Genomic DNA, 56948 nt, shown 5'->3' with positions numbered 1-56948 from the left:
CGGTCTCTTTCAGACGCGTATCGGCAGGCAGATTGAGGGTGTCAATGCGGTAACTGGCCGGGTAATAAGCCGACACGCCGCTCACCAGCAGATAGCCGTTGCGATTCGTTTTGCCGACCGGCTGATTCTCGTAGCTTACGGGCACATCCGGTTGACCATCGGTGCTGATCACCACAAAGGCGTCGTTGATTTTATTCGCCGCAAACAGCTCGCCGTCCATCAGCACAATGGAGCCCAGAGCCTCGCTCCACCAGGTCATCATGTCCTTTTCACCGTAGGCCCCGCCCTGCACTTCGATATTATTGTTACGCCAGCCCAAGGTTCCCTGCTGATAATTGTTCGCCCGCGACTGATGCGCCCATGCCATGTTCCAGCTTAACCCGCCATCGGAAGGCATGGAGTGGTTGTAGTTGATGCGCTGCGTGCTGCCTGCCTCCGGCGTGTTTTCGAAGGTGACTGCGGCGCTGTCCCGTTCCCCAAGCGGGACCTGTAGCGAGAGTGCAACCGTCCAGTCGCCCCGCTGCTGATCACGGCTTGCGGCGAGGTAAAGACTGCTCGCGCCCCACAGGTTGCGGCTCCATGAGAGGTTAAGCAGTTCTGTTTTCTGGCTGTCAAAACTCTCCACACCGATCCAGGCAGCCCCGATATTGCCGTACTGCCCAAGATTAAAAGTCAGGGAATATTGATCGGTATTGCGACTGAAGCTGGCGACAGGCCGGTCGTTTTCGTCATAGATCGTCGGCTGGTCATAGAGGGCGAGGTTGCCAAAACCGCGATCGCGTCGCGTATGTTGAGTGGCAAGGCTAAAATCGCTGGTGCTGTATTGATAGCCCCAGGCGATCTGCCCGCCCTCATCGCCGCGCATCCGGCTTTGGGTATACGCGGTATTCACAACGCCAAAGTGACCGAGTTTAACCACCGTCCCGGCCCCGCCCAGCGCCAGCGACTCCGCCCCTTCCGCGTGACCTTCAAGGGTCAGCCAGTCCGTTACCCCGTAGCGATACGAACCGCTGCCCGCCGCCGGACCATAATCAAAATTGTCGATCCCGTAGTTGCGCCGCAGGCTTCCCAGCGTCACCGCCCCATCGCTCAAGCCGCGTTTAAGCAGTTCGCTGGTGACATAGAACGGCAGCGTAGTGCTCACCTGCCGTCCCAGCGCATCGGTGGTGATCAGCACCGCGTCCCCGGCCCCGTTAATATAGGGCAGATTCGTCAGGGTAAAGGGGCCCGGCTGAAGCTGCGTAGAGCCAGATCGATAGCCATTAATAAAGAGATCGACCGAGGTGGGAACCGCTGCTTCCCCGGAGAATTCCGGCAGCGGCCAGGTCACCAGATCCGGGCGCAGGGAGAAGTCACGCCCGTAGCTTATCCCACCCATACGCACGCTGGAGCTCCAGCTCAGGGCATCGCTGATCACATCCCCGGCCGTCCAGGTGGTGGCGTCCTCTTCATTGGTGACCAGCAGGGTGGTGTCATAGCGCACATATCCGGCCTGCTGGCCGTCATCGCCAGCGAAATTTTTCCGCACATAACCGGTAGAAGAGAGCGAGCCGCGTTCATTGAAGTAGCGGAACTCATGCCACAGAGAAGCCTGGCCGCCCACGTGTTCCGTGTGGTTAGTATAAAGATCGTAATTCAGCAGCGCCCCGCGCCCAAAGTGGGGTTTGCTTTGCGCGGTTTGCCCGCCAAAGGAGGTCACCCGGGAGGCCACCCATTCGCGGGGCACGCTGAGCAGCAGACGCTGTCCGGCGCTGTCGTACTCCACGCGAACCTGAGCAAGCGATGAGAGATCCACCTCGCCGGTCGGCACATGCTCCGGCGGCAGCCCGGCACGCAGCAAATCGGCGCTTGAGATAAAGTAAGCGCCTTTACGCTGCGTCACGGGCACCACCAGACCGGTATCGTAGTGGTTCACTATGAGGCCAAGCTGAAAAACCGCCTCATCGTTCACCGCCCGGGCCTCGGGAGGCGGCGGTAAACTGTCATCGCCGGGTTCTGCCCAGGCGCTGGTCGTGACGCAAAGCAGGATCATCATCGCCGGTTTCAGTTGACGGGCGTCGACTGCCATTGTTCATCCCTGGCGTTAATCTGCGCGCGCATCTGGTCTGGCTGCCGAATTCCGGCCGGGATGGCCCAGCTGCGGGTACTGCCCGCCAGCACGTAGCCCAGCAATCCCTCAGCAACAGGACGTTTCTGCCCGCCCTGCACCAGCGAAACCTGACTGAGCCTGACGTGTACATCGCCCCGGTTGTTAACCTCCAGGTGAGGCTGTCCGCCCTCATTTTTTACCCGCCAGCTGAGGTTGTGCGTATCCACAAACGCATGGTGCGCCCCCTCTTTGCTTGTCGGGATCCCCTGCCCATAGACAAAAAGGGGAATGGAATAACGCATCTGCAGTTTGAGACCAATAGCCGGTTCGGCTTTGTTGTCCGGCTGAGGAATTTCATCGACAATAATGCGGTAGGCCTGCTCGACCCCCACCGGAACCGTCCCCTGTTTGATAAGACGAATAAGCTGCTTGCTGCCCGCTGCGATGGTGACAATTGGCGGGCTGGCCACCACATCCTGCTGGGCACTGTAACGTTCGAACCCGCCCTCCTGCTTCCAGCGCACAATGCGTACCTGCATGGTGGTTGGGCTGTTTCCTTGATTCTGGATCCACAGCTCCGTGGCTTTGGCGTCAGCCGCCAGCCACGGATCGATAGGCCATAACAGAATGGTGGCGGCGGCCTGCACCTGGCCTGCCGCCACGGCCATCACCCCCAGCAAACTTCCCAGACATATGCGCCTGAAATATGCCGTCATCGACTCTCTCCCTTTATCACCATGACAAGGTCACGGTAAGTTGATCAGAATAGGTTCCTGCCGGGCTGAACCCGGTCAATAGCGCCACGCCAAACAGCGGCAGCGCGATGTTATTGCTGTTGGTATAGGTCACCGGAATCGCCTGGTTGACCCCTATTTCGCTGTTCGCCGCAAGTGAACTGCTGCTGTAAAGCCGGTATCCCACCACGTCGTTCCCGCCGTTGCGCGTCATTCGCCGCACGGAGGCGTAATTCTGCCCGCCGTTAATACTCATACTCAGCGCCACGCCTGGCGTACAGGCGATCGAGAGTGCCCCGTTTGGTACGAAGCTGGTGCTCACCGGAGCACTCTCCACGCCGGTATGGGTACCGAAGTTCAGCGTGCCCAACAGCCCCCCACTGCCGGTGCTCACCGCGCATCCCGGCACAATGGTCGCACTGACCTTAAAGGACTGCGACGTGACGGCCATAGCGGCCGGCACCAGCGCCAGCCCGAGGATCAGCGTAAAAAAAAGATGCACGATCCCCTCTGCGCAGTGGCGCAGACCTGAAAAAGCGGTCTTCATGGGCTAAGTGGGCTAATAGGTTACGCTGACATTTATGGTGTCGGTGTAGGTCCCCGGTACCACCGTAACGCTGTTTCCGCCGCCGGTAATACGCCCGTAGAGGGTGTAACTGTCCACCCCACCGGCCGTGGACGCGATCGGCAATGCCGCGTTATTCGCCACAACGTTATTAAATCCGCTGTCGCTATACAGGCTGTATGCCACACCCTGCGCCGTGTTGGTGGTGTTGATCAGATAGCGGGCGGGTGTCCCCGTCGTGCCAACGACGGTGCCCGGCGCAGTGGAGTTGGTATTCCCGGTTATCGCCACCGTGTAGCTGGCGGTTGTACATTGAATCGTGAAGGTGTTTCCGCCGCTGGCACCGGTCAACTGCGTCGTCAGGGTGGAAAAGGTTGCAGGATGGGTCCCGAAATCCAGTGTCCCGAAGTTAATGCCGTTTTGGGTGGGCGATCCATTAATCAGACACCCGTTTGTCAATGTCAGCGTCGCGCCGATAGTGCCACTACTGGTGACCGCCAGCGCCTGATGGGCGGTTGTCGCGGTTAACAGAATGCCAGCGCAGGTCAAAAGGCGTTTTCTTTTCATTTACCACCCTCCAGAAGACGTCTCCGTTCACGTACAACAATTTAGTTTTAACGTTCAAGATGTTAGCCCCGCTTAATGTTCCTCCGAGGGGGTTATTGAGAATTTAGTTTATGGTTATCGCTTCGACCACTGGCGGCCATGTCAGTCACCCCCTTGTCCGATTGACAGAGAAATGATTTTAGAAACATTGGGTTATTGATTTATAAACGGAATTTACCGAATGTTGCCTGAGGATATATCCCATTAAAGTGTGATAAGCGTCACAATATATCGTCGCAGCATTAGCAACAAAATTAATAAAATTTAAAAAGGAGTTGTATCTCCCCCCGCTTTACTTCAATTTATGTGCCGAATAATTTCCCGCGCAGTAATAAAAAATCCATATATATCGGCGCGGGCGACATCTACAGCGCATAGGGGTCTTTTTCGTGGCAAGTGCAAACAAACTTACGCTCTTCATCGTGATATTCATGCTGGCGGGTATTCTTTCAGGGGCGGCCATTCATGAATACGCATCTGCGGATGCCATCAAAACCTGGTCGGATAACATTACGCTTCTCACCGATATTTTCCTGCGACTGATCAAAATGGTGATTGCACCGTTGGTCTTCAGCACGCTGACGGTCGGCATTATGAAAATGGGCGAAACCTCGACTATTGGCCGCGTAGGCGGTAAAGCGATGGTATGGTTTATCAGCTCATCGGTGCTTTCTATTCTGGTGGGGCTGTTTATTGTCACTCTGGAGCATCCAGGCAGCGGTCTGAACCTGACGATCCCCACTGAAGCAGTGGATACCGGGCTGGCCGTCGGCGGCATGACCCTGAAAGCGTTCCTCTCCCACACCATTCCGACCAGCATTGCCGGGGCGATGGCGAACAATGAAATTCTGCAAATTGTAGTGTTCTCCATGTTCTTTGGCATCGGCGGCGCGTCGCTGGGCCAGAAATTCAACGCCCCGCTGGTCGCGGCGCTGGATGTGGTATCCCATATCATGCTGAAGGTCACGGGCTACGTCATGTATGTTGCCCCGCTGGCGATTTTCGCTGCGATCTCGTCGGTGATTGCCACCCAGGGTCTCGGCATTCTGCTGAACTATGCCTCCTTTATTGGCGGTTACTATGTGGCGATCCTGCTCACCTGCATGGTGTTGCTGGCAGTGGGTTACATGGTGCTGAAAAAAGAGGTGTTCCGCCTGCTCAGCATGCTGAAAGATCCAGTGCTGGTCGCCTTTACCACCAGCAGCTCCGAGGCAGCGTATCCGAAAACTCTTGAGCAACTGGAGCGATTTGGCTGCTCGCGCAGCATCGCCTCTTTCGTCCTGCCAATTGGGTATTCCTTTAACCTGGTCGGTTCGATGGTCTACTGCTCTTTTGCCTCAATGTTTATCGCTCAGGCGTACAATATTCATTTGAGTTTCTCTGAGGTTACCGTTCTGATGCTGACGCTGATGCTGGCATCAAAAGGCATTGCGGGGGTACCACGCTCTTCGCTGGTGGTACTGGCGGCGACCATCCCAAGCTTTAATATTCCGGTGGCGGGTATTCTGCTGCTGATGGGGATCGACCACTTCCTGGATATGGGGCGTTCCGCCATTAACGTGCTGGGTAACGGGATTGCAACCGCGATGCTGTCGCAGAATGAAGGGGCGCGGGAAGCTGAAGCGGAGCTGGTAGAGCAGGAAGTGTAAGAGTACAAAAGGGGTGTGGCCTGATGCCCTCACCCCCCCCTCTCCCACCGGGAGAGGGAGCAAACACAAAAAACGGCAACCTGGATTGCCGTTTTGCATTTACCTACGCTACATGGTTCGCCGCGATATCCAGCAACGCCATCTCTTCGCTGTTCAACAGCTTCTCGATGTTCACCAGAATCAACATACGCTCACCCAGCGCACCCAGCCCCGTCAGGTACTCGGTAGACAGCGTGACCGCAAACTCCGGTGCCGGACGGATTTGGTCAGACGTCAGTGAGAGCACGTCAGACACGCCATCCACCACGATACCGACCACGCGCTGCCCCAGATTGAGGACAATCACCACGGTGTTATCGTTATACTCCACATCGCCCTGGCTGAACTTCACGCGCAGGTCAACGATAGGCACAATCACGCCGCGCAGGTTGGTGACGCCTTTAATAAACGCTGGCGTGTTCGCGATGCGGGTAACCTGATCGTAACCACGAATTTCCTGCACTTTCAGGATATCGATGCCGTACTCCTCATCGCCTAAAGTGAATACCAGGAACTCCTGTCCTGATGGCTCGCCCGCCAGTTTCGTTACATTACTCATACCGGTCATGTTCTTACCCTTTACTTAATCAGGCGGCTGTGTACGCCACACGTTGTTCACGATTTAATCCCTGAAGCGCCGACACGTCGACGATCAGCGCCACGCTACCATCACCCAGAATGGTGGCGGCAGAAATACCCGGCACTTTGCGGTAGTTGCTTTCGAGGTTCTTCACCACCACCTGGTGCTGACCAATCAACTGGTCAACCAGCAGCGCGTAGCGGCGACCCGCACTTTGCAGGATCACGACGATACCCTGCGTGGCCTCTGTTTTCGCCCCGTCGACTTCGAAGACTTTCCACAGTTCCACCAGCGGCAGGTATTCCCCACGCACTTCGAGCACCCGCTCGCCACCTGCCAGTGGGTGCAGATCTTCTTCACGTGGCTGCAGTGATTCCATTACCGCGTTCAGCGGCAGAATGAAGACTTCGTCCGCCACTTTCACCGACATACCGTCGAGGATCGCCAGCGTCAGCGGCAGCAGAATACGAATGGTGGTACCAGAACCTTGCTTAGACTGGATTTCGACGTGGCCGCCCATTTCCTGAATGTTACGCTTCACCACGTCCATTCCCACGCCGCGTCCGGAGACATCCGTTACCTGCTCGGCGGTTGAGAAACCCGGGGCGAAGATCAGCATGCCCACTTCTTCATCGGTCATGTTTTCGCTGACCGCCATCCCCTGCGAAATCGCCTTCGCCAGGATACGCTCGCGGTTAAGGCCCGCGCCGTCATCGGTTACTTCAATACAGATGTTCCCGCCCTGGTGCTCCGCAGACAGGATCAGGTTACCGACCGGGGATTTTCCGGCGGCAATACGGTTTTCCGGCAGTTCGATACCGTGGTCCAGGCTGTTACGTACCAGGTGCGTTAACGGATCGATAATGCGTTCAATCAGGCTCTTATCCAGCTCGGTGGAGCTGCCCATCAGCGTCAGTTCAATCTGCTTATTGAGTTTACCGGCCAGGTCGCGCACCAGACGCGGGAAGCGGCTAAAGACGTACTCCATCGGCATCATACGGATGGACATCACCGATTCCTGCAGATCGCGGGCGTTACGCTGTAACTGCCCCATGCTGGTAATCAGATCGCCGTGCGTGACCGGGTCCAGTTCGTTAGAACGCTGGGCCAGCATTGACTGGGTGATCACCAGCTCGCCGACCAGGTTGATCAGCTGGTCAACCTTCTCTACGGCAACGCGGATGCTGGTCGATTCGCTGGAGCGCGCCGCCGGTTTTTCACCACGGCCCGGGGCGGCAGCCTCTTTAGGAACGGCTTTCAACGCCGGGGCAGCAGGGGCGACCGCGGGCGCAGCAGCCTGAGCCACAGCGGCAACCTCCTCCACTGCAGCAGGCGCGTCAACGGCAACCGCTTCCGTTTCAAAGGCGATTTGATCGGCTTCGATAACAAAGCACAGCACTGCCACGATGTCGTCCTGGCTGATACCGTCATCGAGCGTCGCAGCAAGGCTGTCTTTGCCTTTTACCACGTTGCTTAATGTCGCCAGGTTACCCAGCTCCTCTTCCAGCAGGTTGACTTCGTTCTCTTTCAGGCGTGACAGCACAACGCGCAGTTTCCCCGCTTTAGCGGCGGCAGGTGCTGCATCTTCAGCGGCTGGCGCATCAACAACGCTCAGTTTGGCTGCAGGAACAACGGCTGCGGCGACCTCACCTTTTGCTTCCAGCGCAAGCTGGCGCAGCGCATTGCAGATGTATTCAAAGCTGGCGGCATCAGGCTCTGCCGAACTTTTATAGGCGTCGAGCTGTTCCTGCATAATATCTTTGGTTTCCAAAAACAGGTTGATAATGTCGGTATTGAGCTGCATCTCACCGCGTCGTGCTTCATCAAGCAGGTTTTCCATTAAATGGGTGGTTTCCTGCAGGATGGTAAATCCAAATGTTCCGGCTCCGCCTTTAATGGAGTGCGCAGCGCGGAAGATGGCATTGAGCTGCTCAGAGTCTGGCGCTTCTGGCACCAAATCCAGCAAATGTTGCTCCATATCCGCCAACAATTCGTCGGCTTCATCAAAGAATGTCTGGTAAAAATCGCTAATATCCATGCTCACGCTATCACCTCGGATTGGCTGGTGGCGATGTTGGAACGGCAGCCGAAGGAACGGCCCCAGGCTGTTTTAAATCGTCCAGTGACTCATTCTGACTTTCGGCGTTTTCATGCAGGATGGCCTGCTCCGCCTGCTGGTTCAGCACTAAAAGACTGATACGACGGTTGATGGCGTCATCCGGCCCGCGGTCGGAGACACGCATGGTTGCTGCCATGCCGACCACGCGCAGTACCTTGCCATCATCAAGCCCACCCGCCACCAGCTCGCGACGCGAGGCGTTGGCACGATCGGCAGAAAGCTCCCAGTTGCTGTATCCCTTCTCGCCCGTGGCGTACGGGAAGTCATCCGTGTGGCCTGACAGGCTAATGCGGTTTGGAATACCGTTCAGCACCGGCGCAATGGCGCGCAAAATATCGCGCATATAGGGTTCAACCTCGGCGCTACCGGTTTTGAACATCGGGCGGTTCTGGCTATCAATAATCTGGATACGCAGCCCTTCCTGCACCAGATCGATCTTCAGATGCGGTCGCAGCGCGCGCAGTTTCGGGTCCGCTTCAATCAGCTGATCGAGATCGCCGCGCAGTTTCTTCAGACGCGCCTGCTCCATCTTTCTCTTCAGCTCGTCGATGTTCGGCTCTTTTTTCACCTCACCCTGCTTCTGGGTGTAATCATCGCCGCCGCCGGGGATCGGGCTGTCACTGTTAGAGATACGCGGCCCACCGGAGACCGCAGTCGCCAGTGGCGTACGGAAGTATTCCGCAATCTGAATCAGCTCTTTCGGGCTGGAGATCGAGATCAACCACATCACCAGAAAGAAGGCCATCATTGCGGTCATAAAATCGGCGTAGGCAATTTTCCAGGAGCCATGCGCACCGTGCCCATGCCCCTTATGCTTGCGCTTTTTTACGATGACGATCGGATGGGACTGGTTTTTCATGCGTCCTCAGTTGTCGTCTGTTGGTTTGGGTTTTTCACCGCACGCACGTGTTCTTCAAGCTCGATAAACGACGGACGCTCGCTGGAGTAAAGCGTTTTACGGCCAAACTCAACCGCGATCGGTGGCGCATAACCGTTGAGGTTAGAGAGCAGCGTAATCTTCACGCATTGCATCATTTTGGTGGTTTCCGCGCTCTTCTGACGCAGAACGCTGGCCAGTGGAGAGATAAAACCATACGCCAGCAAAATACCGAGGAAGGTCCCCACCATGGCGTGGGCAATCAGCGCCCCCAGCTCTGCAGCCGGGCGATCCGCCGAGGCCAGCGCGTGAACAACCCCCATGACCGCCGCCACGATACCGAAGGCCGGCAATGAGTCCCCCACCAGCGCCAGGCTGTTGGCCGGCACTTCGGATTCGCTCTCGTGGGTTTCGATCTCTTCGTCCATCAGCGCTTCAATTTCGAAGGTATTCATATTGCCGCTGATGATCAGGCGCAGGTAATCGACAATGAAATCCAGCATCATGGCATCGGCAAGGATGCGCGGGTAGCTGGCAAAAATCTCGCTCTCTTTCGGGTTTTCGATATCCCGTTCCAGCGAGAACATCCCCTGCTGGCGCGACTTCGCCATCAGGCGATAAAGCAGAGCCAGCAGATCCATATACATGCTTTTGGTGTATTTCGAGCGACGGAACAGCAATGGAATAGCTTTCAGCGTCCCCTTGATCGATTTCCCGTTGTTACCAACGATAAAAGCCCCTACCCCTGCGCCGCCGATGATAATAAGTTCAGCCGGTTGATAGAGTGCTCCAAGGTGCCCGCCGGTCATCATGTAACCGCCGAAAACTGTACCGAGAACTACCAGGTAACCTAATAAGATAAGCACGACATCATCCTTCCGCTAGTGACTATGGCAAGGACGTTCAGCTCGCAGCGTTTACCGAATCCAGGATAAAAAAAAGCAGCGGTAATGGCTTACCGCTGCTGGAATCTTTCCCACACGTTCGGGTTAAACAGCTTGTTCGATCTGTTCATCCAGCAGTTGTGGAATAATATCGGCAGCATCCCGGGAAAGTTTACGTCTTTTTACTGCACGGGATGGAGGCTGACATAAACTACAGGCGAAGCTGCCTTCAGGCTGATGAGCATGGGTAATGAAATTGCCATCGCAGCAGTTGCAGCGCGACAATTCAAGCATTCCGCTCTCAACAAAACGCACCAGCGTCCATGCGCGGGTCAGCGCCAGCAGGGGACCCTCTTCCTGCTGTGGGCATTGTTCAAGGTAAAGTTTATACGCTTTGATCACGGCATCGACGCCGCTACACAAACCGGTTTTGAGAAGGTACTGCCAGGCATTACAGAACATGGAGGCGTGAATGTTCTGCTCCCAGGTCATAAACCAGTCCGTTGAAAACGGCAACATTCCTTTCGGTGGGGGACTACCACGTAACTCTTTGTACAGTTTGATGAGACGACCACGGCTCAACTGAGTTTCGCTTTCCAGCATTTGTAAACGAGCACCCAGTGTAATCAGCTCCATGGCCAACTGTATGTCACGCGCTTCCTGAACAATGCTTTTCTCGCTCATTTCTACGCTCTTTTTTTACGGGCTGCGTCATCAGGCTGGCTGATTTCGTTGAGCAAGCGGGTGGAGAGAAGAATACCGGTATGGATCTGTTGCAGATCGTCCACACGAGATTCCTGTGTCAGCCGCGTGATAGTCTGAGGATTATCGAAGCGGAACTGGCAAACCAGTTGATTCGTTTCAGCCAGTTTAACCATTTGCGGCAGGGTTAACCCGCCCAGCATGGTTGCCATCTCTTCGTTAATACCCAAACGAAACATCGCGGACGCTTTGTCCTGACTAATCAATCGCTGCGCGAGCAGTAAATATGACAGGTTGATGTCATAGATATGTTTTAGCAACTCGGATGTATGCATTTTTCCCATCCCGAATAACCAACTATTATTTTTATGCGGAAAGACCGCACCCCGTGATGTCGCCGGGAAAACACCCGGTATTTAAAAAAAAGGCTAAATGCATAGTTGAATTTAGGTTTGTATTCTGCAAAACGTGCACCAACGAAGCGCGGATGCGCTTCTTACATGTTTTATCATTTCTTACAAATAACTAAGATTTTTCCTAATTCGACGCAAACTCTACTCGTCAGTTTTGACACATACAATGCAGCCATCCTCAAATTTAAAAAAATGTGATCCATGTCACATAATTTAAGTGAATATCATCCATAAATCCATCAGTGAGACTTGTAACTTGTTCATTTTTTAACCAATCAAGACCATTTTATATTCTTTATGGACGAATACTCATGCAGAAGTGCGAACAGAAGGCGCATGGCGATTGCTTTTTTGAGCAATAGCGACTACCGCAACAATTCACACGCTATACATCTCAGGGCCACATTTTCATTACCTATGAAAAACATACAGTTATACTTGAGGGGTGAAAAATTTGTTTCAAAGCGTGATCATTCACATTGCGTCTATAACGCTTTAAAACGATTTAACATCACGCGCATTAAAATGTGTGATTTACGTTAAGTTGTTAATTTTTTTCATTTGCACGCGGTTTGGCGTTATTCTTCTTATAAGAATAATTAATGAATAATTATGAGAAGCTTCACACTAATGTCGTATTCACCTCTTGCAGAAGTGCTGATTTCGCGGTAATGCTGACACAGACGCGGTTTTTCAGACAGCTAAGGAGTGCGTGATGAGTTACTCCCATCTTCTTGTTTCTGTTGCAGTTTCACCGGAAAGTCACCAACTCGTTGCCCGGGCGGTGTCCATCGCCCGCCCGCATAATGCGCGCATCAGCTTAATTACCCTTGCGGCCGAACCCGAGATGTACAATCAACTGGCAGCCCCCATGCTGGAAGATATTCGTGAGGTATTACAGGAAGAAACGCAGCAATTTCTGCAGGAGCTGGTGGAGAAAGCGCAATATCCCATTTATCAGACCGTCATTGCGACAGGTGAACTGAATGCGCATATTCTCGACGTATGTCGCAAAGAGAAAATTGATTTAGTGATATGCGGTAATCATAACCAAAGCTTTATTTCACGGGCGGCCTGCGCGGCGAAATCGATAGTCGCCTCAAGCCTGGTTGATGTGCTGTTGGTGCCTCTTGGGGGTCGTTAAACCCCCAGAGGAATATCACGCCAGTTTAGGGAAAGTCGCGATCTTTTTTTGCAGAACGCCTTCATGGCTTTGCGGCTCAATATTACGCAAATCGCGAATAAAACGTGCCTGCCAGTGATTAATATCGTTCTCGCGGATCGTATCCATCATTTCCGCATGACGGGAAATACGCTCCGTCAGCGGCATCGTCAGAGCACGGTTGAGCGCGTTCGCCACATCATCCCGGTCGTAAGGGTTCACGATGAGCGCTGAAGTAAGTTCGTTCGCGGCTCCCGCAAACTGAGAAAGCACCAGCACCCCCGGATCGGCCGGATCTTGCGCCGCCACATACTCCTTTGCCACCAGGTTCATCCCGTCGCGCAGCGGTGTTACGAGGCCGACGTCGGCATAGCGGAACACCTTCATCAGGATCTTACGGTCAAAATGTTGGTTCAGATAAAACAGCGGCGTCCAGCCCAGCTGACCGTAGCGCCCGTTGATGCGCCCTGCTTCCGTCTCCAGTTGATGACGAATATCCTGATAGGCCTGCACTTCCCCACGCGACGTAGGTGCAATCTGCGTATAGCGGATTTTACCGTGGTGCTGCGGATATTTATCCAGCAGCGTTTCATACGCCAGGAAGCGCTCCGGTAGCCCTTTGGAGTAGTCGAGACGCTCCACCGAGAAGATATTCTTCACGTGTTTCAGCTCGTTTTTAAGCTGCGCCAGCTTCGGCGGCAACGGACCAGACGCCTGCTCAGCAATCTCATCCGGCTCTATCCCAATCGGATAGACTTCGGTATGGAACGTTTTACCCCAGGCCGTATGCGTTTTGCCCCCTTTCGTCATCAGGCGTGTTTTGCCCGATACCGAATCCAGGAACGCAATGCGGTCATTCTCAGTCTGGAAGCCCAGCAAATCGTAATCACACAGCGCTTCCAGCAGCTCTTCATGCGGCGGCAGCGCGGTAAAAATTTCCGGTGTCGGGAATGGAATATGGAGGAAGAAGCCGATGCGGTTGTTGACTCCGCGTTTTCGCAGCTCGCGGGCGAAGGGAAGCAGATGATAATCGTGGATCCATAAAATATCGTCTTCCTCGATTAAAGGCAGCAGTTTATCCGCCAGCAGCGCATTGACGCGGCTGTAGCCTTCAAACGATTCTCGCTGGAATTTGACCAGGTCCAGACGGTAGTGGAACGCGGGCCACAGCACGGCATTCGAGAACTGGGAGTAGTACTCGTCATAATCTTTCTCTTTCAGGGCGAATGACGCCCAGGTGATGTTGCCGCGCGTCACCTTTTTAAGTGGTTTTTCTTCCTCACTGATGTCACCACTCCAGCCAAACCACAGCCCGCCAGCAGCTTTTAAGGCACCTAATACCCCCACCGCCAGCCCACCTGCACTGGCTTTTTTATCGTCAGGCGGTGCGATACGGTTAGAGACGACGACTAAGCGACCCATAATGGTTTCCCCCTTTGTTTTGCGCTATTTGTTGTTGTTGCTGGTTAGCGATGTCAGATATCCACTGCCAGACGCTGGTCACATTTGCCAGACGCCATTCGGCTTCAGTGTCACCAGGCCCAACCTTCACGGAGATCCCTCCGGCCTGATTCACTACACGAAACCCGGCCTCATCGGTCAGGTCATCCCCAAGAAAAACGGGCGTCCGGCCCCGGAAAGGCGGCGTTGCCATAAACGCGGCGATCGCAGCCCCTTTATTGATCCCTTTCGGTTTAAGCTCCACGACGCATTTACCCGGCTGCAGCGCCAGCTCAGGATGCGCCTGCGCGACCCTGGCGGCGAGCGCAAGCACGGCCTCTTCATGCTGCGGTGCCTGGCGATAGTGCAAGGCAAAGGCCATCCCTTTGGCTTCCAGCTCCGTGCCCGGCAGTTCAGCCAGTGCAGCAGCGAGCTGCGCCTGCAGCTTTTCGATTAATGCATCGGGGAGTGAAACGATGTGCGTGTGATCATGGATGTCGCGGCGCTCCGCTCCGTGTACACCGGCCAGCGGAAAGTGGTAAGGACTGGCGAGCAAATCCAGCTCGGCCATTGAGCGCCCTGATATCAATGCCAGTGCTCCCTCATTCATTTGCGAGAGCTGATGCAAATCCTGTAATACCGCCTCCGGGATAACCACCTGGTCGGGGTGCGGTTTTATCCCGGCGAGCGTGCCGTCGAGATCGAAAAAGAAAGCATAGTGTCCGGGCAGTACAGGCGGTGCGGTTAACAAGTCAGCCACCCTGGTCCTCCTTACGGTTTACGAGAGGTAAACGCCTTTACCTCTTTCATAGCCATGTAAGTATAGACAGTGTGACGTCGCTCGCCATTTGACAACCGCCCCGCCAGCGGAACTGGCGGGGCGGTTCAGGCGTCAACTAAGGTTATAAGTTGAGCAATTAAAAGGCAGAAAGAACGTTACACGGTACGCTTCGCTTTTTGCTTGTAACGGTCGAAAATCACGGCTGCGAGCAGGATCAGGCCACGAACCACATACTGGGAGAACGGCGAAATATTCAGCAGGTTCATGGCGTTCTCTACCGTCCCCAAAATGAGGATACCGGCCACCACATATGAGATTTTTCCGATGCCGCCCTTCAGCGAAACCCCGCCCAACACGCAGGCTGAAATGACGATCAGCTCGTATCCAATGGAGGTCATAGGCTGGCCGCTGGTCATGCGCGATGCCAGAATAATCCCCGCTGCCGCCGAGACCAGACCGGAGAGCACAAAGATAATGATCTTAGTGCGCACCACCGGTACACCCGCCAGCCGCGCCGCTTCCTCATTACCGCCGATCGCCAGGGTATTTCGGCCAAACGTGGTGCGGTTAAGCAGGAAACCGAACAGGATCAGACAGGCCACCGTCAGCCAGATTGGCGCAGGCAACCCCAGCCAGTTCGCATAGCCCAGGGTGAAGAAGCGCTCGTCTTCAATCCCCACCGCTTTACCGTCGGAGATGATATAGGCCAGACCGCGCACAATCTGCATGGTCGCAAGCGTGGTGATCAGGGCGTTAATCTTCAGGCGGGCAATCACAAACCCGTTAACCAGACCGCTGATAACGCCCAGCAGCAGACCCGCCAGCACGCCAATCCACAGGCTTTCGGTCATGTTGATCACCACCGCTGTGGTGACGCCAGCGCAGGCAATGACGGAGGCCACTGACAGGTCGAAATCGCCCGAGGCCAGACAGAACAGCATCCCGCAGGCCACCATGCCGGACATGGAAATGGCCAGCCCCAGCCCTTTCATATTAATGAAGGTGGCAAAGTTGGGCACAAAGATCGCGCAGGCGACAAAGAGTGCGGCAAAGACCACCAGCATGCCGTACTGATCCCAGATGCGGCCAAAACTGAAGGCCGATTTCGATTTCGGCGCTCCGGATGTAGTAACAGAGGACATCATTAACTCCTTACTCAGGCGACAGCCTGGCTAACTTTCGGCATGGCGAGACTCAACGCCTGTTGTTCATTCGCCTGTTCATGAAGCAATTCACCGGCGATTTCGCCCTCACGCATCACAACAATGCGGTCGGCCACGCCGAGTACCTCAGGCAGATCGCTGGAGGCGAACAACACCGCCACACCGCGTTTTGCCAGCTCATAGATCACGTTATAAATTTCGTGTTTCGCCCCCACATCGATGCCGCGCGTTGGCTCATCCAGCAAAATGACCTTCATATCCTCCGACAGCCAGCGGCCTAAAATCGCCTTCTGCTGGTTACCGCCGGAGAGATTCATGATCAGCTGTTCCGGGCCCGGGGTTTTGATGTTCAGCGAACGGATATGGTGGTCGGCGTTGCTCTCCTCCCAGCCGTCGTTGATCAGGCAACCGGCGCGAATAAACTTCCGCCGCGCGGAAATATTGATGTTGTCACGTACCGAGTGCACCGGAATAATGCCCTCCGCTTTGCGGTCTTCCGGGCAGAGCATCATCCCGGCCTGGATGGCATGTGCGGGCTTCTGGATATCGACCCGCTGCCCGTCAATGGATACCTGCCCTTCGGTGATGCGCGTACCGCCAAACAGGCCTTTCATTAACTCGCTACGCCCTGCGCCCACCAGACCAAACAGCCCGACAATCTCCCCGCTGCGCACCGAGAGCGAGATCGGCGTTCGCACACCCGGCGCTTTAACGTTTTCCAGCTTCAGGCGCTCAGGGCCGTATTCGCGTGGCTGCCAGTGATAGATATCTCCCAGCTCGCGTCCAACCATCGCCTGAACGAGCTGGTCATGATTGACCTGCTCCATATCGGTAAAGGTGCGCACGTAGCGGCCATCTTTAAAGACGGTGATGGCATCGCTTAAGGCAAAAATCTCTTCCATACGGTGCGAAACATACAAAATAATGCGGCCTTCTTTACGCAGCTCGCGGATCACCCGGAACAGGTTTTCGATTTCACGCGCGGAAAGCGAGCTTGTCGGTTCGTCGAAGGCAATGATCTTGGCGTTACGCGCCAGCGCCTTGGCAATTTCTACCATCTGCCACTGGCCGATGGAGAGATACTTCAGTGGTGTCTGGGGATCGACATCCAGACCCAGATGTTTCAGCTGCAGCCCCGCTTCGTAATTAAGTAGCGACCGGTTTACCACGCCGCTTTTGTGCGGGAGCTGGCCTAAATAGATGTTTTCCGCCACCGTCATCTCAGGGATCAAATGCAGTTCCTGATAGATGATGGCCACCCCGGCGTTGAGCGCAGCGGTGGTATCAGCAAACGCCACCTCTTCGCCGCGAATGGCCAGCGTGCCGGTGGTTGGCGTGTAGTTGCCGCTGAGGATTTTCAACAGCGTGGATTTTCCGGCGCCGTTTTCGCCCATCAGGGCGTGAACCTGACCGGCATAGCAGTCGAAGCTGATATCGGTCAGCGCGTTAACACCGGGAAAGGTTTTCCCGATACCGCGAAAAGAGAGATACGGATCAGACTGTCGCATAACGTCTCCGTGATTCCTGTAGTGTGTACGTCTGGCCCCTCGCGGTTCGCGAGGGGCACAATCACCGCGTATTACTTACCGCCCAGTCCTTTTTTCGCCAGCTCCTCTTTGAAGTTGTCGCGGGTGATCAGCACCACGTCGGTCACTTCAGTAAACTTCGGCGGTTCCACCCCTTTGGTAACCCAGTTGTAGAGCATTTCGCTGGATTTATAGCCGTGCACGTCCGGGCTTGGCAGCAGTGAGCCGTAGAAGCCCGTCGCTTGCGCTTTAGAGAGCTCACTCACCGCGTCAACGCCGTTGATGCCGATACCGATCACATCAGGCGCTTTGAAGCCCTGACCTTCCGTTGCGCGTACACCGCCCAGGACGGTGTTATCGTTCATGCCGACCACCAGCCAGTGCTTCACCTCTGGATGTTGAACCAGCATGGAGTTGGCGGCGTCGAAGGCCCCCGGAATGTCGTTGGATTTTGTCGGCACTTTATAGATCTGTTTTTCCGGGAAGCCGGCCGCTTTCAGCGCGTCCATTGACCCGGTGGTACGACGGCGGGCGGTATCGAGCTCGTCGGCGGTGATAGCCATCACGGCGGTATCTTTCACATCCCAGCCGCGTTTCTGCATCTCTTTATAGAGTTCCTGGCCCTGACGTTCGCCAATTTTGGTGGCCGCCATCATCACCAGCGGCACGCTGTCCATCGGTTTGCCCTTGGCGTTGACGAACTGATCGTCAACTGCAATAACCTTCATGTCGTAACCGCGCGCTTTGGCTGCAATTGCAGAGCCCAGTTTGGGATCCGGCGTACAGATAACGAACCCTTTCGCCCCGCTGGCCGCCAGGCTGTCGATAGCGTTCAGCGTTTTTTCACCGTCAGGCACGGCGATTTTAATGACTTCAAATCCTAAATCTTTCCCGGCCTTATCGGCGAATTTCCATTCGGTCTGGAACCAGGGTTCTTCCGGCTGTTTTACCAAAAAACCGAGTTTTAAATTCTCAGCGATAGCGGATTGTGACATAACGGCAGCCAGACCGATGGCCGCCAGCGCTTTAGTAAATTTGTGCATGGTAAACTCCAGCATTAGCGTTCTTTTCTGTAGGGAATATTTGCGTACTTCTTATTTAATCGGACTTAAAACAAGGCATTAGCGCTTACCTCGTCATAAGCGTTAGTGCTGGTGATAGTTTTAGCGGGAAATTGATCATCCATAAGAGAGCGCCATCACACCGCAGAATTACAGTAATTGCGTACATAAATTCAGCGAAAAATGACATAAAAACGGCAGTATTTGTCGGACAAATGGAACCGAGATAAGCAGAATTATCCATAAGATCAGCTAAGAAATCCCTGATACCCAAACCCCCGCGCTCCGGGCGCGATCGCGGTACGGCGTTACCATCATCGGGAACTGTGTAGGACTGGCGTTGCCGCAAAATATATTTTATGGCGTTATTCTGCGAAAATTGATTTAGCGCAATTTAGTCGGCGCACCATATATTTGAAATAGTTAATCCTGAATTAACTCTTTCTCAGAGTATTATTCCGACTCACTATTCCCAGTGGGTAAAAATCGATATTAAAATAGGTAAAACCAGCAATTTCAAGGTGTTAGATAAATCTTATTTTATAACAACATGTTGTTATTTTTGTACTATATTAAATTTTGTAATGTATGGTAAAACGCACCAATTAAGAGTTTTCTTAAACGCCGGGCGGGGGTATGCTTATTTATATCGAACACAGGAAGTGATTATTCGGTCGACTTTTGTCACTGCAGAAATGCTTTTCTGCCACTTACTCGTCTTAACCTGCCCGTCAGGTTTTGTTACGGACATCACACTAACAGTCTATAAGGTTATTGGTATGACTACCCAAACGATGATGCAAAAACTCAATGCGCAGATGAACCTTGAGTTCTATGCGTCGAATCTGCACCTCCATTTGAGCGAGTGGTGTTCTGAGAACCGTCTCAACGGTACCGCCACTTTTTTTCGTACCCAGGCACAAAGTAACGTCACCCATATGATGCGCGTCTTTAACTTTATGAAAGGCGCAGGGGCAAATCCTATCGTCAAAGCCCCGGATGCAATTAATGGGCACTACTCCTCGCTGGAGGAGTTATTCAGGAAAACACTTGAAGAGTATGAGCAACGCTGCGCCACGCTAAATAAACTGGCGGATGAAGCCAGAGCACAGCATGACAGCGCAACACTGCAGTTCCTGCGCGATATGGACAAAGAGCAGCAGCAGGACGGCATTTTGCTTAAAGCACTGGCGGATGAGCTCCGCAACGCGCAACAGTCCGGGTTATGCCCGGAACAGACCGACCGTCACCTGCTCGATCTGGTGACAGTGCAGCACCACTAAGCTTTTCGCCTGCTCCCGTTCGGGAGTGGGCCTCTTTTTCACAGCCAACCTCCTGCTTTTTAAAAGATTTAACAAATCAGATCTCGCTCTCAATGATTATCCCTACAACATGTAATGATTTATTTAATTACATAATTAATGACGAGGGAGCATTATGATCACCATTGAGTTTATTGTCATCCTCCTGTGCCTGCTGACAGGCACGCGTTTTGGCGGGATGGGACTGGGGCTGATAAGCGGTATCGGTCTGTTTATTTTGACGTTTATCTTTGGTCTGCAGCCCGGTAAACCGCCGGTTGATGTGATGCTGACCATCCTCGCTGTGATCGGGTGTGCGGCCACCCTGCAGACGGCAGGTGGGCTGAATGTGATGATGCAATTTGCCGAGCGCCTGCTGCGCAAGCATCCTCAGCACATCACCCTCCTCGCCCCCTTTACCACCTGGATGCTGACCTTTCTCTGCGGTACCGGCCATGTGGTGTACACCATGTTCCCGATTATTGCCGATATCGCCCTGAAAAAAGGGATCCGCCCGGAACGTCCGATGGCCGTGGCGTCGGTGGCATCGCAAATGGCGATCACCGCCTCCCCGGTCTCCGTTGCCGTGGTGTCGCTGATTTCCATTCTGGCCGCCCAGCACGGCATTGGACACGCGTGGGGGATCCTCGAAATTCTCGCCGTGTCGGTTCCCGCCTCGCTGTTCGGTGTGACCATTGCCGCCCTGTGGAGTTTACGCCGCGGGAAAGATTTAGCCGATGACATGGAATTCCAGGAAAAGCTGAAAGATCCAAAACAGCGCGAGTTTATCTACGGCGGAACCGAGACGTTGATGAACCAACGTTTTCCGAAACAGGCCTACTGGTCAACGTGGATTTTCTTCGCCGGGATCGCGGTGGTGGTGCTGCTCGGGGCATTGCCTGAACTGCGTCCGGCGTTTGAGGTGAAAGGCAAAATGACGGCGCTGTCGATGAACCTTGTCATTCAGATGATGATGCTCATTGCGGGTGCGGTGATGCTGGTCACCTGCAAGGTCAATGCGGCGACCATTTCTAACGGCGCGGTCTTTAAAGCCGGAATGGTGGCGATTTTCTCGGTGTTCGGCGTCGCGTGGATGAGCGATACCTTTTTCCAGGCGCATCTCGACGAGCTAAAACTGGCGCTGGAAGGGGTCGTGAAAAGCCATCCATGGACCTACGCCATCGTGCTTTTCCTGGTCTCTAAACTGGTGAACAGCCAGGCGGCAGCGCTGACGGCCGTGGCGCCGATGGGGTTAATGCTGGGTATCGATCCGAAAATGTTGATCGCTTTCTTCCCGGCGTCGTATGGCTATTTTGTTCTGCCCACCTACCCAAGCGATTTGGCCTGCATCGGGTTTGACCGTTCAGGGACAACTCGTATCGGCAAATTTATTATCAACCACAGCTTTATTCTACCTGGGATAATTGGCGTGAGCTGTGCGTGCGCGGCGAGTTATCTGCTGGTACAGACCTTCTTTTAAACGCTTTCGGGCGACAGGCACTGTCGCCCTTCTCACGTTGCGCGCTATCAGTGAGATTCACCCTGCGGCGTGAATCTCAGCTCAATCAGCGCGATGGCTTTCTGGATCGCCCGAAGCGTAACCGGGTCAGCCGCAGCGGGATGGCTGGAAAAATCGATGTTTTTCAGCTGGGTAGACATCTTCTCGCGCACTTCCACCGGCGCGATAACATCTAAGACATCAAGGATCTGTTTGATGACCAGCTGGCATGCGACAACATCAGATACCAGTTCCTGATCGGCGCTCAGGTTTTGAGACATGGGGGTTTCTCCTTATTCAAAGGCCGCCATAGTAACAAAACACGCCCCCTTTCATCTCCTTTCTGGTGGTTGCAGGCATAAAAAAACCTGCCGAAGCAGGTTTTTTTATCAGAACATCGCGCCAGGCGGCACGTCTTTGAAGGTGTTGCAGTAGTTAGCCCACATGCTTTTGAGGATTTTGCGCAGTTTCATTGTGATGCTCCATTAACTTGTTATACAACTTTATCGTCAATGTGCCTATAATATGACCACCATCACAAAAATCAATATTTTTGTGACTCACATCACATTTTTTCTGCATTCAGCCACGCGGTTAGCCGACAATCTCGCGCACGAAAGCCTCGATCTCTTTGTCCTGGCAGTTTTCAAAGAAGCACTGCTGGAAGCGCTGGCCGGAAACGGCGGTTTTTACCAGCTCAGGATCGATTGCCCGCAGCGTGTCCAGATAGTTCTCTTTGACCACAGCCGCTTTCACCTGATTCAGGATCCCCGCATTACGTACCTGAGGCTCTTTGCGCTCTGGCGGATAACCTTCTCCCTTGCGGCCGGTGAACGCTTTTTCGAAGATAAAGCGAACGTTCAGCTCTGCGCCCCAGCCAAAGCCTTTGGCAAACGGCAGGGCAAGCGCGTTACCGTTGTTAATCTGGGCGAAGAGAAACGCATCTGCTGGGTCGATACAGTAACCGCAGATCACGCCCGGGTGGATGTTCAGCGACATCAACGCCCCCTGGCCCGTTCCACACCCAGTCACCACAAAATCAACGGCCTTCGCATTGAGCAAAATGCTCGCCATGATCCCCAGATGGATATAGGTCAGATGATGGTCGTTCTCATTGCTCATGCCAACGTTATACACCGGGAACCCTTTTTCGTCGGCGACCGTTTTTAACTCTTTCAGAATCACTGGATTTTTTGCGGCCTGGCTGTTTTCCATCATCAGTGCGATTTTCATTGTCTCTCTCCTGAATGCGTTGCGGGCGAGCCCATCATGGATACCTTTTCATCTTCACCCTACTATCACACAAACGCACTTTCAAATTAAATGAAAGATTGTTTTAAAAAACCAAAGAGGACTCACATTTTTGTTGATGACAGGTCTGAGCCCGGCCCGTTGCAAAGAGAAAGGGCAGATTGTCCGGCTATTCAGGGCATTGCGGCGGACAGCGAGCGGTACGATAACGTATTTCCCTCCACTCAGAGCGAACCATGAAAAGAGTCTTCGTTGTCGGCACGGTCCTGCTGCTCGCGGGATGTAGCATCAACCGCCAGGCACAGGTGAGCAGTCTGGATGCGCCAAATGGCATAGTCCGCCTTGACTATGGTCAGGCCGCCCTGCAAAACGCCTGGTCTGATGAATATGTGAATAACGGCACCGCAACCAAAGCGTGCCAGGGCATGGGATATGCCACCGCCTCCTCCTATGGACAGCCCATTAAAACCTGCACCCTGATTAGCGGCTCACTGTGTCTGAACGAGAGCGTGACCATTCAGTACAAATGCATGGGTTATGCTGTTAAACCGGCCACCAGTAATCCGTGGTATTAATCTGCGCTGCCAGTTTTGGCTGGCAGCCCGTTAAAATAAATAATTCTCATTTATAAATATAAATATCGCCAATGCGTTTTATTCCCATTCGTATTTTTAAATGAACAAATATTTATTTTACGTTTTGCATATAATTAAATAACAAATTATAGTGTCGCTCATTGTGAACCAGAAATAATAAACCGGAGCGTCACCATGCTGAAAACTGAAATGATCGACAAGCTCAATGCACAAATGAATCTTGAGCTTTTTTCCTCCCTGCTCTACCAGCAGATGAGTGCCTGGTGCAGCTATCACAGCTTTGAAGGTGCCGCCGCGTTTCTGCGTCGTCACGCTCAGGAAGAGATGACCCACATGCAGCGTCTCTTTGATTATCTGACAGATACCGGCAGCCTGCCGCGCATTGATAACGTGGCATCACCGTTTGCGGAGTATGGCTCACTTGATGAACTCTTCCGCGCTACCTACGAGCACGAGCAGCTGATCACCCAGAAAATTAACGAGCTGGTGCATGCGGCAATGACCAGCCAGGATTATCCAACCTTTAATTTCCTGCAGTGGTATGTGGCCGAACAACACGAAGAAGAGAAACTGTTTAAATCGGTTCTGGATAAATTATCGCTGGCCGGTAAAACCGGTGAAGGTCTTTACTTTATTGATAAAGAACTCTCTACGCTTGATACCCAGAATTAATATCGATACGGCGCTGACTTTCAGCGCCGTATTTTTTTACATGCAACCTGCGCAACTGGTGCAGCGCCAGTCATGCGGATTTACGGCCTGGAAAAAGTACCGGTAGTTTGCCGCCTCAAGCGGGATCCCGGCGTCGAAGAATAAATCCGTCAGCCAGTCCACGTTTTCGATTATCCACTCATCCTCTTTTAACCCCTGTGCAAAGGTCTCATCCTCAGGATCGATAATCGAATAAATCGCCCATGTGCCCATATCCTTTTCACGTCGGGATTCCGGTAACACCAGCGCCGTATTCTGCCAGCTGATGATCCAGTGGCCGTGACATAGCAAATTGCCTCCCCGGCTCCAGGCCGCTGTGAATGGATTTTCCCCCGCCATCAGACCCTCATTTTATTTTATGTTTTGCAATTTTTGTTTAAATTACGCCTGATTTTCACGCGATCCTATTGTCCTTATGAAGTAGCCTTACACCTCCGAAGGATCAGAGAGTTACCTGAAGTGCCTCGCCCGGCCAGAATCGTAAAGTTATAGTTACACCCCTTGTAACGGTGATTTGACGAAATACGGCTTTTCACTTACTCTGCGCCGCAGATTTTGTCGCGATCGTGAAGCGTTGTAGAGGAAAGCGTGAAAAACAGAACCCTGGGAAGTATTTTTATCGTCGCCGGAACGACGATTGGCGCAGGAATGCTGGCGATGCCGCTGGCCGCCGCGGGCGTCGGATTTGGCATGACATTACTGCTACTGGGTACGCTCTGGGCATTAATGTGTTACACCGCGCTGTTGCTGCTTGAGGTTTATCAGCACGTCCCCGCCGATACCGGGCTGGGTTCGCTTGCGGCACGCTATCTGGGCCGTTACGGACAGTGGGTGACAGGCTTTAGCATGATGTTTCTGATGTACGCCCTGACCGCTGCATATATCAGCGGTGCCGGGGAATTGATCGCTTCCAGCGTCAACGACGGGTTCGGTGCTGACATTACGCCAGCGACGGGGGCCATCTTCTTTACGCTCATCGGCGGCGGCGTAGTCTGTGTGGGCACCTCGCTGGTCGATCTGTTTAACCGTTTTTTATTCAGCGCCAAAATTCTTTTTCTGATTGTGATGCTGGTTCTGCTGGCACCGCATGTTCATAAGGTCAACCTGCTGACGCTGCCGCTGGAAAAAGGCCTGGCGCTTTCCGCGATCCCGGTCATTTTTACCTCATTTGGCTTCCACGGCAGTGTGCCAAGCATTGTCAGCTACATGAACGGTGATATTCGCAAGCTTCGCCGCGTGTTTGTTATCGGTAGCGCCATCCCGCTGATTGCCTACATTTTCTGGCAGCTGGTGACGCTGGGCAGTATCGACTCTTCCACCTTTATTGGCTTGATGGCGGAACACGCCGGTCTGAACGGTTTCTTGCTGGCGCTGCGTGAAGTGGTAACTTCTCCACACGTTGAGCTGGCGGTGCATCTGTTTGCCGATCTGGCGCTGGCCACCTCCTTCCTGGGCGTGGCGCTCGGTCTGTTTGATTATCTGGCAGATCTGTTCCAGCGTCGCAATTCCGTCACCGGCCGCTTACAGACAGGGGCGATCACCTTCCTGCCTCCGCTGGCCTTTGCCCTCTTCTACCCGCGCGGGTTTGTCATGGCGCTGGGGTATGCGGGGGTGGCTCTATCCATCCTTGCCCTGCTGCTCCCTTCTCTGCTGGCGTGGAAGAGCCGCCAACAGCATGCCCGGCAAGGGTACCGGGTGGCAGGTGGAAAGCCGCTGCTGTGCATTGTGTTTGCCTGCGGGGTCGTCATTATTCTGGTGCAATTTTTGATTGCGGCGGGAATGCTGCCGGAAGTGGGGTAAAAAAAAGGGGCTATCAACAGCCCCTTTTTTATCAGTGTAAGCAACAGCTCTTAAACTTCTTCCCGCTGCCGCACGGACACGGATCGTTACGCCCGACCTTTGTGCCGTTAACAATCGGTTTCTTCGCTTCCGGTTGCTGTGGGTTAGCAGACCAGTAGTCGTACAAACGCAGCGCCGCTGGCTGGATACGCTCAATGCTGGCGATGTACTCCTCTTCGCTCAACGCGTCCAGCTTCTCGCTGTTCTCTTCTGCGCCGTGAAGCGCGATGACATCCAGATCCGCTTTCAGCTCTTCTGGCAGTGCAGACCAGTCGGTCAACGACACGCCGCGCATATAGCCATAACACCACTCTTCCACCACGGTGTAGCTCTGGCCGTCCACGTCGTTATAACCAAACATCGGCTCAAACTGATCCGGGTATTCGCTCAGGCGCTCAGCAATGTCGTTCATATGCTTAAAGCAGAGATCGATAAAACGGTTCATTTCTCGATCGTTTTTCCAGCGCGGGATATATTTCTCGCCGCCCCATACCGCCACCAGCCAGGTGTCTGGCTCGACAACCACGGGGCCGGAAAGCACTGCCGTAAGCATGCCGTCCAGTTCGGACACGTCAATCACGGACGCATCGTCATGACCGTAAGACATTAACGTCTCTTCCAGCCACGCCATTTCGCTTTCATTTAATGGGCCTTCAGTCATTGCTGACACTCCTGATCAAAAAGGAAAGGATCCTAGCACATATCGTACGCCTTTCCCGGCGGAAGTTACGGGAATTATTGCTGCAAAAACGTGCAAATCGTGACCCTTGCACAACTTATGGGCTTTATTGTTAACGAGATGTGATCTCCGCTGTAATTTCAGTGCGTCCCGCAAGGCTGCGTACAACGGCGCTCTATACTCAACATGTCGCAACGCCGTCAACAGGTTAACCATTCTGGCAACGATTTTGCTTAATCTTCAGCACGCGACACTGCGCATGGAAACCTCGCCGTATTAAGCAGGATGCTGACCGTATCTTGTTCGTAAAATCATTTTTCTCGCTCGTGTTTTTGATTGGCTGCGCCGTCGGGCGTTCGGGTTTACACCGTGGTGCAAAAACCTCATTGCTAAGGAACACAATAATGTCGCTGAAATTAATCAGAACTCCTCTTTCTCTTGTGTTGGCCGGTTGTCTGGTGACGGCATTTTCCGCCCGGGCAGATATTGTCATTGGCGTGGCCGGGCCATTTACAGGCCCCAATGCCACCTACGGCGATCAGTACTGGCATGGCGCAACACAGGCAGCAGAGGACATTAACGCCGCAGGCGGGATCAACGGTGAAAAAATTAAGCTGGTTCAGGGAGATGATGCCTGCGAGCCCAAGCAGGCCGTTGCCGTCGCCAACCGTTTAGTCGACCAGGATAAGGTCAACGCGGTGGTCGGTCATTTCTGCTCTTCGTCCACCATGCCCGCCTCTGAGGTGTACAGCGACGCGGGGATCATCGCCATCACGCCTGGCTCCACCAACCCGCAGATTACCGAGCGCGGCATGAGCGATATGTTCCGCATGTGCGGCCGCGATGACCAGCAGGGTCAGGTCGCCAGCGATTTCATTATCGACAAGCTGAAAGCCAAACGGGTGGTGATCATTCACGACAAAGACACCTACGGTCAGGGGCTGGCGGACGCCACCAAAGCCGCACTGGCAAAACGCGGCGTGCAGGACGTGATGTACGAAGGGTTATCCCGCGGTGAAAAAGACTTTAACGCCCTGGTCACCAAAATTGGGGCGCAAAAACCGGACGTCGTCTTCTTCGGGGGCTGTCACCCTGAAGCCGGCCCGCTGGTTCGCCAGATGCGTGAACAGGGCGTGCAGGCAAAATTCTTCTCCGGCGACTGTATTGTCAACGAAGAGATGGTGACCGCGGCGGGAGGCCCCCAATATACCAACGGCATCTATATGACCTTCGGTAAAGATCCGCGCCTGATCCCGGACGGTAAAGCGGTTATTGAGAAATTCCGCGCCGGTAAATTCGAACCGGAAGGATACACCCTCTACTCCTATGCCTCCGTGCAGGCTATCGCCGCGGCATTCAAGGCGACGGGCGGCAAGGACTCAGCCAAAGCCAGCGAATGGCTGAAGGCTAATTCCGTCGATACGGTGATGGGCAAAAAAGCCTGGGACAGCAAAGGCGATCTGAAAGTCTCTGACTACGTGGTGTATCAGTGGGACGACAAAGGAAAGTATAAGGAAGTGCCGTAACGGGACGGAGTCACGCTCAACGTCGGCAGGGCCGCCTGCCGACGCAAACAACACATCAGGCTGCGCGGTTTGTGCGGCCGTTATAAAGAGCGCGCTAAGATGAGTACATTCTTCCTGCAACAGTTAATTAATGGCTTAACGCTGGGCTCCGTCTACGGACTCATCGCCATCGGTTATACGATGGTGTACGGCATCATCGGGATGATTAACTTCGCCCACGGCGAAGTGTATATGATCTCTGCCTATCTCTGCGCGATTGGCCTGGCGCTGCTCTCCTTCTTCGGCCTGCAGTCGTTCCCTCTACTGATCCTCGGCACGCTGGTATTCACCATCGTGGTCACCGGAGTGTATGGCTGGACCATCGAGCGCATTGCCTATAAACCGCTACGCAACTCCACCCGTCTGGCGCCGCTGATCTCCGCCATCGGCATGTCGCTTATCCTGCAAAATTACGCGCAACTGAGCCAGGGGCCGCGTCAGCAAGGGGTTCCCACCATGCTGGACGGCGTGATTCGTCTGCATCTGGGAGAGGGGTTCGTGCAGATTACCTATACCAAAGTATTCATTCTGGTCGCCTCCTTCGCCGGGATGCTATTGCTCACCTGGATTATCAGCCATACCCGGCTGGGACGCATGTGTCGCGCGGTACAACAGGATCGAAAAATGGCCTCCATTCTGGGGATAAATACCGACAGGATTATTTCTCTGGTATTTGTCATTGGCGCGGCAATGGCCGGTCTGGCCGGGGTGCTCATTACCATGAATTACGGCACCTTTGATTTCTACGTCGGGTTTGTGATTGGTATCAAAGCCTTTACCGCCGCGGTGCTCGGGGGGATCGGCTCTTTGCCCGGCGCGATGCTCGGCGGGCTGATTCTGGGGGTGGCCGAGGCTCAGTTTTCCGGCATGGTGAACTCGGACTACAAAGATGTGTTCTCGTTTGGGCTGCTGGTCATGATCCTGATTTTCCGCCCTCAGGGGCTGCTCGGCCGCCCTGTCGTGGCCAAAGTGTGAAGGAGAAAACAATGACATCACACGGTTTCTCCCTCAAGCGCTGCCTGCTGGACGCGATGTTTTCCGGGCTGATCGCATTGATTATTTTTGGCCCGATTGCAGGTGTGGTGCTGGACGGATATAGCTTTAACTTTGCCGGACAGCGCCTGGCCTGGATGGTCGGCACAGTGATGGTTGGGCGTTTTCTGCTGAGCGCTTTTTTAAGTACCGCTGCCGGGGCCCGTTTTCAGGCGCGGTTCGAAGCCGACAGCGCGGGGGTATATGTTCGCCCACCGGAATACAAAAGCCGTCTGCGCTGGGTTATTCCTCTGGCGATCGCCCTTGCGATCTGCTTCCCGTTTGTCGCCACCAAATACCTGCTGACGGTGGCTATCCTCGGGCTGATTTACGTCCTGCTCGGCCTCGGCCTGAATATCGTCGTGGGTCTGGCCGGACTGCTGGATCTGGGGTATGTCGCCTTCTACGCCATCGGCGCTTACGGGCTGGCGTTGGGGTATCAATATCTGGGACTCGGATTCTGGAGCATGCTGCCGCTGGCGGCAATTATGGCTGCGGCTGCCGGTGCCCTGCTCGGCTTCCCGGTGCTGCGCATGCACGGCGACTACCTGGCGATTGTGACGCTCGGGTTCGGGGAAATTATCCGTCTGGTGCTGAACAACTGGCTAACTTTCACCGGCGGGCCTAATGGCGTGTCAGCGCCGCCGCCTACGTTTTTCGGACTGGAGTTTGGTCGACGCGCCAAAGAAGGTGGCGTGCCATTTCATGAATTTTTCCATCTGACGTACAACCCGAATATGAAGTTTATCTTTATTTACGCGGTGCTGTTTCTGGTGGTGCTGCTGGTGCTTTATGTCAAGCATCGCCTGACGCGAATGCCAATTGGCCGGGCATGGGAAGCCCTGCGGGAAGATGAAATCGCCTGCCGCTCCATGGGCCTCAACCATGTGCTGGTTAAGCTTTCGGCCTTTACGCTGGGCGCGTCAACGGCCGGGATTGCGGGCGTGTTCTTTGCCACCTATCAGGGTTTTGTGAATCCAACCTCATTCACCTTTTTTGAATCTGCGCTGATCCTCGCCATCGTGGTACTGGGCGGCATGGGCTCCACGCTCGGAGTCGTGCTGGCAGCCTTTGTGCTCACCGTGACACCCGAGTTGTTGCGCAGCTTTGCTGAGTATCGCGTCCTGCTGTTTGGCATGCTGATGGTGGTGATGATGATCTGGCGTCCGCGCGGGTTGATCCGCATTAACCGCAGCGGGTTTGCCGTGCGTAAGGGCGTGGCGCCATGAACGGAACGATTTTAAGCGTAGAGCACCTGATGATGCATTTTGGCGGGATCAAGGCGCTTAATGACGTCAATCTCGACGTGCAGCGCGGTTCAATTACCGCCCTTATCGGCCCAAACGGCGCTGGCAAAACCACCGTCTTTAACTGCCTGACCGGCTTCTATAAAGCGTCCGGCGGGAACATTCTGTTTAATGCACGCAACAGAACGACCAACGTCATTCAGGTACTCGGGCAAAAATTCCAGCCGGACGACTGGATTCACCCTGCACAGTTGGGGCAGCGCCTTTTCTATAAGATGTTTGGCGGGACGCATCTGGTTAACCGCGCCGGGCTGGCACGCACCTTCCAGAACATTCGTCTGTTCCGCGAGATGTCGGTCGTGGAAAACCTGCTGGTCGCACAGCATATGCGCGTTAACCGTAATTTGCTCGCCGGGATCCTCAATACCCCCGCTTACCGACGGGCAGAGAGCGACGCCCTGGACAGGGCCTTCTACTGGCTTGAGGTGGTGGATCTTGTGGAGTGTGCCAATCGCCTGGCGGGCGAGATGTCCTACGGCCAGCAGCGGCGTCTGGAAATCGCGCGCGCCATGTGCACCGGACCAGAGATGATCTGTCTGGATGAACCCGCCGCCGGGCTCAACCCGGTTGAAACGCACAAGCTGAGCAACATCATCCGTTTTCTGCGCGACCACCACGGCATTACGGTACTGTTGATTGAACACGATATGGGAATGGTGATGGAGATTTCGGACGACATCATTGTGCTCGACCATGGAGACGTCATCGCCAGGGGAAAACCCGAGCAGATCCAGCATGATGAAAAAGTGATCGCCGCGTATCTGGGCACCGATGAAAGCGAGGTCAATCTATGAGCGAACCGATGCTGGCCTTTCGCGAGGTGGACGTGTTTTACGGCGTGATCCAGGCGCTGAAACAGGTAACACTTGAAGTAAACAAAGGGGAAACCGTGGCGCTGATAGGCGCTAACGGCGCGGGTAAATCGACATTACTGATGTCTATCTTCGGCCAGCCGCGTATTCGCAGCGGGCAGATCGTGTTTTGCGGAGAGGACATTAGCCATAAATCGACCCACTATGTCGCCTCCGAAGGCATTGCCCAGGCGCCGGAAGGACGACGCATTTTTCCCGATATGACCGTGGAGGAGAACCTGCTGATGGGGACCATCCCCATTGGCAGCCAGTTTGCAACGGAAGATATGCACACCATGTTTGACCTCTTCCCTCGCCTCAAAGAGCGGCGTAAACAGCGCGCGATGACCATGTCCGGCGGGGAACAGCAGATGCTGGCTATCGCCCGGGCGCTGATGAGCCGCCCTAAACTCCTGTTACTGGATGAACCCAGCCTCGGCCTGGCCCCGATTGTGGTGAAACAGATCTTCCAGACGCTGCGCGAACTGGCCCGCAACGGGATGACCATTTTTCTGGTGGAGCAGAATGCGCACCACGCGCTGAAGCTTTCTGACCGCGGCTACGTGATGGTTAACGGGCAGATCCGCCTGAGCGGCAGCGGTGAGGAGTTACTGGGGAATCAGGAGGTGAGGAAGGCGTATTTGGGCGGGGTGTGATGTCGGATTTGCAGACACAAAAAAACCACCTTTCGGTGGTTTCACGACACTGCTTATTGCTTTGATTATTCTTTGTTTCCCATGGTAGCCGGAGTGGGACTTGAACCCACACAGCGCGAACGCCGAGGGATTTTAAATCCCTTGTGTCTACCGATTCCACCATCCGGCCAGGGAAGAAAGTGGAGGCGCGTTCCGGAGTCGAACCGGACTAGACGGATTTGCAATCCGCTACATAACCGCTTTGCTAACGCGCCGTAAAACTTTTTTAAACTGACACCCGCTATTGCGCATGTCTTTAATCTGGAGCGGGAAACGAGACTCGAACTCGCGACCCCGACCTTGGCAAGGTCGTGCTCTACCAACTGAGCTATTCCCGCATGTCATCAAGTTAACTGCTAACCACTTGATTTCATTATCGTCCGGCTAACTGTGCCGCCGTTCGATGCGTTGCATTCTACTGATATGACGTGATGAGTCAACGTTATTTTTTGCATCCCCGGATCGTTTGCTGAAAATTACGGCGAAACGATCACTGTTCAAGCAAATCTCCGCGCGCCGCGTTCAAATATTGCAGCATTGACCACAGGGTCAGCACCGCGGCAACCCACAGCAGGCAGATTCCCGCCCACTCTACCCAGGCGTTCGGACGCCACAGCATCCAGACCAGCGCCGCCATTTGCGCGGTGGTTTTCACTTTACCGATCCAGGATACCGCCACGCTGCTGCGTTTACCCAGTTCAGCCATCCATTCACGCAGTGCAGAGATGATGATCTCGCGTCCAATCATGGTGGCGGCTGGCAGTGTCACCCACCAGGTGTGGTAATGTTCAGCCACCAGCACCATGGCAATAGCCACCATCACTTTATCGGCCACCGGATCGAGGAAAGCACCAAAACGGGTGCTTTGGTTCCAGCGGCGCGCCAGATAACCATCAAACCAGTCGGTGACCGCGGCAACCAGGAAAATCAGCGCACAGGCAAAAGGGGCCCAGACAAACGGCAGATAAAACGCGAGTACAAAGAACGGTATAAGCACGACGCGAAAGAGAGTGAGCAACGTAGGGATGTTATATTGCATAATGACGGTAACTATTTGTTGTCAGTAAAATTTAGCTCTATGTTGCTACAGAGCCCTCAATGTTTCAACGAGTAGTAGATCTTTTCTGCCAGCCCTTGCGAAATACCCGGCACTTTTGCAATTTCCTCCATGCTGGCGTTGAGTAATCCTTGCAATCCGCCCATATACTTCAGCAGCATCTGGCGACGTTTTGGCCCAACGCCTTCAATGGTCTCCAGCGTGCTGGTGTTTTTCACCTTCGCCCGTTTTTTACGGTGACCGCTAATGGCGTGATCGTGCGACTCATCGCGAATATGCTGAATAACATGCAGCGCCGGGGAATCCGGCGGCAGGCTAAAGCCCTCACCTTCCGGCTCGAAGAATAGCGTCTCCAGCCCGGCTTTACGATCGGCCCCTTTTGCCACCCCCAACAGCAGGGGATGGTTTTTATCCCAGCTGACATCCAGGGATTCAAAGACCGCCTTCGCCTGCCCGAGCTGCCCTTTTCCGCCGTCAATCAGGATCACATCCGGGATCTTGCTCTCTTCAATAGCTTTACCATAGCGACGACGCAGCACCTGATTCATTGCCGCATAGTCATCCCCCGGGGTGATGCCGGTGATGTTGTAGCGACGATACTCAGCACGCAGCGGACCGTTCGCATCGAACACCACGCAGGAAGCAACGGTCTGCTCCCCCATGGTATGGCTGATGTCGAAACACTCCATGCGTTTCACTTCCGGCAATTTCAGAAGCGTCGCCAGAGCCGTTAAACGCTGGCTCACCGTCGACTGCTGGGAAAGTTTGGTGCTGAGCGCTGTCGCGGCATTGGTACGCGCCAGCTTCAGATAACGCGCACGGTCGCCGCGCGGTTTGGTCTGGACATTCACCCGGCGTCCCGCCAGCTCGGATAAGGAATCGGCCAGCAGGGTTTTATCCGCAAGGTTAAAATCAAGCAGGATCTCCGACGGCAGCGTACGCATCTGGCTCCCCTGCAGATAAAACTGGCCGACAAAAGTTTCAACCACTTCACCCAGCTCCGTACCGCCTGGTACTTTAGGGAAATAGCTGCGGCTGCCGAGCACTTTGCCCTGACGAATAAACAGCACATGCACACAGGCCAGACCGGCATCAAAGGCAACGCCGATCACGTCGAGATCGTCACCGGTGTTCGAAACAAACTGTTTCTCCGTCACCCGGCGCACCGCCTGAATCTGGTCACGTATGCGCGCGGCCTCTTCAAACTCCAGCGCGGCGCTGGCTTTCTCCATACGGGCAATCAGTTGGGTCAGGACCTGATCGTCTTTACCGGCTAAAAACAGGCGCACGTACTCAACCTGCTGCGCGTACTCTTCTTCACTCACCAGCCCGGCGACGCAGGGCCCCAGACAGCGGCCAATCTGGTACTGCAGGCACGGACGCGAGCGGTTACGGTAGACACTGTTTTCGCACTGACGAACAGGAAAGATTTTTTGCAGCAGCGCCAGCGTCTCACGCACGGCATAGCCGTTAGGAAACGGCCCAAAGTATTCACCCTTCGCATGTTTCGCACCACGGTGCATCGCGAGCCGGGGATGGGTATCGCCGCTCAGAAAAATAAACGGGTAGGATTTATCATCCCGCAGCAGAACGTTATAGCGCGGCTGATAGAGCTTAATATAGTTGTGCTCAAGCAGGAGTGCTTCTGTCTCCGTATGGGTGACGGTGACATCAATATTCTGGATAAGCGCGACCAGCGCTTCAGTCTTACGGGAGGCAAGGTTGCTGCGAAAATAGCTGGAGAGGCGTTTCTTGAGATCTTTCGCCTTCCCCACGTAGATAACCGTACCGCCAGCGTCATACATGCGATAAACGCCAGGCTGGCTGGTCACGGTTTTCAGAAATGCTTTTGAATCAAATGCATCACTCACTGACTTAATAACGTCTCCGCATTACACAGACCATGACGGATGGCAAGATGAGTCAGTTCAACATCACCGTGGATGTTCAGTTTACTGAACATCCGATAACGATAGCTGTTCACCGTTTTCGGGCTGAGATTCAGTTGCTCCGAGATCTCATTCACCTTCTGGCCTTTGGTGATCATCAGCATAATCTGCAATTCACGCTCAGACAAACTGGCAAACGGAGATTCGGTTTTCTCCGGCTCAATCTGGCTCAGCGCCATTTGTTGCGCAATGTCGGAAGCAATGTAACGCTGGCCGGCAAAGACGGAACGAATCGCGTTCACCACTTCCTGCGGCGCGGCGCCTTTACTGAGGTAACCTGCCGCCCCTGCTTGCATCACCTTCGCAGGAAGCGGGTTTTCGGTATGTACGGTCAGCATGATGACTTTTGTGTCAACAAAGGTACGCGCGATTTTGCGTGTTGCTTCAAGCCCACCGATACCGGGCATGTTCATATCCATCAGCACCACATCGGCTGAATTGGTGCGGCACCATTTAACGGCATCTTCGCCACAGCACGCCTCACCGGCAACTTTAATACCTTTTATATCTTCAAGAATGCGTCGTATCCCTGCGCGCACCAGTTCGTGGTCATCAACAAGAAGGACGTTGATCAAAGGGAATGTCTCCAGAATAGGGATAACGCTACTGAGTGATAATTGGCTTTATATTAACGTTTTTCCTCACAAGATTAAAACGTTAAAAAACCGGCTATTCGATTTCGCTCGCGTTTTTGGAAATTAGCCTGTACAGATGCTGGAAAGAAAGCCCGCGCGGTGAGCGCTTGTACGGCTTTTTTTAAGCATCTGTATTCAAAAAGTTACAAAAATTCCTACCCCGTCACGGTCAAAAAAACAGTTCTCAAATTTTTGTAACAATAATTAACGGCAAGCGAACCGGCCATAAACAATTAATAATCTTCGACCCTGTACAGTTTACTGGCACGCGGTGTTTATGCAAATAAACACCCTGCGGAAAAGTATGAAAAACAACCGCTGCATTTTTTGGAACAGCTTGTGGTATACTCCGCCGCCTTGACTTGCATCATCGCGCGCGAGCGCTGTTTTATAACGAGGAAAATAAATGAGCACACCTGAATTTGCAACTGCGGAGAATAGCCAGGAACTGGCCCAGGAAGTCAACTGCCTGAAAGCCCTGCTGACGCTGATGTTACAGGCAATGGGTCAGGCTGACGCCGGACGTGTGATCATTAAAATGGAAAAGCAAATCGCGCAGATGGAAAACCAGGCTGAGTCAGCGGTATTTGCCAATACCGTTAAGCAAATTAAACAAGCCTACCGTCAGTAAAAAAAAACGGCTGAATGTGTTGCATTCAGCCGTTATCTCGTCTGGCACGCAGAACGTTCTCTCTGCTCAGATTAACCCTGTCGCCGCCGCGTAACACGCAATCTGCGTCTTGTTTGGCGCGTTGAATTTCTTCTGCATATTCTTCTGATGGAAGTTAACGGTATTCTCCGAGATAGAGAGAATGATCGCTATTTCCGCTGATGTCTTCCCTTCCGCAGTCCATTTCAGAATTTCCCGCTCACGTTTGCTGAATTTCATTTCGGGTGGCATCACCATCTCATCTTCAAAACGCAGCAGGCTGGTTAACGCCATTTGCAGCAGCATCTGCAACCGCAGCTCTAATTCTTCGCTGGTGATCGCGCCCGCCTGAACGCTGGTACACGAAACGGACAGGAAACCGAGCGCGTGATTTGGCAGCATCAGGCACTGTGTTATTCCCTTACGCAAGCCATGGTCGCGTGCGCCATTCCATAATGCCTCAGCATCCGCGAATAATTCATCCGTCCAGGGTAAATGGCCCTGAATGAAATTCTCCGGTTTGAGCACCGGATCAATGGCGAAATAATTCTCTGACTGATATTGCGCCATCCACCGTTGTGGATACGTGGCGTGTACAGATATCCTGGGGCGCGTAAATGGCACAGGATGGCGTACACAGAGTGCGTAATAATCAAATTCGAGCGCCTGAGTTTGTCGCTGTAGTTCCTGATATACCTCACTGGCACTGGTCAGTGCCTGAAACCGGAGGAAGCAATCCCGTCGCCAGGTGAAAAAGTCTGAATCCTTCATACTTACTAAATGAAGCCTCTGAAATGATATTCATTATTAAGATGAATATAACCTAACACATAAAACTTATTTCTAACCACAAAATATCGGCAATAGCACAATTAACTTTAGTTTTGATAAGGTTTATCTGTACTGAGCGGAATAAAAAAACATGGCAGACGAAACCGCGAGAGAATAATTTGCTCCAGAAGAAAAATCTGGAGCAAATGCGTGCAAAAATGCTACTGCATAAGGAATTTTTCAAGGAATTGACGGGTTCGCGGCTGCTGCGGGTTGGCAAATAAACTTTTTGCCGGCCCCTGCTCCACAATCCGTCCTTGATCCATGAAAATAGCCCGGTCGGCGACGTCACGGGCAAAGCTCATTTCGTGAGTCACAATGACCATGGTGCGTTTCTCCTGTGCCAGCTGACGAATGGTGTTAAGCACCTCGCCCACCAGCTCAGGATCGAGCGCAGAAGTGGGTTCGTCAAAGAGGATCACATCCGGGCGCATTGCCAGCGCGCGGGCTATCGCCACACGCTGCTGTTGCCCGCCCGAAAGACGACGCGGGTAGCTGGTCTCTTTCCCTGCCAGCCCCACTTTGGCAAGCAGTTCACGCGCGCGTGCCGTGGCTTCCTCTTTTGGTTCACCTTTCACAATCACCGGACCTTCAATAATGTTCTCCAGCACCGTCCGGTGCGGGAACAGATTGAAGCTCTGGAAAACAAACCCCACGTGCTGGCGCAGCTGGCGGATCAGCCCTTTTTGCTGGCTGATGGATTTACCGGTATCAATGGTGATCTCCCCAACCCGAATGGTGCCTCCCTCCGGCTGTTCAAGCAGGTTAATGCTGCGCAGCAGCGTGGTTTTTCCTGAGCCGCTCGGGCCGATAATCGCCACCACTTCACCCTGCTCCACCTCCAGATCGATCCCGTGGAGCACCGTTTGCCCGTGGAATTTCTTCACCAGGTTTTTAACGTCGATAGCACTCATTTTGGATCACGCTCCTGGCGGTTAAGCTGGTTTTCAAAATAGTTTTGCAGGGCAGACAGCACCGTCGCCATCACCCAGTAGATCAGCGAGGCAGCAAGATACATGGTAAACACTTCAAGCGTGCGCGAGGTGATAAGCTGCGCCTGACGGAACAGTTCCGGCACCTGAATCGTCGCAGCCAGCGAGGTGTCTTTCACCAGGCTGATAAAGCTGTTGCTGAGCGGCGGCAACGCCACCCGCGCCGCCTGCGGCAGAATGGCCCGGCGCAAGGTTTGCCACGGTGTCATACCGATACTGGCCGCGGCTTCCCACTGCCCTTTATCAATCGACGAAATTGCCGCACGCAGGGTTTCCGAGGTATACGCCGCCGTATTAAGCGACAGACCAATCATCGCTGCCGGGATCGGGTCCAGTTCAATCCCGAACTGTGGTAAACCGTAGTAGATCATAAAGAGCTGCGCGATAAGCGGCGTGCCGCGAAACACAGAGATATAAAAGCGAGCCAGCCAGCGCACCGGCCAGACGGGCGACATACGCATTAAGGCCAGCACAAACCCGAGTACCAGGCCGAAGAACATGCCACCAATACTGAGCTGTAAGGTGAACACCGCGCCTTTCAGCAGGAACGGCAGCGAATCGATAACCAGTTGAATACTTTCTTGCATTATTATTTTTCGACCTGATTTTTAGACATGAGGATGATAGGCAAACAGCGCGGGCGCGCCGCCGGTGTGCACAAATAAAATCGGGCCTTCATCCTTAAAGCGTTTCTGCGCAATGCCATCAATAAGCCCGGCCATCGCTTTGCCCGTATAGACCGGATCCAGCAGTATGCCTTCAAGGCGCGCCAGCAGTTTAACCGCTTCCATTCCCTCTTCGTTCGGTGTGCCGTAACCCGGCGCAAAATAGTCGTCCCAGAGCAGAATATCGGCCTTTGCCTTCAGCTCCAGCTGCTCTGCCACCGCCTGCTGCAAGCTCAGCACTTTGGGTTTCTGATCTGCAACGCTGCGCGATACCGTCACACCAATCAGCTCAACGTCCGGCAGCAAGTGCTCCAGCCCGACGGCCAGCCCCGCGTGCGTACCTGCACTGCCAGAGGCAACCACCACTGACGAGAGGCTCACCGCCCCTTCGCACTGCTGAGCAATCTCCAGCGCGCTTTCCACATACCCCAGCGCACCCATCGCATTCGAGCCGCCCACCGGAATGACATACGGACGAAAGCCCTGCGCTTCAAGGCGTGTGGCCAGCTCATCGAGCTGTGCGGTCGGGTCGGTCAACGCATCGACCATTTCGACCTGCACGTTAAAGAGATCTAGCAGCAAACGGTTGCCGTTGGTCAGGTAGTTCTCTGCCCGTGTACCGATTGGGTTTTCCAGCAACGCCACGCAGTGCAGCCCAAGTTTTGCCGCCACCGCCGCCGTCTGGCGAACGTGGTTGGACTGAATCGCCCCTGCGGTGACGAGCGTATCCGCCCCTTCACGCAGCGCGTCAGCCGCCAGAAACTCCAGTTTGCGCAGCTTATTGCCCCCCATCGCCATTGGCGTCACGTCATCACGCTTAATAAAAATATCGCGTCCTAAATAGTCAGAAAATCGCGGCAGATACTCCAGCGGCGTCGGCGCGCCGATAAACTCCAGGCGGGGAAAGCGCGTTAAATTCTGTAGTGACATGGGTTCTCCGGTAACTCAGACAAAATGTGATATTTTTCATTATGCACGCAGACGCGTAAGAAATAAAAAAGGCGCTTTTAAAAGCGCCTTTTTTTAACGTCAAAGACTTATTTGGTGACGTCTGCCCCAAACCACTTCTCAGAAAGCGCTTTCAGGCTGCCGTCTTTTTGCATATCCGCAATGGCGGAGTCGATCGCCTTGACCAGGTCTTCGTTACCTTTACGGACAGCAACCCCGGATTCCTGACGAGAGAACGCATCACCGGCGACCGCCAGGGTGTTGTTGGTTTTCTTCACCAGATCCAGTGCCGCCAGACGGTCAACCAGGATGGCATCGATACGGCCAACGCGGAGATCCTGGTATTTTGTCGGGTCATCATCATAGGTGCGGATATCCACACCCTGAACGTTCTGGCGCAGCCACTCTTCGTAGTTGGTTCCGAGACCGACACCGACTTTCTTACCTTTCAGATCCGCGGCCGTTTTGATTGAGCCTTCGTTGCCTTTCTTCACCAGCGCCTGGATACCGGACACGGTGTACGGCGTGGAGAAGTCATACTTCTTCTTACGCTCGTCAGAAATGGTCACCTGGTTAATCACCACATCAATACGTTTGGAATCCAGCGACGCCAGCATACCGTCCCATTTGGTCGGTTTCAGGGACGCTTTCACCCCAAGGTGTTTCGCCAGTTCTTCCGCAAATTCCACTTCGAAACCGGTCAGTTTACCGTCATCACCCTGGAAGCTGAACGGAGGATAGGTTCCTTCCAGCCCGACCAACAGCGTACCGCGCTCTTTCACTTTGTTAAGCAGGTTCTCTGCGGCGAAGGTTTTCACGCTCATTCCCGCGACCAGCGCAACGGCCATAACGCCCATCAGCGCCTGACGACCCAGAAGTGCTAATTTCATAAGTACCCCGATATAGTGGAATTTTTGTGTAGTGTAGAGAAATCGCCTGCAAGGTCAAAGGCGACTGCGCTACATCTTATTCTTTTTTAATATATATCAGAAGTTGTCCCGGCGTGGGCTTTCTGCTTTACCGCCGCCGGCATTTGGACCTTATATTGTGCGTACTTGCGCAGCGCAATACGGTAGTTATTGGTACTGGTCGCAGGCAGCCACGGCTCCAGGTTTTCATCCAGATAGCCGGTCTTGAGCAGATCGCGGGAAATGTTATTCACGGTCAGATGCTGTCCCAGGCGACGCAGGCGAACCACGTATTCTCGAACGGTCCCGTGGCTCATCTCGGTCTGTTCAAACAGGAACTGTTTGAAACCGATAATATCGAAGAAGTCGCTTTGCTCTTTGCAGTGGAGATCGCCACAGAAACGGCAAAGCGCCACCCACTCTTTCTGCTCTTCGAGCCACGCGGCTTCGTCCATCAACGTGTCGAGACGAGAAATCGCAATTTTATTGACGATTTCGCCACGACGAACCAGCGTGATACGATCGAGTAACTTGTTACAGTGGGCGCAATGCGTCTGGCTGTGTTTAAAGTCTTTCAGGTAGCGGCTTAAAGGCCGTCTTTTAGATTGCTGCACCGTCATGATAACTCCTGGTTGTCAATACGTTGTGCGGCATTTTTCAGGTGAATCAATCACCTATAACTTACCCAGCTTGGTTCGTAAGCGTTTGATGGCCTGGCTGTGCAGCTGGCTTACCCGCGACTCTCCCACTTCCAGAACAGCGCCAATCTCTTTGAGATTAAGCTCTTCCTGATAATAGAGGGTTAACACCAGCTGTTCGCGCTCTGGCAAAGCTTCAATGGCTTCCATCACGCGCTGGCGTAAATTACCTTCCATTAAATGGTGTAACGGGTTTTCTTGCTGATGCTCATCCGTCACCAGCTCGATGCTATCGCCATGCTCTTCGCGCCACTCGTCATAAGAGAAGAGTTGGCTATTATTGGTATCGAGCAACATCTGACGATACTCTTCAACAGGAATACCAAGCCGTTCCGCCACTTCCGTTTCCGTCGCGTTGCGTCCCAGTTCCTGTTCCAGCTGCCCCATCGCATGCGCCACTTCGCGCGCGTTGCGGCGAACACTGCGCGGCACCCAGTCCCGGCTGCGCAGCTCGTCCAGCATCGCACCACGAATACGCTGAACTGCGTAAGTGGTAAATGCCGTTCCTTGCAGAGCGTCGTATCGGTCAACTGCATTCAATAACCCGATACCGCCCGCCTGTAGCAGATCGTCCAGTTCCACGCTCGCCGGCAAACGCACCTGGAGGCGCAATGCTTCGTGACGCACCAGCGGGACATAACGCTGCCACAGCGAGTGTTTATCCATTACACCTTCAGCGGTATAGAGTGAATTCACGATAAACAGCCCTGCGTTAGTTGAGTTATCGGCATGATTATCCGATTCTGCAGGGCGTTCAATTGGATGAATAGTGGGTAAAATAAGGGGTTATTTGGGGGTTACCGATGCATGTCGGGATAACATGCATCCTGCAGCAGGAATAACGTCAGCCTTTTTTACACAGCAAGAATATGCTTGAACATAAATCAGGGTATTGATGGCCTAACTCGTAGCAGCCCTCAAGATATTGCGTCGAGATGATATCCGTCTGTAAAAGTTTATCCCACTGGAAATTAGCCAGCGCTTTGAAAAAAATACCTGTGCGATACACCACATTCAGTCCGGCAAGACGGGCATCTCTCTCAAGCGTATCCAGAGAATAAGTGCAACGATGGCCATGGAGAAACTCGGCCTCTGTCACCGCACTATTATGCGAGATTAATCCCATTTTAACCGCAATCTGTCGGGAAGCGGCATGCGCATTGGGACACACCAGAAAAAGGTGTCCGTCATCCGTTAGCCATTCATCATTAATGCGTTTTAAGAGGTTAACGGGATCGTCAATATGCTCCAGCACATGGGTGAGAACAATATTGTCATAACGCTCAGGAAGTTGAACATCCTCAAAGCGGGAATGGACAAACGAGACATTTTTTCCCAGGCGCTCACGGGCGATGGCCATCGCCTCTTCGGAAGCTTCCACGCAGGTGATGGCGTTAAATTTTTCAGCCAGGCGTGCGGTGAAATCACCTTTAAAACTACCCAGTTCAAGTAAATTACCCGGCTTAAAGAACGGTGTGAACGCACGAATCATAAAAGGGTGCATCACATCAAAATCAAAGTTATAGGCGTACTGATGATCGGCAGTATCCTTGATTTCCAGATTGTAATCACGAAGGGTCATGTTGTTTTCTCTCTCTGTAAAGTCATGGTTATCTTTGAACCGTTCGCTATTCCAAAGGTAAAACCATGCTTTAGATATAAACGTTGTGCCGACACGTTATTCTTATCGACTTCAAGATTAATTTCAGTCACACCCAGGGAGTGTAAATGTGCAATGCTTTGAATTAACAGCTGGCTACCCATGCCGCAATGCTGAGCGTCCGGCAAAACGGAAACATTGGTAATAAATCCCTGCTGACGCTGCGCGTTATAATAGGCAGCCACCAGTCCGCTGAGCGTGTTGTTTTGCCAGGCTTCGCTTCGCCATGCCCGCGCCACTATTTTTTGGGCATAGTCCTGTAACGCTATTCTTTCGCTGATTGACGCAATAAATAGCGGGTCACACCGGTTAAAATGTTCGACTATCTCCTCACGAGAGGCGCGGTTTTGACAAAACACCCAGCGATTCATAACACCAGTTCCGCAAGGCCGAAGCCCGCTTTGCCAAACGCATTACCGTTATAAAGCAAATAGACTTTTTCATCGCAGCGGAAAAGATGGGGATAGCACTGCATTTCGCTGTCCCAGTCATCCACGGACGCGAGCGACGCCATCTGGCTATCATCACGATGCCAGTGGTGTAAATCATCAGACCAGGCATAGCCCAGACGATAACCGCGCCCCTGCCCAGTACGGAAATCGAAACACTCCCGGAAGCAAAAGACCATATGATACCGGCCATTGATTTCAATCACCGTCGGCAGCGCCTGGCATTCGTCTTCCCCCAGCACCGAAGGAATGATTTGCTGGCTGTCACGCTGCCAGTTGATGCCATCGTCTGATTCCGCATGGGCAATTTTATAAATGCGATCCGGCACCGATTCCGGCGTGCGCTTTTTCCAGCCCGTGCCAAAGATGTACCACATGTGGAAACGTTCACGGGTATGGATAACAAAGGCATCCCCCACTAAGTGCGGCTCGTGCAATGAGGGGCCCATCACCGGCCCGGTTCCGACACGGGTGAAGTGTTCGCCATTGTCTGTGCTTACTGCCAGACCAATAGCCGTATCAACCGAGACCGAAACGCGACGGTTCCACCCGGTTGTCCATGCCATGATTTTGCCGTCGTGACGCAAAACGTTGCAGGGGAAGATACCGTGCTCGTCGAATGTGCCCAGTTCAGCAGGAGCAAGCACCGGCTCGGGACTGATGCGAAGCACCTCCCGCAGAGATTTATCCATATCCACATAGCAGACGCGGCTGATGAACTTTGCTGAGTGCTTTTCTTGCTCACGCGTGGAGAAGTAGATACGGACAAAGTCATCAAACACCAGCGCTTGCGGAGACTGGGCAAACCCCACCCCATTTGCCAGAGGAGGAAACTGTGACGGCGAATAGATTAGTCCGTGCTTACGCCAGTTCAGGGTTAGCATAATTTGCCCTCCAGTTGTGCCAGGCCAAAGCCATAGCGGCCCACCTGATCCCCCAGATAAGCCATGTAAATAGTGCCATCCAGTTCAAATACGTGTGGGTAGCTGATCATCTCGGCATCCCACCCGGAGGCAGACACATCAATGCCAGCTTTACTGTCATCCCGATGCCACGTGATCATATCCAGACTCCACGCGTAGCCGATGCGGTAACCGTTCTGCTTTCCGCGATAATGGGCGCTGTAGCGGTAGCAAAAGAACATATGGTATTTGCCGTTGGCGTAAAAGACATCCGGGCTGGCCTGCGCCTCGTCCTCTTCGATACGGCTGGGGATCAGATCTTTATTCAGCTTCGTCCAGTTGATGCCATCGTCAGAGGTCGCCATGCGGATCTTGTAGACCGGCTCTGCGCGGCCATCCACCCACTTCCATTTGCGCCCGGCGATATAAAAAAGCTGCCACTGGTTATTGAATCTGCGAATTTTTGGCCCACTCATCACAAACGGCTCATCCGGTGAGTAGCCAATTGCCGGTCCCGGGCCCGCTTTAACAAAGGTTTCCCCCTGGTCATGGCTCATCGCCATGCCAATCGCCACGTTAAACGGCACCGATTCGCAGCGGGTCCAGCCTGCATACCAGGCTTTTACCACATCGTTATCGCGCATTACGGAGACGGGATAGGTTCCAAATTCGTCGAACTCTCCGTATCCGCCCAACGGGAGAATCGGTTCGCGGGCGACGCGCAACACGTGGAAGAGATCGTCACGTGCCAAATCGACCCAGGCAGAGTAGCTGACATATTTTCCCTGTTCATCGGCGGGTGGACGGCAGGAGAAATAGACGCGTACGAAATCATCAAAGATCAGCGTCGCAGGGGCCTGCGCAAACTCTTTAAGCCAGGGGAGATGGGTCACTTCCTGCGGGGTAAAGACCTTACCCAATTTTTTCCATGTAAACATATTAAATTAACTCATAACCATGCTGGAGGCGACGAACCACCTCATTGCGAGGGTTAAACATCATGACGTCAATAATCGACAGCCACGGAATAAACGCCGCGTCAGAATGCGGGTAGTGCCACGGCTGCGGCTGGATAAATTTCAGCTCAAGCCCGCGGTCGACAAAATCCTCCCGGGAATAGAGCGCCATGCCCCCCGGGGGATTAATATACGTACGGGCGTTCATCACCTGACAAATATCGATGACGCGATCCTGAGACTTTAACGCGTGATTCGCCGGTAATGAGGACGAGACAATCAGCTCGCAGGAGAAGCCAAAATAGTCCCGCAGCCGGTTCAGCCCCTGCCACAGATAATTAAACAGGTTTTCGTCCGGGTTCTGAATAATCTCCTCAACAACCGGCATTACCGCAGAAAATGAGGGGGCGTGGCGATACGCCCCGATTATCTGATTGCACAGCTTATTGCGGTCAAATGTGGCTGAGAGCTGCCGCTCCCTGATATCCAGAAAGTCCGAGTCTTTTTTTAGCGGCAGCGAGATTAACGACTCCGCACCGCGAATCTGAATACGGTTACGGTTAATCCACCCTTTTTTCGTGTATTTGATGTTGTCATACACCACGAAAGCATCAACGGCCGCCATGAGCTGAAAATAGCCGCAATACGGGAAAAAATAGGGTTGCATGATCGCCAGCTTCATCGGGTTCCTTTCCTATCCATTGACCACCAGCGCAGGCTCTGCCGCATGAGCAGCATCGATAAACAAGCCCTGAATAATCTCAATAATACGTCGCTGATCGGCCACCGGCAGTCCGGGATAGATAGGCAGGCAGAGCACCGCATGAGAAATTTCATCGGCAACCGGGAGATGTTGTACATTCGCCGTCGGGAAGTGGCGATACATCGGGAAGGCGCTGATAAGCGGGTAGAAATAACGGCGGGCATAGATATTATGCTTACGTAATTCCGCATAAATCGCATCCCGGCTGACCGCCGAATCTGCGCGAATAAGTACCGGGAAGTAAGAGTAATTCCATTCAATATTACTGGCCGGTTTAATGTATTCCAGCGCCGGAAGCGCGGCATCGAGCAGTTCAACGTAACGCTGATAAATCACCGCGCGCTCCTGCAGCGCACCGTCAATATACTTTAATTGCAGCAGTCCCATGGCCGCCTGCACTTCATTCATTTTGGCGTTAATACCCGGCGCCATCACGATGGTTTCATCGGCAAAGCCAAAGTTTTTAAGATAATCGATGCGCTGTTTGGTTTTGGCGTCGTGGCAAATAATGGCGCCCCCTTCGAAGGTATTAAATACCTTCGTGGCGTGGAAGCTCAGCACGGAGAGATCGCCATAATTGAGAATGCTGGCGTTATCCTGTTTGACGCCGAAACAGTGGGCCGCATCGTAAATCACCTTCAGCCCATAGGTATCGGCAATCTTCTGGATGCGTTCCATATCGCACGGAATACCATAGCAGTGGACCGGCATGATGGCCGTTGTTTTAGGCGTAATCAGTTCTTCAATGCGATCCGGATCGATATTAAACGTGACAGGGTCAATATCGGCAAACACCGGCGTTAAATCATTCCACAGCAGGCTGTGAGAGGTGGCGACAAAGGAGTATGGCGTGGTGATCACTTCGCCCGTAATACGCAATGTCTGCAGCGCCGTCAGCAGCGCGAGCGTGCCGTTAGAGAACAGGCAGACATGCTTTACGCCCAGATAGGCCGCCAGCGCCTCTTCCAGTTGCTGATGGAATTGCCCGCTGTTGGTCAAAATTTTACTTTCCCACAAGGTCTCCAGGTAAGGGATGAACTCCTCAAGTGGCGGAAGAAGTGGACTGGTAACGTAGACATTTTTCATAAGTTAATCCTCAGTACCTGTTACCCGGAAACTGTGAGGTGCTTCGTCAGCACACCATTTACGCCAGGCCTGACGTAGGGCCTGCTGGAAAGGAATCGCCACATTGCTCTGCCCCTGCGTCGGGATCGTGCTCCGCATGCTCTGGCGCAAGGCGTTAAGGGTTTCCAGTTGGGTTTGCCAGCGCACGGCTTTATCGAAATAGTCCTGCTGACTTTCCGCAACAAATTCATCCAGCCCGTAGATATGCATAATCTCGAGCCCCTGACGGGCAGGATAGGTCGCCCCTGCCAGGGTGAGCGTCGGGACGCCCATCCAGATGCCATGGCTGGTGGTGGTGCCTCCGTTGTATGGGAAGGAGTCAAGGAGCATGTCCACCTCGTGATGCATCTGCAGGTAGGCCTCCATTCCCGTGGTTTTACGGAAGATCAGCTGTTCATCCGCCACGCCCAGCGCATTGAGCTTCTTGCGGTAGCGGGCGATCATTGCGTCATCATCCATAAAACCAATCAGCAGCCTTGACGTGGCGTTATGCTGGAGAATGCGCGCCCACAGCGCGAAGACCCGATCGTTCAATTTTTTAGGACGGTTAAAGCTACCGTAGGTAAAGCAGCCGTTCGTCAGGGCTGGCAGCGTATTGACGTCAGGACTGGACGCATCCGGCTCGAAGAAATTATCAAGCGGGATCGCAATCAGCTTCTCCGTGAACTGCGCGTCTATCGCCGCATTTCTGACAAACCCGGTACTGATAATGCGGTAATCCATCTGCGTCATCCCGGTCGTGCCCGGGTACCCCAGCCAGGTGATTTGCACTGGCGCAGGCTTAAAGGCAAACGCAGGTAACCGCGTTCCGGTGGTATGGCCCGAGAGGTCAAAAAGAATATCGATCCCGTCACTGTGGATCTGTTTTGCCAGCTCAACGTTATTGAGATCGGTAACGGATAACCACTTCGTCGAGGTGTTACGGAAGTGCTCCGTGACGGCATCATCTTTATCGAGCGTGCTGTAGCCGTAGAGGGAGAACTGTTCCCGGTCCATACCATCCCAGAACGGCCGCAGGAAACGGCTTACCGGGTGGTTGCGGAAATCGCCGGAGACAAAGCCGACGCGCAGCGGCCGCTCAGGATCCTTGCTACCCTGCCACGGCAGCGCCAGGTCGAATTTTTTCGCCCATGTGCTCACCAGCTCGCCATAAGCAAGATGGCGCTCGAAGAGCACCTCCGGCGAGACGGAAAAATCGTGGGTCAGAACAAACAGCAAGCTGGTGAAACAGTCAAAATCACCCGGCGCAAACTCGAGCGATTTCTCAAGGAAATAGCGTGCTTCCGTCAGTTTCTGGTTATCACTAAGAATGATGCCCATCATTGCCAGATGCAGCGGGTTCGTGGCGTTATAGCGCAAAGACTCTCTGGCACAGCGTTCAGCCATGGCCATGTTGCGGCGCGAGTGATACACCACCGCCAGCGTATTCCAGAATGACGCGTTGTTTTTATTCAACCGCAGCAGCGCCTGGAGGATGCGGGCTGAATAATGCAACTCCCCCTTTTTCTGCAGCACCGTGGCCAGGTCGAACCAGATATCCTGCCCGGCAGAGTAGCGGCTCATCAGTTGACCGAGTGCCGATAGGGCCTCATCCCAGTCCCCCATCAGCAGGCTGGCGCGGGAATAGCAGCGAAGCATATGCAGGTTATGGGGATCGTTTTCAATCTGTCCGCGGATATAATCGCGCGCGTCTTTAGCCAGCCCCGCAGCAATCAGGGCGTTGACGTTTTTGTAGATGAGATCGATAGCAGGATCCTGTTCATCCTTCTCCCCTGCCATTATCTGTCCGTCAGCCAGTAAACCGCCCTGCTGCGACCCGACGTTAAGCAGCAACAGCGTATCGATGCTACGTTTGAGATAGTCGACATCCCCCGGGCGTAAATAATGCTGCTGTGCTCTGCGCCACGCTTCAGGGGAGCCTTTCAACAGACCTTTCGCTTTCAGTGCCGAAAAAAGCTCGCTGCTTTTGGCCTGATTGACATCCATGCCTGCAAGTGCAAATTCACGCTCTTCCTGACTAAGAGTGACGCGCGCGCCCCACAGATTAAACGTGACGTCGGCGTCATCGCCTGCCTGAAGAGGTGAAATGAAGGCAAGTTCACGTTCCGGTTGAACATTGTATGGCCCTGGTGAACCGGCCCAGTAGAGTCCCGGAATTTGATTGAGAAACAGATCTTTCAGTGACTCAAGTACCTGCTGGGCGACATCCTCCTCCTTTTCAGGAAGACGGGTGTTGAACACCAGTTGTTCAAACGACAGGCTCAGCGGCCATGCACCGCCAAGCAGATCGAGAATATGCAGGGTCGTGGTATTAAGCGTCGAGAAAAACTTCCCTTCCGCGTTAGTGTGAGCATTAACAATCTCACCCCGTTCGTTGCGGTAACGCCTGAAATCACCGGCCCAGTGCAGCGCGTTTAAGCGGGTAAAATCCAGCGCCGCCGCGTTGACGGCATCATCACGGGAAAGCAGGCTGACGCGCTCGCGACGGTTGACGGCAAAGTCGAGATATTGCTGCGCGGCAATCGACGTCTGTCCGGATGAGACCAGAGCGTGCAGCTGATGAATTTGCTCGCTAACGCTTTCACCCGTTTCGTACTGCGGCAGCGCATCTCCCACGTAGCGTAACCCGCAGGCGGAAAGGCTATCGTTGAAGTGAATAAACTGCCCGGAGGTATGGGTGGCGCTTGCCAGCATCTCACTAAGGGTGGCGTCGTCAACGTGCTCCATCGCGAGCACATGGTGTTTGATCTCGCCTTCCGGCTGAGTCATGGCCAGATAGCTGAGCATGCCGCGAGCAAACGCCACCTGCTCTTCTGGCCGGCCCGCAAGACGTGCATGGAAAGCCAGCGCATCCTGGACATATTGCGCCGCGGACTCAGGCGGGGTAAAGGTTTGATGAATGGCAATCATGCCGCGCGCCGCCAAATGACGACGACACCACTGCAACAGCGCGTCACGCTCTGGCATGCCAGCAGGAATAAAGTCCCCGCGGATCAGAATGTAATCGAACTCACCCGGCGACACGCTCAACACATCGTTAAGACCCGCCGCAACCAGTTCGATATTGGCGATACCCAGACGCTGCGCCTGCCTCTGCCCCGCTGAAACAGCCTCTTCGTTACTATCAATCCCTATCCCGACACAATCCGGCCAGGCCAGCGCAGCGGATAACAACACATCTCCCTGTCCGCAGCCTAAATCCAGGACGCGCGCATTCTCAGGCGCCCCGGCAGGAAACTGATACAGGGCAGCGGCAGCCTGCAGACTGGATAGCGTGAATCGATTATCTGGATACAACATACAGAGAAAGTTCCATGAGTTCAGTGGTTAGCCAAAATAGGTTTGTTGCATCGCAGCTTTATAGTTCTGGTACGCTTCGCCGCCTGATTTTTGCGTGGTCACGGTCCAGCTGAACGTGTCGTCGGTGTAGCGAATGTCGATCAGTTTCTCCAGCGGCTCGCGATGAATGGCCATCTGTTCTATCGCCGGAAGGGCATCCAGTGAGACCGACAGCGCGACCTGATCAAGGAACCACTCCGCATTACCGCGGTGTAAGTTCCAGTCAATAAAGGTGGCGACAAGCGAAAGGTATTTACGCGAAAGCGTGCCCGGGACCGTATAGACAAAGCCCGCAGGCACCTGCTCCCACGGCGGCGCGCCGTTGCTGTAAGAGAGGACAATCTCACTCTTCGGGAGATGTGGCTCAATATCCGACCAGTTCTTACGCACCAGACAATCCGCATCAAGCACCATGATCGGTGACGAGAATACGCTCAGCGCATAGCTAAGGAAGACAAAGCGTCTTGAGGCATACCAGACGTTGATACCAAAAACAGGCGTAATGGTTTCGGCCGTCGCGGATATCACCATGCCCGGAAAACGCTGGTGCAAGGCATTAACGTGCGCCTTTGTCTCATCATCGGGGTTATAAAGATGCAGGTGAACGTTAAGCCGATCGCCGTTGGTGTGGTAGACAGACCCTAACAGCGTCAGGGCATGATCGAAGTAATAACGTTTGTCGCACGCCACCAGAACCGTGGTTTTTCCGTTTTCTTCCGCCGGAAGAAGCCACTCGTAGTGCGAAAAATCAGGCTCATAATCAGGCATTTTCAGGGCGGAAAAATCGATGAACGATTCGGGACAGCCACCCAGCTTATGAATGCCCGTGACGATCATCAGCATCGTTAACGCGTCTTCACCAATATGTTCAGGATTGGCGGTCAGCTGCTGGATAAGCGTCTGCATCTGATTAAAATCATCTTCCATCAGACAAACCAACAACAATATTTTCATCACGGTTGGGGATGGACTCACCACCGCGTAGTAGTTTGAAATCAGGAATAAGGCGGCGTCAATTTCGTTAATGCGGAAGAAGACCTGAATACCCGCCACCAGTAGATTAATGCTGTTGTCGTGTTGAAGCGCCTCTACCACCCAGCCGGTAATGGTGTCGCTCATCTCTTTTGAAAATGGCGTGGGCTTCCCTTCATTTTTAAAATCAAACGCGGCGTTTGCAGCAGCAATCGCGCACAGCATGCGCTTCACGGCGAGTTCTTTGTCTGCATCCAGATCGGTCATGGCTTCCATGATCTGGGGTTCGAGCGTGGCAATATCGGAATTTTTATAATGCAGGATTTCGGTAACGATATGCGCAGGCAATGCATCCGTTTCCGGCAGGAAAATTAACCGTGAAAATTCGTCACGGTAAAACTGATGCAGCGATCGTGTACGCTCGAACTTGTTCATCCCGATTCTCTTAGTAAGATTGCGATTCTTACCCATCGTACAAGGGAATATCCGGGATAATGGAAGGAACACCCCCGGGAATAATGGCTTATTTCGGAGATTGTCTGACGGGCAAAAAAAAAAGGTTGCTGTTTCCAGCAACCTTTTGTGAAACAGGCGCGGCGATTAACGCAGCAGAGACAGCATTGCCTGTGGAACCTGGTTTGCCTGAGACAGTACAGAAGTACCAGCCTGCTGCAGGATCTGCGCGCGAGACATGTTGGAAACTTCGGTAGCGTAGTCAGCGTCCTGGATACGGGACTGAGCAGCAGACAGGTTGTTGATAGAGTTGTTCAGGTTGTTGATGGTAGATTCGAAACGGTTCTGAATCGCACCCATGTTAGAACGCGCGGTATCGATTTTCGCGATTGCAGCGTCAGCAGCAGAGATAACAGCCTGTGCAGAGGCGTTATCGGAGATTGCAGTGCTCAGGCCAGCGCTCAGGGTACCAGAGGTGGCGTTGATCAGCGCGTTGCTGTCGATGGAGATGGTGTCGTTAGAAGAAGTACCTGCACCAACCTGAATTTTCAGCGCGGTAGATACGGAACCGTCCAGCAGTTTCTTACCGTTGAAGTTAGCTGCGCCCGCGATACGGTCGATTTCAGCCAGACGCTGTTTGATTTCAGTGTTGATAGAAGTCAGGTCAGAAGAACCGTTAGTGTCGGTAGCAGCCTGAACAGACAGCTCACGAATACGCTGTAAGTTGGTGTTGATTTCGTTCAGGTTACCTTCAGCAGTCTGAACCAGGGAGATACCGTCGTTGGCGTTACGCGCCGCCTGGGTCATACCTTTAACCTGGGAGGTCATGCGGTTAGCAATCGCCTGGCCAGCAGCGTCATCTTTCGCGCTGTTGATACGCAGACCAGAGGACAGACGCTCGATAGCAGTGCCCAGAGAAGACTGAGATTTGTTCAGGTTGTTCTGAGTGGTCAGGGACAACAGGTTAGTATTGATAACTGCCATAATTTAATTCCTTCAAAAATGGTTTCTAGGGTCGGTGCCTTAACACTCACGGCGTCTCTCACCGTCATGAAAGTTATCGACGGGTCTGAATAAGACTTTAGAAATTTCGTCAAAAAATTATTAACCAATTGATTTTAATAAATTTATAGTTATTAAAGTCTACTCAGAGCGCCATCAGAAACGCTATTTTTCAGGAAACGTTTTCACATTTTATTCTTCCCGCGTTTTTCTTTTATATATGTCTCTCACGCGCCAATAGTGCTATATGGCCGTAAGGTTGAGCGCTATTCAGCCGATAATTTTTTTACCTGAAACGTAAACTATCTGCATAAGTCGCCGATAACTACCTGAAACTACCATTGGCTAAAGGAAATAAAAAAATGGCGAGTAGCTCAATCACTCTCTCTTCAGGCGCGACTATTACGAGTCTGGGCGTAGGTTCAGGTCTGGATCTGGCAACACTGTATAACAACCTCGAAACGGCTGAAAAAACCAAGCTGAACACCATCACCAATCAGCAGACATCCTATAATGCCCAGCTGAGTGCGTTCAGTAAGCTGCAAAGTGCAATGACGTCGCTGAATACCGCTACTGCAGCCCTGGGAAAAACGGACACCTGGAACGCGGCGTCTATTGGCTCGACCAACACCGCCTTCAGCGCCACCACCACGGCCGGTGCAGCGGTTGGTTCCTATAGCGTACAGGTTAAATCGCTGGCGAAAGCTCAGGTATTAACCTCTGCCGTCCAGACCAGTGCCACCGCACAGCTGGGAGCGACTACCGGTACCACGCGCACCATCACCATCAGCCAGCCAGGCACCACCAAACCGTTGACCGTCGATCTTGCTGACGGCGACACCAGCCTGAACGGTATTGCCAGCGCGATTAACAAAGCTAACGGCAACGTCACGGCAACGGTAGTGAAGTCGAAGGACAACGAGTACACCCTGATGCTGTCCTCGAAAACCACCGGCACGGCCAATGACATGACGGTGACGGTGACTGGTGACGACACCTTAAAAGGCATTATCAGCTACGACTCATCCACGAATACCGGCGCGATGAATCAGCAAACCGCGTCACAAAATGCGTTGGTTACCATCAACGACATCGACATTGAGCGTTCGACCAACACAATTAATGACGCGCTGCCGGGCGTAACCCTCACCCTGAAGGCAGAAAGCACCAAGAGCGAAAATTTAGATGTTACCCGCTCTACCGATGCCACCAAAAAAGCCGTCACGGATTGGGTTACCGCCTACAACTCCCTGCAGTCCACCATCGCCAGCATCACTAAGTATGTGAAAGTGGAAGCCGGTGCCGATCAGTCCGCCAGCAACGGTGCGCTGCTGGGTGACAACACCGTGCGTTCTGTACAGTCACAGCTGCGCGATATGTTGACCGTGGTCCAGTCTGGCTCCTACGCGATCATGGCCCAGCTCGGTATCACCCAGGATCCTACCGTGGGCGCTGACGGCTCAATGGGTAACCTGAAAATCGACGATGCCAAACTGACAAAAGCGCTCACCGACAGCCCGGAAGCGGTGCAGGCCTACTTTATTGGCGATGGCAAAACAACCGGTCTGGCCACGCAGATGGGCAATACCCTGACCGCCATGCTGAGCACAACCACCGGTAAAGAAGGGATCATCAAAAGCGCGACTGACGGTATCAACAGCACGTTGAAAACCCTGGATAAGCGCTACGACGCAATGGAAGCGAGCATCGAAGCCACGATGGCCCGTTATAAAGCACAGTTCAACAGTCTTGATACCATGATGAGTAAACTGAATAACACGGCCACCTACCTGAAACAGCAGTTCAGTTCTTAGTCGTAAGGAACGTATATGTATGCACAAAATGGCGCCCGAGCTTATCAGCAGGTCGGGCTGGAAAGCGCGGTGCTGAGTGCCAGTCCGCATCAACTTGTCGTAATGCTGTTTGACGGGGCACTGAGTGCCCTTGTCCGCGCCCGTCTTTTCCTGGACGAAGGTAAAATCACCGAAAAAGGCGAAGCCTTATCGAAGGCGATCAATATTATCGATAACGGGTTAAAAGCCGGTCTGAATATGGAGATCGACAGTGAACTGCCGGGCAACCTTGCCGCGCTGTACGAGTACATGGTCAGACGTTTGTTGCATGCAAATCTGCGTAACGACGTGGAGGCGATTGTAGAGGTCGAAGCGCTGCTCAATAACATTGCGGATGCGTGGAAACAAATTGGTCCCAATGGTCCTTCTTCTCAGGATATCTATTGATGAATAATCCAGCGTCCGCTCTTGATAACTGGCAGGCCCTCTATAACCTCAGCCTTACCATGTTAAAACATGCTCGTTCCGGTCTCTGGGACGAGCTCATTACCCTTGAGATATCTTATGTTCAGCTGGTAGAGAATATCTCCAAAAACCCTATTTCGGAGGCACATCCGTCCCAGATTGAGCAGGCACGTTTTCTACTCGAGAAGGTTCTGCAAAACGAGACCGAGCTCAAAATGCTGCTTGCCACACGCATGGACGAACTGCGCAGCCTCATTGATCAAACCGGTAAACAGCAATCCATCACATCAACCTATGGAAAGCTGTCAGGGAATATTCTTTATCCAGAAAGTTTGACCCGCGACACACAATTATGATTTCTTCATCCATACTCCAGAAGTCAGCCAAACGGCTTCTGGAGCACGGACGATGAAAAACCCCACCCTGTTACAATGCTTTCACTGGTATTACCCTGCAGGCGGTGAATTGTGGCGAGAGGTCACGGCATTAGCCCCCAATCTTAACGAAATCGGCATCAATATGATCTGGCTGCCGCCAGCCTATAAAGGCGCATCGGGCGGTTACTCGGTCGGGTATGATTCTTACGATCTGTTTGATCTCGGCGAGTTTGACCAGAAAGGCAGTGTTGCCACCAAATACGGTGATAAAGCCCAGCTTCTGGAAGCCATTGATGCGCTCAAAAGCAATAACATCGCGGTGCTGCTGGATGTGGTGGTTAACCACAAAATGGGCGCCGATGAGAAAGAGCACGTTCGCGTTCAGCGTGTGAACGAACAGGACCGCACGCAAATCGATGATGAGATCATCGAGTGCGAAGCCTGGACCCGTTACACCTTCCCTGCCCGCGCCGGACAGTATTCGCAGTTCGTCTGGGATTACAAATGCTTTAGCGGCATCGACCACATCGAAAACCCCGATGAGGATGGCATCTTCAAAATCGTCAATGACTACACCGGCGAAGGCTGGAACGATCAGGTCGATGACGAAATGGGTAATTTCGACTATCTGATGGGCGAAAATATCGATTTCCGTAACCATGCCGTGACGGAGGAGATCAAGTACTGGGCGCGCTGGGTCATGGAACAAACCGGCTGCGACGGATTCCGCCTGGATGCGGTCAAACACATCCCCGCCTGGTTCTATAAGGAGTGGATTGAACACGTCCAGGAAGTGGCAACGCAACCGCTGTTTATCGTCGCGGAATACTGGTCGCACGAGGTGGATAAACTGCAGGCCTATATTAACCAGGTCGAGGGTAAAACGATGCTGTTTGATGCCCCCCTGCAGATGAAATTCCACGAGGCCTCGCGTCAGGGGCGGGACTACGACATGAGCCAGATTTTCACCGGCACGCTGGTGGAGGCCGATCCGTTCCATGCGGTGACGCTGGTTGCCAACCATGACACCCAGCCGTTGCAGGCGCTTGAAGCCCCGGTGGAAGCCTGGTTTAAACCGCTGGCCTATGCGCTGATCCTGCTGCGGGAAAATGGCGTGCCGAGCGTGTTTTATCCCGATCTCTTTGGCGCAAGCTATGACGATACCGGGGGAGACGGTGAAACTTACCACATTGATATGCCGGTGATTGAGCAACTGCACGAGCTGATCCTCGCCCGTCAGCGCTTTGCCCACGGCGTGCAGACGCTGTTTTTTGACCACCCTAACTGCATCGCATTCAGCCGCAGTGGCACGGAAGAGGATCCCGGTTGCGTGGTGGTGATGTCCAACGGTGATGATGGCGAGAAGGTGATCTGCCTTGGGGAAAACTACGGGAACAAAATCTGGCGTGATTTTCTCGGCAATCGTGAAGAAACGGTCACCACCGCAGCGGATGGCGAAGGGACATTTACCTGCAAAGGCGGAAGCGTGAGCGTGTGGGTGATTGAGGATGCATTGTAGTATTTGAAGAGTGCGGCCAGATGCCCTCACCCCGGCCCTCTCCCACTGTACGGTCCGGGGACATAGTGAACACTTGTTCGGGGACATGGTAGACACTTACAACTAAGGCATAAGAACCCGTTTATG

At 53.5% G+C, this 56948-nt stretch carries 57 protein-coding genes and 3 tRNA genes (1 of these 60 running past the window's edge); 18 read left to right on the top strand and 42 right to left on the bottom strand.

What is annotated here, in order from left to right; genetic code table 11:
* The 4 genes in view from ACOTX3_RS18350 to ACOTX3_RS18335 are tightly spaced (at most 16 nt apart) and all read right to left on the bottom strand, a layout consistent with a single transcriptional unit that may run on beyond the window.
* Positions 1-2068, bottom strand: the 5' portion of a protein-coding gene (locus ACOTX3_RS18350; protein WP_058678988.1) for a fimbria/pilus outer membrane usher protein. 317 nt of this gene lie to the left of the window's left edge; 2068 of the gene's 2385 nt are visible here — the first part of the coding sequence; it begins with the start codon at positions 2066-2068; its stop codon lies off the left edge, out of view.
* The gene (locus ACOTX3_RS18345) at positions 2044-2805 is read right to left on the bottom strand and encodes a fimbrial biogenesis chaperone (protein ID WP_038419938.1); all 762 of its coding nucleotides are present in this window, start codon (positions 2803-2805) and stop codon (positions 2044-2046) included. The genes ACOTX3_RS18350 and ACOTX3_RS18345 overlap by 25 nt, the downstream gene beginning before the upstream one ends.
* Before the next feature lie 16 nt (positions 2806-2821).
* Entirely contained in the window at positions 2822-3370 is a 549-nt protein-coding gene (locus ACOTX3_RS18340; protein WP_028027938.1) for a Csu type fimbrial protein, read from the bottom strand.
* A 12-nt stretch (positions 3371-3382) separates the two neighbouring features.
* Positions 3383-3955, bottom strand: coding sequence for a spore coat protein U domain-containing protein (locus ACOTX3_RS18335; RefSeq protein WP_013096056.1), 573 nt, complete (start codon positions 3953-3955; stop codon positions 3383-3385).
* Between the two features lie 428 nt (positions 3956-4383).
* On the opposite strand from ACOTX3_RS18335, the gene ACOTX3_RS18330 reads away from it, so the two are divergent.
* Positions 4384-5643, top strand: coding sequence for a dicarboxylate/amino acid:cation symporter (locus ACOTX3_RS18330; protein ID WP_023620134.1), 1260 nt, complete (start codon positions 4384-4386; stop codon positions 5641-5643).
* 103 nt (positions 5644-5746) lie between these two features.
* Here the strand turns inward: ACOTX3_RS18330 and cheW are convergent, their stop codons facing one another.
* From cheW to flhD, 6 genes are all read right to left on the bottom strand, one after another.
* Positions 5747-6250 (bottom strand): chemotaxis protein CheW, encoded by a 504-nt coding sequence (cheW, locus tag ACOTX3_RS18325; protein ID WP_013096054.1) that lies wholly within the window; start codon positions 6248-6250, stop codon positions 5747-5749.
* Between the two features lie 19 nt (positions 6251-6269).
* The gene (cheA, locus tag ACOTX3_RS18320) at positions 6270-8306 is read right to left on the bottom strand and encodes a chemotaxis protein CheA (protein ID WP_028027937.1); all 2037 of its coding nucleotides are present in this window, start codon (positions 8304-8306) and stop codon (positions 6270-6272) included.
* Between the two features lie 4 nt (positions 8307-8310).
* On the bottom strand, positions 8311-9240 hold the full coding sequence (gene motB, locus ACOTX3_RS18315; protein ID WP_013096052.1) for a flagellar motor protein MotB: 930 nt from the start codon (positions 9238-9240) through the stop codon (positions 8311-8313).
* The gene (gene motA, locus ACOTX3_RS18310; RefSeq protein WP_008500417.1) at positions 9237-10124 is read right to left on the bottom strand and encodes a flagellar motor stator protein MotA; all 888 of its coding nucleotides are present in this window, start codon (positions 10122-10124) and stop codon (positions 9237-9239) included. Before motA ends, motB begins: the two co-directional genes overlap by 4 nt.
* Positions 10125-10247: 123 nt before the next feature.
* Positions 10248-10826, bottom strand: a complete 579-nt coding sequence (flhC, locus tag ACOTX3_RS18305; protein ID WP_127869010.1) for a flagellar transcriptional regulator FlhC — start codon at positions 10824-10826, stop codon at positions 10248-10250.
* A 2-nt stretch (positions 10827-10828) separates the two neighbouring features.
* A complete protein-coding gene (gene flhD / locus ACOTX3_RS18300) occupies positions 10829-11179 on the bottom strand; it encodes a flagellar transcriptional regulator FlhD (RefSeq protein WP_013096050.1) in 351 nt (116 codons plus the stop codon).
* Positions 11180-11972: 793 nt separating this feature from the next.
* On the opposite strand from flhD, the gene uspC reads away from it, so the two are divergent.
* A complete protein-coding gene (gene uspC / locus ACOTX3_RS18295; RefSeq protein ID WP_029882593.1) occupies positions 11973-12401 on the top strand; it encodes a universal stress protein UspC in 429 nt (142 codons plus the stop codon).
* 15 nt (positions 12402-12416) lie between these two features.
* On the opposite strand, the gene otsA is transcribed toward uspC, so the two are convergent.
* The 5 genes from otsA to araF form a co-directional block, all read right to left on the bottom strand.
* Positions 12417-13841: an alpha,alpha-trehalose-phosphate synthase gene (gene otsA / locus ACOTX3_RS18290; RefSeq protein WP_013096048.1), complete on the bottom strand. Its 1425-nt coding sequence runs from the start codon at positions 13839-13841 to the stop codon at positions 12417-12419.
* Positions 13816-14619: a trehalose-phosphatase gene (gene otsB, locus ACOTX3_RS18285; RefSeq protein ID WP_013096047.1), complete on the bottom strand. Its 804-nt coding sequence runs from the start codon at positions 14617-14619 to the stop codon at positions 13816-13818. Before otsB ends, otsA begins: the two co-directional genes overlap by 26 nt.
* 176 nt (positions 14620-14795) lie before the next feature.
* Positions 14796-15782, bottom strand: a complete 987-nt coding sequence (gene araH, locus ACOTX3_RS18280; protein ID WP_013096046.1) for an L-arabinose ABC transporter permease AraH — start codon at positions 15780-15782, stop codon at positions 14796-14798.
* Between the two features lie 14 nt (positions 15783-15796).
* Positions 15797-17311, bottom strand: a complete 1515-nt coding sequence (araG, locus tag ACOTX3_RS18275; protein WP_013096045.1) for an L-arabinose ABC transporter ATP-binding protein AraG — start codon at positions 17309-17311, stop codon at positions 15797-15799.
* 71 nt (positions 17312-17382) lie between these two features.
* Complete coding sequence (gene araF / locus ACOTX3_RS18270; RefSeq protein ID WP_028027935.1) at positions 17383-18372, bottom strand: arabinose ABC transporter substrate-binding protein AraF; 990 nt, start codon at positions 18370-18372, stop codon at positions 17383-17385.
* Positions 18373-19169: 797 nt separating this feature from the next.
* Here araF and ACOTX3_RS18265 point away from each other — a divergent pair.
* Positions 19170-19673: a non-heme ferritin-like protein gene (locus tag ACOTX3_RS18265; RefSeq protein ID WP_038419948.1), complete on the top strand. Its 504-nt coding sequence runs from the start codon at positions 19170-19172 to the stop codon at positions 19671-19673.
* A gap of 154 nt (positions 19674-19827) precedes the next feature.
* The gene (locus ACOTX3_RS18260) at positions 19828-21171 is read left to right on the top strand and encodes an anaerobic C4-dicarboxylate transporter (RefSeq protein ID WP_013096042.1); all 1344 of its coding nucleotides are present in this window, start codon (positions 19828-19830) and stop codon (positions 21169-21171) included.
* A gap of 47 nt (positions 21172-21218) precedes the next feature.
* Here ACOTX3_RS18260 and ACOTX3_RS18255 read toward each other — a convergent pair whose 3' ends face one another.
* The 3 genes from ACOTX3_RS18255 to ACOTX3_RS18245 all read right to left on the bottom strand — a co-directional run bounded on the left by ACOTX3_RS18255 (position 21219) and on the right by ACOTX3_RS18245 (position 22422).
* Positions 21219-21470, bottom strand: coding sequence for a DUF2766 family protein (locus tag ACOTX3_RS18255; RefSeq protein ID WP_020687624.1), 252 nt, complete (start codon positions 21468-21470; stop codon positions 21219-21221).
* Between the two features lie 108 nt (positions 21471-21578).
* Positions 21579-21662 (bottom strand): stress response protein AzuC, encoded by an 84-nt coding sequence (gene azuC, locus ACOTX3_RS18250; RefSeq protein WP_014832437.1) that lies wholly within the window; start codon positions 21660-21662, stop codon positions 21579-21581.
* A gap of 121 nt (positions 21663-21783) precedes the next feature.
* Positions 21784-22422, bottom strand: coding sequence for an RpiB/LacA/LacB family sugar-phosphate isomerase (locus ACOTX3_RS18245; protein ID WP_058678987.1), 639 nt, complete (start codon positions 22420-22422; stop codon positions 21784-21786).
* 254 nt (positions 22423-22676) lie between these two features.
* Between ACOTX3_RS18245 and yecR the strand changes: the two genes are divergently transcribed.
* On the top strand, positions 22677-23015 hold the full coding sequence (gene yecR, locus ACOTX3_RS18240) for a YecR family lipoprotein (RefSeq protein WP_013096039.1): 339 nt from the start codon (positions 22677-22679) through the stop codon (positions 23013-23015).
* Between the two features lie 195 nt (positions 23016-23210).
* Positions 23211-23708 (top strand): non-heme ferritin, encoded by a 498-nt coding sequence (gene ftnA, locus ACOTX3_RS18235; protein ID WP_013096038.1) that lies wholly within the window; start codon positions 23211-23213, stop codon positions 23706-23708.
* A gap of 36 nt (positions 23709-23744) precedes the next feature.
* Here ftnA and ACOTX3_RS18230 read toward each other — a convergent pair whose 3' ends face one another.
* Positions 23745-24086: a hypothetical protein gene (locus ACOTX3_RS18230; RefSeq protein WP_058678986.1), complete on the bottom strand. Its 342-nt coding sequence runs from the start codon at positions 24084-24086 to the stop codon at positions 23745-23747.
* Positions 24087-24335: 249 nt separating this feature from the next.
* Between ACOTX3_RS18230 and tyrP the strand changes: the two genes are divergently transcribed.
* Positions 24336-25547: a tyrosine transporter TyrP gene (gene tyrP / locus ACOTX3_RS18225; protein ID WP_029882588.1), complete on the top strand. Its 1212-nt coding sequence runs from the start codon at positions 24336-24338 to the stop codon at positions 25545-25547.
* 31 nt (positions 25548-25578) lie between these two features.
* Here tyrP and ACOTX3_RS18220 read toward each other — a convergent pair whose 3' ends face one another.
* Positions 25579-26247, bottom strand: coding sequence for a YecA family protein (locus ACOTX3_RS18220; RefSeq protein ID WP_029882587.1), 669 nt, complete (start codon positions 26245-26247; stop codon positions 25579-25581).
* Between the two features lie 422 nt (positions 26248-26669).
* Between ACOTX3_RS18220 and ACOTX3_RS18215 the strand changes: the two genes are divergently transcribed.
* The 5 genes from ACOTX3_RS18215 (at position 26670) to ACOTX3_RS18195 (ending at position 31676) form a co-directional block, all read left to right on the top strand.
* Positions 26670-27791: a branched-chain amino acid ABC transporter substrate-binding protein gene (locus ACOTX3_RS18215; protein ID WP_029882586.1), complete on the top strand. Its 1122-nt coding sequence runs from the start codon at positions 26670-26672 to the stop codon at positions 27789-27791.
* A gap of 99 nt (positions 27792-27890) precedes the next feature.
* Positions 27891-28805 carry an ABC transporter permease subunit gene (locus ACOTX3_RS18210; protein ID WP_020687620.1) on the top strand — a complete coding sequence of 305 codons (915 nt, stop codon included), beginning with the start codon at positions 27891-27893 and terminating at the stop codon, positions 28803-28805.
* Between the two features lie 11 nt (positions 28806-28816).
* Positions 28817-30091: a high-affinity branched-chain amino acid ABC transporter permease LivM gene (gene livM / locus ACOTX3_RS18205; RefSeq protein WP_040019951.1), complete on the top strand. Its 1275-nt coding sequence runs from the start codon at positions 28817-28819 to the stop codon at positions 30089-30091.
* Positions 30088-30963, top strand: coding sequence for an ABC transporter ATP-binding protein (locus tag ACOTX3_RS18200; protein WP_029882584.1), 876 nt, complete (start codon positions 30088-30090; stop codon positions 30961-30963). The genes livM and ACOTX3_RS18200 overlap by 4 nt, the downstream gene beginning before the upstream one ends.
* A complete protein-coding gene (locus tag ACOTX3_RS18195; protein WP_013096030.1) occupies positions 30960-31676 on the top strand; it encodes an ABC transporter ATP-binding protein in 717 nt (238 codons plus the stop codon). Before ACOTX3_RS18200 ends, ACOTX3_RS18195 begins: the two co-directional genes overlap by 4 nt.
* 82 nt (positions 31677-31758) lie before the next feature.
* Here ACOTX3_RS18195 and ACOTX3_RS18190 read toward each other — a convergent pair.
* The 6 genes from ACOTX3_RS18190 to uvrY all read right to left on the bottom strand — a co-directional run bounded on the left by ACOTX3_RS18190 (position 31759) and on the right by uvrY (position 35296).
* Positions 31759-31845 (bottom strand) — tRNA-Leu (locus tag ACOTX3_RS18190).
* Positions 31846-31856: 11 nt separating this feature from the next.
* Positions 31857-31930 (bottom strand) — tRNA-Cys (locus ACOTX3_RS18185).
* A 47-nt stretch (positions 31931-31977) separates the two neighbouring features.
* Positions 31978-32053: transfer RNA gene (locus tag ACOTX3_RS18180), tRNA-Gly, on the bottom strand.
* A 152-nt stretch (positions 32054-32205) separates the two neighbouring features.
* Positions 32206-32754, bottom strand: coding sequence for a CDP-diacylglycerol--glycerol-3-phosphate 3-phosphatidyltransferase (gene pgsA, locus ACOTX3_RS18175; RefSeq protein ID WP_058679624.1), 549 nt, complete (start codon positions 32752-32754; stop codon positions 32206-32208).
* 56 nt (positions 32755-32810) lie between these two features.
* Complete coding sequence (gene uvrC, locus ACOTX3_RS18170) at positions 32811-34643, bottom strand: excinuclease ABC subunit UvrC (RefSeq protein ID WP_058679625.1); 1833 nt, start codon at positions 34641-34643, stop codon at positions 32811-32813.
* Positions 34640-35296, bottom strand: a complete 657-nt coding sequence (uvrY, locus tag ACOTX3_RS18165; RefSeq protein WP_013096026.1) for a UvrY/SirA/GacA family response regulator transcription factor — start codon at positions 35294-35296, stop codon at positions 34640-34642. Before uvrY ends, uvrC begins: the two co-directional genes overlap by 4 nt.
* A gap of 399 nt (positions 35297-35695) precedes the next feature.
* On the opposite strand from uvrY, the gene ACOTX3_RS18160 reads away from it, so the two are divergent.
* Both ACOTX3_RS18160 and ACOTX3_RS18155 read left to right on the top strand, forming a co-directional pair.
* The gene (locus ACOTX3_RS18160) at positions 35696-35776 is read left to right on the top strand and encodes a hypothetical protein (protein ID WP_418250438.1); all 81 of its coding nucleotides are present in this window, start codon (positions 35696-35698) and stop codon (positions 35774-35776) included.
* Positions 35763-35987 (top strand): DUF2594 family protein, encoded by a 225-nt coding sequence (locus ACOTX3_RS18155; protein ID WP_013096025.1) that lies wholly within the window; start codon positions 35763-35765, stop codon positions 35985-35987. The genes ACOTX3_RS18160 and ACOTX3_RS18155 overlap by 14 nt, the downstream gene beginning before the upstream one ends.
* Before the next feature lie 66 nt (positions 35988-36053).
* On the opposite strand, the gene sdiA is transcribed toward ACOTX3_RS18155, so the two are convergent.
* The 16 genes from sdiA to ACOTX3_RS18075 form a co-directional block, all read right to left on the bottom strand.
* On the bottom strand, positions 36054-36776 hold the full coding sequence (sdiA, locus tag ACOTX3_RS18150) for a transcriptional regulator SdiA (RefSeq protein ID WP_023622078.1): 723 nt from the start codon (positions 36774-36776) through the stop codon (positions 36054-36056).
* Positions 36777-36997: 221 nt separating this feature from the next.
* On the bottom strand, positions 36998-37750 hold the full coding sequence (gene tcyN / locus ACOTX3_RS18145; protein ID WP_013096023.1) for an L-cystine ABC transporter ATP-binding protein TcyN: 753 nt from the start codon (positions 37748-37750) through the stop codon (positions 36998-37000).
* A complete protein-coding gene (gene tcyL, locus ACOTX3_RS18140; protein WP_013096022.1) occupies positions 37747-38415 on the bottom strand; it encodes a cystine ABC transporter permease in 669 nt (222 codons plus the stop codon). The genes tcyN and tcyL overlap by 4 nt, the downstream gene beginning before the upstream one ends.
* Positions 38416-38436: 21 nt before the next feature.
* On the bottom strand, positions 38437-39423 hold the full coding sequence (dcyD, locus tag ACOTX3_RS18135; RefSeq protein ID WP_048972058.1) for a D-cysteine desulfhydrase: 987 nt from the start codon (positions 39421-39423) through the stop codon (positions 38437-38439).
* A 107-nt stretch (positions 39424-39530) separates the two neighbouring features.
* Positions 39531-40331 carry a cystine ABC transporter substrate-binding protein gene (tcyJ, locus tag ACOTX3_RS18130; protein WP_013096020.1) on the bottom strand — a complete coding sequence of 267 codons (801 nt, stop codon included), beginning with the start codon at positions 40329-40331 and terminating at the stop codon, positions 39531-39533.
* 86 nt (positions 40332-40417) lie between these two features.
* Complete coding sequence (fliZ, locus tag ACOTX3_RS18125; protein ID WP_013096019.1) at positions 40418-40969, bottom strand: flagella biosynthesis regulatory protein FliZ; 552 nt, start codon at positions 40967-40969, stop codon at positions 40418-40420.
* A 54-nt stretch (positions 40970-41023) separates the two neighbouring features.
* The gene (locus ACOTX3_RS18120; protein WP_013096018.1) at positions 41024-41743 is read right to left on the bottom strand and encodes an RNA polymerase sigma factor FliA; all 720 of its coding nucleotides are present in this window, start codon (positions 41741-41743) and stop codon (positions 41024-41026) included.
* 148 nt (positions 41744-41891) lie between these two features.
* Positions 41892-42629, bottom strand: coding sequence for a class I SAM-dependent methyltransferase (locus tag ACOTX3_RS18115; protein ID WP_038419962.1), 738 nt, complete (start codon positions 42627-42629; stop codon positions 41892-41894).
* Positions 42626-43078: a GNAT family N-acetyltransferase gene (locus ACOTX3_RS18110; RefSeq protein WP_045903205.1), complete on the bottom strand. Its 453-nt coding sequence runs from the start codon at positions 43076-43078 to the stop codon at positions 42626-42628. Before ACOTX3_RS18110 ends, ACOTX3_RS18115 begins: the two co-directional genes overlap by 4 nt.
* Positions 43075-44040 (bottom strand): hypothetical protein, encoded by a 966-nt coding sequence (locus ACOTX3_RS18105; RefSeq protein WP_013096015.1) that lies wholly within the window; start codon positions 44038-44040, stop codon positions 43075-43077. Before ACOTX3_RS18105 ends, ACOTX3_RS18110 begins: the two co-directional genes overlap by 4 nt.
* Entirely contained in the window at positions 44034-44996 is a 963-nt protein-coding gene (locus ACOTX3_RS18100) for a hypothetical protein (protein ID WP_058679627.1), read from the bottom strand. The genes ACOTX3_RS18105 and ACOTX3_RS18100 overlap by 7 nt, the downstream gene beginning before the upstream one ends.
* Position 44997: 1 nt before the next feature.
* On the bottom strand, positions 44998-45696 hold the full coding sequence (locus tag ACOTX3_RS18095; protein ID WP_058679628.1) for a WbqC family protein: 699 nt from the start codon (positions 45694-45696) through the stop codon (positions 44998-45000).
* A 12-nt stretch (positions 45697-45708) separates the two neighbouring features.
* On the bottom strand, positions 45709-46863 hold the full coding sequence (locus ACOTX3_RS18090; RefSeq protein ID WP_013096012.1) for a DegT/DnrJ/EryC1/StrS family aminotransferase: 1155 nt from the start codon (positions 46861-46863) through the stop codon (positions 45709-45711).
* Between the two features lie 3 nt (positions 46864-46866).
* Complete coding sequence (locus ACOTX3_RS18085; RefSeq protein WP_058679629.1) at positions 46867-50202, bottom strand: methyltransferase domain-containing protein; 3336 nt, start codon at positions 50200-50202, stop codon at positions 46867-46869.
* Between the two features lie 27 nt (positions 50203-50229).
* A complete protein-coding gene (locus ACOTX3_RS18080; protein WP_058679630.1) occupies positions 50230-51648 on the bottom strand; it encodes a hypothetical protein in 1419 nt (472 codons plus the stop codon).
* 165 nt (positions 51649-51813) lie between these two features.
* Positions 51814-52650, bottom strand: a complete 837-nt coding sequence (locus ACOTX3_RS18075) for a flagellin FliC (protein WP_013096009.1) — start codon at positions 52648-52650, stop codon at positions 51814-51816.
* Between the two features lie 380 nt (positions 52651-53030).
* On the opposite strand from ACOTX3_RS18075, the gene fliD reads away from it, so the two are divergent.
* The 4 genes from fliD to amyA are packed head-to-tail and all read left to right on the top strand — an operon-like array spanning position 53031 to position 56822.
* Positions 53031-54482 (top strand): flagellar filament capping protein FliD, encoded by a 1452-nt coding sequence (gene fliD, locus ACOTX3_RS18070; RefSeq protein WP_013096008.1) that lies wholly within the window; start codon positions 53031-53033, stop codon positions 54480-54482.
* 15 nt (positions 54483-54497) lie between these two features.
* Positions 54498-54908, top strand: a complete 411-nt coding sequence (fliS, locus tag ACOTX3_RS18065; RefSeq protein WP_023622487.1) for a flagellar export chaperone FliS — start codon at positions 54498-54500, stop codon at positions 54906-54908.
* On the top strand, positions 54908-55282 hold the full coding sequence (gene fliT / locus ACOTX3_RS18060; RefSeq protein WP_013096006.1) for a flagella biosynthesis regulatory protein FliT: 375 nt from the start codon (positions 54908-54910) through the stop codon (positions 55280-55282). The genes fliS and fliT overlap by 1 nt, the downstream gene beginning before the upstream one ends.
* Positions 55283-55334: 52 nt before the next feature.
* Complete coding sequence (amyA, locus tag ACOTX3_RS18055; RefSeq protein WP_029882572.1) at positions 55335-56822, top strand: alpha-amylase; 1488 nt, start codon at positions 55335-55337, stop codon at positions 56820-56822.
* Positions 56823-56948 lie beyond the last annotated feature (126 nt).

Origin of the sequence: Enterobacter cloacae complex sp. IR5384 (genome assembly GCF_049237265.1) — a bacterium.
Taxonomy (GTDB): Bacteria; Pseudomonadota; Gammaproteobacteria; order Enterobacterales; family Enterobacteriaceae; genus Enterobacter; species Enterobacter cloacae.
Note: the sequence above shows the minus strand (reverse complement) of the source record. Positions and strands in the feature narration are given on the sequence as shown.

Bases quoted from the DNA above. Each gene is read 5' to 3' on its own strand.
- ACOTX3_RS18345 (WP_038419938.1), bottom strand. From the start codon at position 2,805: ATGACGGCATATTTCAGGCGCATATGTCTGGGAAGTTTGCTGGGGGTG.
- ACOTX3_RS18340 (WP_028027938.1), bottom strand. From the start codon at position 3,370: ATGAAGACCGCTTTTTCAGGTCTGCGCCACTGCGCAGAGGGGATCGTG.
- ACOTX3_RS18335 (WP_013096056.1), bottom strand. From the start codon at position 3,955: ATGAAAAGAAAACGCCTTTTGACCTGCGCTGGCATTCTGTTAACCGCG.
- cheW (WP_013096054.1), bottom strand. From the start codon at position 6,250: ATGACCGGTATGAGTAATGTAACGAAACTGGCGGGCGAGCCATCAGGA.
- motB (WP_013096052.1), bottom strand. From the start codon at position 9,240: ATGAAAAACCAGTCCCATCCGATCGTCATCGTAAAAAAGCGCAAGCAT.
- flhC (WP_127869010.1), bottom strand. From the start codon at position 10,826: ATGAGCGAGAAAAGCATTGTTCAGGAAGCGCGTGACATACAGTTGGCC.
- flhD (WP_013096050.1), bottom strand. From the start codon at position 11,179: ATGCATACATCCGAGTTGCTAAAACATATCTATGACATCAACCTGTCA.
- uspC (WP_029882593.1), top strand. From the start codon at position 11,973: ATGAGTTACTCCCATCTTCTTGTTTCTGTTGCAGTTTCACCGGAAAGT.
- otsA (WP_013096048.1), bottom strand. From the start codon at position 13,841: ATGGGTCGCTTAGTCGTCGTCTCTAACCGTATCGCACCGCCTGACGAT.
- araH (WP_013096046.1), bottom strand. From the start codon at position 15,782: ATGTCCTCTGTTACTACATCCGGAGCGCCGAAATCGAAATCGGCCTTC.
- araG (WP_013096045.1), bottom strand. From the start codon at position 17,311: ATGCGACAGTCTGATCCGTATCTCTCTTTTCGCGGTATCGGGAAAACC.
- araF (WP_028027935.1), bottom strand. From the start codon at position 18,372: ATGCACAAATTTACTAAAGCGCTGGCGGCCATCGGTCTGGCTGCCGTT.
- ACOTX3_RS18265 (WP_038419948.1), top strand. From the start codon at position 19,170: ATGACTACCCAAACGATGATGCAAAAACTCAATGCGCAGATGAACCTT.
- ACOTX3_RS18260 (WP_013096042.1), top strand. From the start codon at position 19,828: ATGATCACCATTGAGTTTATTGTCATCCTCCTGTGCCTGCTGACAGGC.
- ACOTX3_RS18255 (WP_020687624.1), bottom strand. From the start codon at position 21,470: ATGTCTCAAAACCTGAGCGCCGATCAGGAACTGGTATCTGATGTTGTC.
- azuC (WP_014832437.1), bottom strand. From the start codon at position 21,662: ATGAAACTGCGCAAAATCCTCAAAAGCATGTGGGCTAACTACTGCAAC.
- ACOTX3_RS18245 (WP_058678987.1), bottom strand. From the start codon at position 22,422: ATGAAAATCGCACTGATGATGGAAAACAGCCAGGCCGCAAAAAATCCA.
- yecR (WP_013096039.1), top strand. From the start codon at position 22,677: ATGAAAAGAGTCTTCGTTGTCGGCACGGTCCTGCTGCTCGCGGGATGT.
- ftnA (WP_013096038.1), top strand. From the start codon at position 23,211: ATGCTGAAAACTGAAATGATCGACAAGCTCAATGCACAAATGAATCTT.
- ACOTX3_RS18230 (WP_058678986.1), bottom strand. From the start codon at position 24,086: ATGGCGGGGGAAAATCCATTCACAGCGGCCTGGAGCCGGGGAGGCAAT.
- ACOTX3_RS18220 (WP_029882587.1), bottom strand. From the start codon at position 26,247: ATGACTGAAGGCCCATTAAATGAAAGCGAAATGGCGTGGCTGGAAGAG.
- ACOTX3_RS18215 (WP_029882586.1), top strand. From the start codon at position 26,670: ATGTCGCTGAAATTAATCAGAACTCCTCTTTCTCTTGTGTTGGCCGGT.
- ACOTX3_RS18210 (WP_020687620.1), top strand. From the start codon at position 27,891: ATGAGTACATTCTTCCTGCAACAGTTAATTAATGGCTTAACGCTGGGC.
- livM (WP_040019951.1), top strand. From the start codon at position 28,817: ATGACATCACACGGTTTCTCCCTCAAGCGCTGCCTGCTGGACGCGATG.
- ACOTX3_RS18200 (WP_029882584.1), top strand. From the start codon at position 30,088: ATGAACGGAACGATTTTAAGCGTAGAGCACCTGATGATGCATTTTGGC.
- ACOTX3_RS18195 (WP_013096030.1), top strand. From the start codon at position 30,960: ATGAGCGAACCGATGCTGGCCTTTCGCGAGGTGGACGTGTTTTACGGC.
- pgsA (WP_058679624.1), bottom strand. From the start codon at position 32,754: ATGCAATATAACATCCCTACGTTGCTCACTCTCTTTCGCGTCGTGCTT.
- ACOTX3_RS18155 (WP_013096025.1), top strand. From the start codon at position 35,763: ATGAGCACACCTGAATTTGCAACTGCGGAGAATAGCCAGGAACTGGCC.
- sdiA (WP_023622078.1), bottom strand. From the start codon at position 36,776: ATGAAGGATTCAGACTTTTTCACCTGGCGACGGGATTGCTTCCTCCGG.
- tcyN (WP_013096023.1), bottom strand. From the start codon at position 37,750: ATGAGTGCTATCGACGTTAAAAACCTGGTGAAGAAATTCCACGGGCAA.
- tcyL (WP_013096022.1), bottom strand. From the start codon at position 38,415: ATGCAAGAAAGTATTCAACTGGTTATCGATTCGCTGCCGTTCCTGCTG.
- dcyD (WP_048972058.1), bottom strand. From the start codon at position 39,423: ATGTCACTACAGAATTTAACGCGCTTTCCCCGCCTGGAGTTTATCGGC.
- tcyJ (WP_013096020.1), bottom strand. From the start codon at position 40,331: ATGAAATTAGCACTTCTGGGTCGTCAGGCGCTGATGGGCGTTATGGCC.
- fliZ (WP_013096019.1), bottom strand. From the start codon at position 40,969: ATGACGGTGCAGCAATCTAAAAGACGGCCTTTAAGCCGCTACCTGAAA.
- ACOTX3_RS18115 (WP_038419962.1), bottom strand. From the start codon at position 42,629: ATGACCCTTCGTGATTACAATCTGGAAATCAAGGATACTGCCGATCAT.
- ACOTX3_RS18110 (WP_045903205.1), bottom strand. From the start codon at position 43,078: ATGAATCGCTGGGTGTTTTGTCAAAACCGCGCCTCTCGTGAGGAGATA.
- ACOTX3_RS18105 (WP_013096015.1), bottom strand. From the start codon at position 44,040: ATGCTAACCCTGAACTGGCGTAAGCACGGACTAATCTATTCGCCGTCA.
- ACOTX3_RS18100 (WP_058679627.1), bottom strand. From the start codon at position 44,996: ATGTTTACATGGAAAAAATTGGGTAAGGTCTTTACCCCGCAGGAAGTG.
- ACOTX3_RS18095 (WP_058679628.1), bottom strand. From the start codon at position 45,696: ATGAAGCTGGCGATCATGCAACCCTATTTTTTCCCGTATTGCGGCTAT.
- ACOTX3_RS18090 (WP_013096012.1), bottom strand. From the start codon at position 46,863: ATGAAAAATGTCTACGTTACCAGTCCACTTCTTCCGCCACTTGAGGAG.
- ACOTX3_RS18085 (WP_058679629.1), bottom strand. From the start codon at position 50,202: ATGTTGTATCCAGATAATCGATTCACGCTATCCAGTCTGCAGGCTGCC.
- ACOTX3_RS18080 (WP_058679630.1), bottom strand. From the start codon at position 51,648: ATGAACAAGTTCGAGCGTACACGATCGCTGCATCAGTTTTACCGTGAC.
- ACOTX3_RS18075 (WP_013096009.1), bottom strand. From the start codon at position 52,650: ATGGCAGTTATCAATACTAACCTGTTGTCCCTGACCACTCAGAACAAC.
- fliD (WP_013096008.1), top strand. From the start codon at position 53,031: ATGGCGAGTAGCTCAATCACTCTCTCTTCAGGCGCGACTATTACGAGT.
- fliS (WP_023622487.1), top strand. From the start codon at position 54,498: ATGTATGCACAAAATGGCGCCCGAGCTTATCAGCAGGTCGGGCTGGAA.
- fliT (WP_013096006.1), top strand. From the start codon at position 54,908: ATGAATAATCCAGCGTCCGCTCTTGATAACTGGCAGGCCCTCTATAAC.
- amyA (WP_029882572.1), top strand. From the start codon at position 55,335: ATGAAAAACCCCACCCTGTTACAATGCTTTCACTGGTATTACCCTGCA.